This is a genomic window from Spirillospora sp. NPDC029432 (assembly GCF_040703975.1).
GTDB lineage: Bacteria > Actinomycetota > Actinomycetes > Streptosporangiales > Streptosporangiaceae > Spirillospora.
The window spans coordinates 1-46307 of record NZ_JBEZWH010000063.1; the positions used below are offsets into that span (position 1 = coordinate 1).

Sequence of the window (46307 nt, forward strand, 5' to 3'; positions counted from 1 at the left end):
GGTCTGCTGCGGCCTTAACGGGCCGTGCAGGGGGTGCCGCGCAGCAACGGTGCCGTGCCGGCGCTCTGCTTCGCGGTCCCCCCCCCGGCCGGGGTCGCCGGGCCGCTCACCGCCGCCGAGTCCCGCGCGCTGCGCCGCGCCCGCGCCGACCGGGACCGGCGGCCGTTCGAGGGCTCGCTGGTCGTGGTCACCGGCGCGGGCGGCGGCATCGGGCGGGCGACGTCGCTGGCGTTCGCCGAGCTCGGCGCGGAGGTCGTCGCCGCCGACATCGACCCGGCGGCCGCGCAGCGCACCGCCGACCTGGCCGGGCTCGTCGGCCCGCCCGGGCACGCGTTCCAGGTGGACGTCGCCGACGCGGAGGCGATGGAGGACTTCGCGAAGTCCGTCCTGCACGAGCACGGCGTCCCCGAGGTCGTCGTCAACAACGCCGGCATCGGCATGGCCGGACCGTTCCTGGAGCACTCGGCCGAGGACTGGAAGCGCGTCCTGGACGTCAACCTCTGGGGCGTCATCCACGGCTCCCGGCTGTTCGCGGCGCAGATGGCCGAGCACGGCCAGGGCGGCCACATCGTCAACACCGCCTCGGCCGCAGCGTTCACGCCCTCGCGCGCCCTGCCCGCGTACGCCACCAGCAAGGCGGCCGTGCTGATGCTCACCGAGTGCCTGCGCGCCGACCTGGCCGGCAAGGGCATCGGGGTCAGCGCGATCTGCCCGGGCGTGGTGGACACCGGCATCACGCGCGCGTCGACGTTCGTCGGGACGGGCGCGGAGGGGCAGGAGGAGAGCCGGCGGCGCGCGGCGCGGGCGTACGCGCTCCGCGGGTTCAAGCCCGAGGGCGTCGCCGAGCGGATCGTACAGGCCGTCCGCGAGGACCGCGCGCTCGTCCCCGTCACCCCCGAGGCCGTCCTCGGCTACGCGGGCTCGCGGCTGTCCCCGCGGCTGATGCGGCTGTTCGCACGCCTCGACATCGGCTGATCAGGGTGACGGTTCGGCACCCGGGGCTTCCCCCGCCCGCCGAACCGTGCGACCTTGGCAGCAAGAGCCCGGCGCACGGCCCACCGCGGCCCTTCCCGGGCGGCGTCCGAACCGGCACCGGGAGCGTGAGCACATGAGGATTCGCGACATCCTGCGTAGGAAAGGGACGGCGGTGGCCACCGTGCGTCCCGACTCGACCGTACGGGACCTGCTGGCCACCCTGTCCGAGCACAACGTCGGCGCCGTCGTCGTCTCCCCCGACGGCGCGGCCATCGCCGGGATCGCGTCCGAGCGCGACGTGGTCCGCAGGCTGCACGAGCACGGCGCCGGGCTCCTCGGCCGGCCCGTCTCGGAGATCATGACCGCCGAGGTCCGCACCTGCGAGCCGGGCGCCGACGTGGACGACCTGCGCCGCACGATGACCGAGCACCGCATCCGGCACCTGCCCGTCGTCGAGGCCGGCCGGCTCGCCGGGATCGTGAGCATCGGCGACGTCGTCAAGAGCACCATCGACGAGCTGGAGAGCGAGCGCGAGTACCTGGTGGACTACATCCAGCGCGCCCCTTGACCCTCCCCTACACGTACGCGGGCAGCGGCCGGGAGAGCGGGGCCGACTCCACCTCCCGGTAGGCCAGGGCCAGCCGGGCGACGGCGTCGCGCAGCGTCTCGGGCGGCAGCACGTACGGCAGCCGCACGTAGTCCTCCAGCACGCCGTCGGCGCCGAACACCGGCCCGGGCACCACGCGCACGCCGCGCCGCTCGGCCGCCTCGGTCAGCAGCGTCGCCACCGGGGCGCCCAGCCGCGCCCACAGGGACATGCCGCCCTCGGGCAGCGTGAAGTCCCAGCCGGGAAGCATCTCGCGCAGCGCCGCGGCGAGCGCGTCCCGGTTGCGCCGCAGGGCCGCGGCCCGTTCCGCGCGCACCTCCTCCACGCGCAGCAGCAGCTCCCGCACGATCAGCTGGTCCAGCACCGGGCTGGCCATGTCCAGCGGCTCGCGCGCCACGATCAGGCGGCGGGCCAGCGGCGCGGTGGTCCGGATCCAGCCGATCCGGAGGCCGCCCCACAGCAGCTTGGACGCCGAGCCGATGCTGATCACCCGGCCGCCGGTGTCGAACGCGGCCATCGGCGCGGGGGACGGCGCATCCGGATCGTGCGCCAGCTCGGCGAACGTCTCGTCGGCGACCACCAGCGCGTCGGCGCGGCGGGCGGCGTCCACCAGGGCCTCCCGGTCGGCCTCGCCCATCAGCGCGCCCGTCGGGTTGTGGAAGTCGGCGACGGTGTAGGCGAGCCGTACCGCGGCCTGCCGCATGCTCCCGGCGATCAGCTCGACGTCCCAGCCCTCGTTCACCCCGGCGGGGACGAGCCGCGCGCCGGCGCGGCGGAGCGCGCCGAGCGCGTGCGGGTAGGTGGGCCGCTCGACCAGCGCGGGCGCGCCCGGCTCCACCATGGTCTGGGTCAGCAGCGTGAACGCCTGCTGCGCGCCGGTGGTCACGACGATCTGGTCGGGCCGGGTCGGCACGCCGCGCTCGGCGTACCGGGCGGCGATCACCTCCCGCAGCTCGGCCAGGCCGGCGGGCTCGTACCCCGGCCCGGCGCTGTGCCGCGGCAGCTCGGCGACCGCCGCGGCCACCGCCCCCTCGAAGATCGAGGGGGCGCCCGGGGTCGCACAACCCAGGTCGATGAACCGGGCGTCGCCGGGCGCGTGCGCCATCCCGAAGCGGGCTCCGGACGCCCCGGCGCGGGGCCCGGACGGCGGGCGTGACATGCTGGTCCGCGGCAGCGCCGTCCAGCTCCCCGCCCCCCGCCGGCTGGCGATGTAGCCCTCGTCGCGGAGCCGGTCGTAGGCGGCCGTCACGGTCGTGCGGCTGACCCCGAGGGCCGCCGCCAGATCGCGTTCGGCGGGCAGCCGCGTGCGCACCGCCAGCCGGCCGTCCAGGACGAGCGAGCGCACCGCCCGGGCGAGGGCGGCGTTGTACGGGCGCTCCTGCGGGACGTCGCCGAGCAGCCGGGCCAGCTGCGCGCCGCTCACGTAACGCGTACTCATGCAGGCCACTTTCTCATAATTGGCCCTACAAGGAACAGGCCACTGCGAACCACACTGGTCGCGTACTGCACGAAGACGCTGAAGGAAGAACAGAAATGGCCCTGATGGCTCGCAGGCTTTTCCAGCTGTACGCGGGATTGGCCCTCTACGGGTTCGGCATCGCGCTTCAGGTTGCCTCCACCCTCGGCAACGACCCCTGGGACGTGTTCCACGAGGGCCTGGCGCGGCGCTTCGGCCTCTCCATCGGGCTGTGGATCATCATCGCCGGCGCCGTGGTCATGCTGGCGTGGATCCCGCTGCGGCAGCGTCCCGGCATCGGAACGATCAGCAACGTGCTGCTCGTCGGCGCGTTCGCCGACCTGTTCCTGTGGCTGCTGCCCGACCCCGGATCCACCGCCGCCCGCTGGGCCTACCTGGTGACGGCCGTCCTCGCGGGCGGCATCGCCACCGGCTCCTACATCGGCGCCGGGCTGGGCCCCGGCCCCCGCGACGGCCTGATGACCGGGCTGGCGGCGCGCGGCCACTCGATCCGCGTCGTGCGGACCGGGATCGAGCTGGCCGTCCTCGCGGTCGGCTGGCTGCTGGGCGGCACGGTCGGCGTCGGCACCGTGCTGTACGCCCTGGCGATCGGCCCGCTCGCCCACGTCTTCCTGCCGCTCCTGGAGATCAAGAAGCCGGAGCCGGACCCCGAGCAGGCCCCGGAGGACGCACCGCAGCCCGTGCCCGCCCTGGAGCCCGACCCCGAGCCCGCCGCCACCTGACGCCGGCCGAAGCGGAGGCGGACGGGCTACCTTGCCGGCATCGGCGCGACCGCGCCGATGCCGGCGGTCGCGCCCCCGGCCCCCGGTGCGCGCGCGAAGCGGTCAGGCGTCCCCTCGCCGTCAGGGCTCGGCGGTGAGCGTGGTCAGGACCGAGGCCAGCTCCTGCGGCAGGACGAGGGTGTCGCCCTCGTACCGCGTCTCCAGCAGGGACAGCTCGCCCGCGCGCCACCAGTACAGGTAGGGGCTCAGCGAGCCGGGCCCGTCCTCGTAGGCGTGGTGGGCCTGGCCCTGGAGCTCCCGCGCGGCGGCGGCCGCGGCGCGGTAGCGGGCCCGCGGGCCGCCCTCCACCGGCTGGATCGGGTGCGCCACGATCAGGCTGCGGTTGGGGGCGATCACCAGCGCGCCGTACGGCCCGATCGGCAGGTACTCGTCCAGCCAGGCCAGGTGGGTGACGGCGTAGAACGTCCAGCCGTGCAGCACGGCCATCCGCACGCCGCCGAGGTCCTGCTCGTCGAGCTGGAGCGGCCCGTCGGCGCGGACGTTGGCGCGGCCGAGCATGAACAGGGCGTCGCCGGAGACCGGCCAGCCCTCCATCTCGTCGGTGGTGACGGTCCGGACGGTGGTGGGCGTGTCGACCACCACGACCTCGATCAGGCCGGGCGCGAACGGGCGCGCGGCCAGGATGCCGTTGTCGGCCTCGGCCGGGTAGATGCGGGTGCGCAGCAGGTGCTGGGCGAGGTCGAAGTCGCTGAGGTCGAGGGGCTCCTCGATCGCGGTGACGATCGTGGTGACATGGTCGGAGACCAGCGCGGGCCAGTCGTCGCGCGGCACCAGCCGCGCCAGCTGGCGCAGGTTGCGCATGCTCACGTGCAGCCGGTTGGCGCCCTCCAGCAGCATGACGTCCCCGGGGACGCGCCGCGAGGCGTAGCCGAGGCTCTCGGCCACCAGCACCAGCAGGGAGTCCAGACTGCCGTCGTCGACGTCGTCCCGGCGCGCGTGCCGCCCGCTCATCGCAGACCTCCCCTGGGCCCGCCGGGCCCGTCGGGTCCGGGCGGTGGCGGCCCGGCCAGCGTCAGCGTCCCGGTGTCGAGCCGGTACGGGGCGCCCAGCTCCAGCGTGAGCTGGCGGGGCCCGTGCCCGGCCGGGACGCCGGCCAGGATCGGCACGCCGAGCGGCCCGAGGCGCCCGGCGACGACGGCGTCCAGCTCGGCCGGGTCGCCGCAGTCGTGCCACGGGCCGAGGACGATCCCGGCCGCCCCGTCGAACCAGCCCGCCCGCAGCAGCTGGGTGAGCATCCGGTCGATCCGGTACGGGGCCTCGGCGACGTCCTCCAGGAAGACGATCCGCCCGGCGGCGGGCGGTGGCGCGTCCGGAGTGCCGAGCAGCGCCGTCAGCAGGGCGAGCGTGCCGCCCGTCAGGAGGCCCTCGGCGCGCCCGGGGCGCAGGACGCAGGTCCCGACCAGGTCGGTGCCGCCGGTCCCCTCCCCCGCGTCCTCCGGGCCGAACAGCACCGCGCGGAGGTGGCGGAGCGCCCGCTCCCGCTCCCCCGCGCCCTCGGCGAGCAGCTCGCCGGCCGTCATCGGGCCGAACGAGGTGGTGATCCCCAGCCGCCTCGCGAAGGCCGCGTGCAGGGCCGTGACGTCGCTGGACCCGTGCAGGATCTTTGGAGCGGTCCCGCGCCCGGCTTCGATGATCTTGTCCCAGTCGATCAGTCCGAGCAGCCGGGTGGCGCCGTACCCGCCGCGGGCGCACAGCACCGCGCGGACCTCCGGGTCGCACCAGGCGGCCACCAGGTCGGCGGCGCGGTCGGCGTCCTGGCCCGCGAGCCGCTGCCAGCCCTCGCCGGCGCCGTCCGTGCCCTCACCAGCACCGTCTGTGCCCGCAGGCGGGCCGAGCGGGACGCGGTCGAGCGCGTGTTCCCCGACGGTCACCTCGAGGCCCAGGTCGCGCAGGACGTCGCAGCCGGCCCGGAGGCGGACCGGGTCCACCGGCCCGCTGGGCGCGATCACCGCCACCCGGTCCCCCGGGCGCAGCCGGGCGAATCGGCGCGGCGCCGGGGCCCGGTCCTCGGACAGGCTCCCGGGCGTACGGTCAAGCGGCCGGTCGGACACGCTCCGGCGGTCGTCCTCTGCCCCCGCGCGGGCGACCCCGCTCACCAACCCGATCCCTCCTCGCACCGCAACGGATAGAGCTTGTCAGGATTGCGGCCGCAACGGAAGGGGGCGCCGGTCACGACCCGTCGACCGACCGTGACCTCCGCCACTCCCGGGCAGCCCCCGCGCGCTCACCGCCGGGTGCCGAGCGCCAGCCCGACCAGCCTGGGCAGCGCCTCCCCGATCGGCGTGCGCAGCACCGCGTCGGCCAGCTCATCGTACGGGGTGGGCTGGGCGTTGATGATCACCAGCCGCGCGCCCGCCTCGACCGCCTCCAGGCAGAGCCCGGCGGCGGGCTGGACGGTCAGCGAGGTCCCCACGGCCAGGAACAGCTCGCAGGAGCGGGCGGCGCGCACCGCCGCGTCCAGCACGTCCTCCTTGAGCGCCTGCCCGAACGAGATCGTCGCCGACTTCTGCAGGCCGCCGCACTCGGCGCAGGGCGGGTCCTCCTCGCCGGCCGCCACCCGGGCCAGCACCTCGGGCATCGGGGTGATCAGACCGCAGGCCAGGCACTCGGCGTCGCGCATGGTGCCGTGGATCTCGATCACCAGCCCGGCGCCGGAACCGGCCTTCTGGTGCAGCCCGTCGATGTTCTGGGTGATCAGCCCGCGCAGCCGACCGGCCCGCTCCAGCTCCACCAGCGCGGCGTGCCCGGCGTTCGGCTCGGCGTCCCAGGCGGCGTGGTCCAGGCGGGACCGCCAGGCGCGCCGCCTGACCTCGGGATCGGCGAGATATGACCCGATCGTGGACATCGCCTCGGCGGCGGGGTCCTTCGTCCACACGCCCCGCGGCCCGCGGAAGTCGGGAATCCCGCTGTCGGTGCTGATCCCGGCCCCGGTCAGCACGGTGAACGTCCCCACTTCGGGCAGCAGCGCGGCCAGAGTCGTCGCGGTCATGGTCCCAGGCTAAGACCGGAACGCCCTAGTCTGCTCCGATTAACCTGGTGGGAGTGGGCAGTGACAGGAACGCTCACCGGCACTGAAGTGAGAGACTGGGCGCTGGTATGAAGGCAACGCCGCACATCCTGGTGATCAACGGGACGAAGGTCCGCAGGCCGGTGTTCGTTCTGGGCTCCCCGCACTCCGGCGCGGACCTCGTCGCCCGCGCCGTGAAGCGCTCCGCCGGGTTCCATCTGACGATCGGGCGGCCGGGCGTGCTCCAGATGGTCTACGCGTTCGCCCAGCGGCCCTCGATCGCCACCGAGCGCGGCCGGGGCGCCGCCCGGGTGCTCCGCGACGCCTACGCCGAGGCCTGGCAGATGTCCGGCGCCGGCTGCGCCGGGTGCCGTTCCGAATGCTGGGAGGCGGCCGGGCTCCGGCCGCCGGACGCGGGGGACGCGAGCTGCGTCGAGCCGCGCGGCGTCGACCGCTTCGGCGACGCCTCCCCCGATCTGATCTACAGCGCCGACGTGCTGCTGGACGCCTTCCCCGACGCCCAGCTGCTCCAGGTGATCAGGGACGGCCGGGACGTGGTCGCCGACATGCTGGACGACGAGCGCTGCCTGGCCTGGTTCAAGCCCGGCCTGACCAACCTGGACGAGGTGTTCCCCAACCCGTTCCTGGGCGTCGAGGAGGTCGTCGAGCGCGATCGCTGGCCGCGCGCCGCCGCCGCGGTCAAGTGCGCCCTGCGCTGGCGCGGATCGGTCCGGCTCAGCGCCCGGCTGCGCGCGCAGACTCCCGAGGAGCAGCTGATGACCGTCCGGTACGAGGACCTGGTCCGGCGGCCCGGCCCGGTCGCCGACGAGCTGTCGGACTACCTCGGCTCGCAGATCTCCAAGCTCGCCCTGACCAGCCTGGTCCGCGAGGCCGCCGGCGAGCCCCGCGAGGAGCCCCGCCGGCCGGAGCTGCGGCTCCCCGAGCGGCTGCTCCCCGAGCTGCGGCTGCCCGACCTGCGCAAGGGCGACTCCCGCCGCGGCGAGCGGGACGGCGACGCCCCGCGGCCCGGCGGGCGCCTCACGCCGCGCCAGCTGGAGCAGGTCGAGCGGATCGCCGGCACCGAGCTGGAGCGGCTCGGCTACCGGCTCAGCGGCGGCGGATGACCGCCGCCGACGACGCCGCGACCTGCGGCCCGAGCCACCCGATGGCCACCCCGGCGGCGCCCAGTCCCACCAGCAGCACCGTGTAGCGGGCCGGCCCGCCGCTCACGATCCCGCGCCGGACGATCCCGCCGCCTGCCGTTCCGGTCCTCGCCGTTCCGGTCCTCGCCGTTCCGGTCTTCGCCACTCCGGTCTTCGCCACGCCGTCCCCGGCGGCCCGTGCCGCCCGGGGCACGGGGGTGATCGTCGTACGCACCCTGGCTCCCTCTCCTCCGATGACGCCCTCCACTCACTGTGACGCGCGCGAGTGGCCGCCTGGTTGCCATCCCGGCGCGCGCGGAGAAAGGACAAGGAAACCGCATCCGGCGCCGGGGGGACGGCCGATTCGGGCGGAAACCGGCGATCAGTTCAGCTGGCGCTCGGCCACCGGGTCGCCGTCCTGCCGGGCGAACTGGGTCCGGTAGAGCTCGGCGTAGAGCCCGCCCTGCAGCAGCAGTTCCTCGTGGCGGCCGCGTTCGGCCACCCGGCCGTCCTCGATCACCAGGATCTGGTCGGCCTCCCGGATCGTCGACAGCCGGTGCGCGATCACCAGCGAGGTGCGGCCCGCCAGCGCCGTGCGCAGCGCCCGCTGGACGGCCGCCTCGGACTCGGAGTCCAGGTGCGCGGTCGCCTCGTCCAGGACCACCACCGAGGGGGCCTTCAGCAGCAGCCGGGCGATCGCCAGCCGCTGCTTCTCGCCGCCCGACAGCCGGTAGCCGCGGTCGCCCACGACGGTGTCCAGGCCCTCGGGCATGTCCTCGACCAGCCCGCCGATCTGCGCGGCCTCCAGCGCGGCCAGGATCTCCTCGTCGGTGGCGTCCGGGCGGGCGTAGCGCATGTTGACGCGGATCGTGTCGTGGAACAGGTGGGCGTCCTGGCTCACCACGCCCACCTGGTCGCGCAGCGACTCCAGCGTGACGTCGCGGACATCCTGCCCGCCGATGCGCACGGCGCCGCCGGACACGTCGTACAGCCGGGAGACCAGGTGGGTGATCGTGGATTTGCCCGCCCCGGACGGCCCCACCAGCGCGATCAGCGAGCCGGGCGCGGCGGTGAACGAGACGCCGTGCAGCACCTCGCGGCCGGGCGCGGTGTCGGTGCGGGCGATCGACTCCAGCGAGGCCAGCGAGACCTCCTCCGCCGACGGGTAGGCGAACTGGACGTCGTCGAACTCCACCGCCGGAGCCTGCCGCTTCTCCAGCGCGACGCCGCCGGCGCCCCCGGCCGCGGCCGCGCCGAGGCGCTCGGCGCCGTCCTTGTCGTCGATGAGGGGCTTGAGGTCCAGCACCTCGAAGACCCGGTCGAAGCTCACCAGCGCGGTCATGACGTCCACGTGGACGTTGGACAGCGCGGTCAGCGGGCCGTACATCCGGGTCAGCAGCGTCGCCAGCGCGACCAGCGTGCCGAGCTGGAAGTTGCCGTCCACGACCAGGAAGCCGCCCACGCCGTACACCATGGCCGTCGCCAGCGCCGCGACCAGGGTCAGCGCGGTGAAGAAGACGCGGCCGTACATCGCCGCGACGACGCCGATGTCGCGGACGCGGGCGGCGCGCTGGGAGAAGTTATCCTCCTCCTCGGCCGGCCGCCCGTACAGCTTGGCGAGCATCGCGCCGGCGACGTTGAACCGCTCGGTCATCAGCGAGCTCATCTCGGCGTCCAGCTCCATCTGCTCGCGGCTGATCCGCGACAGCCGCTTGCCGACCCACTTGGCCGGGAGGACGAACACCGGCAGGAGCAGCAGCGCGATCAGCGTGACCTGCCACGACAGGATCATCATCGTGACCAGCACCAGCAGCAGGCTGATCACGTTGGAGACCACCGAGGACAGCGTGGTGGTCAGCGCCCGCTGCGCGCCGATCACGTCGTTGTTGAGGCGGCTCACCAGCGAGCCCGTCTGCGCCCGCATGAAGAACGCGACGGGCTGGCGCTGCACGTGCCCGAACACCTGCGTCCGCAGGTCGTAGATCAGCCCCTCGCCGACGCGGGCCGAGTACCACCGCTGGGCCAGGCCGAGCACGGCCTCCACCAGCGCCAGCGCGGCCACCCCGACGGCCAGCCAGATCACCAGGTCGTGCCGCTCCGGCACGATGCCGCGGTCGATGATCGCCTTCAGCAGCAGCGGGTTCGCCACGACGATCACCGCGGCGAGCGAGTTCAGCGCCAGGAAGAGCACCAGCTCGCGCACGTAGGGGCGCGCGTAGCCCGCGATACGCCGCACCGTCCCCGGCTTGAGCTTCTGCTGGGTGACCGACCCGTCCCGGCGGAACGAGGCCATCACCTGCCAGCCGTTGCCCGGCGTTCCCGGCATCCCCACTGCGGCCTCCGTGTCGTCCAGTCGCACCCGTAATCAAGTAAGCATCTCAGGGTCCGCCCCGTGGAACGCTCCCGGCCGGCGCCCGCTTCCCGGGTCCGCTCACGGCGTAACCGCCCGTCCCGAGGCCGGTTCCGGGCGATCGCCTGGACGGCCCCGCGGTACGGGGGTACAAGTGATCAACATCGTCAGGCTCGTCATCATCGGGAGCCCCTCGTGATCCGAAGACTCACCCGAGGCGGCGCCGGCGCGATCACCCTCGCCGCCGCGCTGCTCGCCACCACCGCACTCCCGGCCGGCGCGGCGCCGCACGCCCCGCCCGCCGCCCCGTCCCCCGCCGGGATCAAGGTCGAGAACGGCGAGACCCAGCCGGTCTTCTCCCGCGCGGACGCCGTCACCCAGACCGTCATGATCGAGACGACCGCCGACAGCGACCGGGACGGCGTCCGCGACCGCGTCCAGATGCGGATCATGCGGCCCAAGGAGACCGACCAAGGCCTCAAGGTGCCCACCATCCTGGAGCCCAGCCCGTACTGGGCGGGAACGCACGACATCCCGCTGTACCCCGTCGACATCGACGGCGCGCAGACCCGCGGGCAGGGCGCCGTCAAGCGGAACCTGGCCGACATCTTCCCCGGCTACTACGACAACTACTTCCTGCCCCGCGGGTACGCGATCGCCAACCTCGACAGCATCGGCACCGGCGGCTCCACCGGCTGCCCGACCTCCGGCGACCGCGACGAGCAGGCCGGGACGAAGGCCGCCGTCGACTGGCTGAACGGCCGCGCCCGCGGCTGGACGCCCGACGGGGCGCCGATCAAGGCGGACTGGTCCACCGGGAACGTCGGCATGATCGGGCAGTCGTACAACGGCACGCTGCCCAACATGGCGGCCGCCAGCGGCGTCGAGGGCCTCAAGGCGATCGTGCCGGTCGCGGCGATCTCCAGCTGGTACGACTACTACCGCGCCAACGGCGGCGTCGTGGCGCCCGGCGGCTTCCAGGGCGAGGACCTCGACATCCTGGCCAAGGTCGTGCTGACCCGCCAGAACCCCGAGGTCTGCAAGCAGGTGATCGACGACATCACCGCGGTCCAGGACCGCGTCACGGGCGACTACAGCAAGATCTGGGCCGAGCGCGACTACGTCGGCGACGCCCGCAAGGTCAAGGCCGCGGTAATGGTCGTGCACGGCCTCAACGACTGGAACGTCAAGGTCAAGAACTCCGTCCAGTGGTGGAACGCGCTGAAGAAGGCGGGCGTGCCGCGCAAGCTCTGGCTGCACCAGGCGAACCACGCGACGCCGTTCCGGTGGCGGCTGGAGGAGTGGCTGCGGCAGACGCACCACTGGTTCGACCACTGGCTGTACGACATCGACAACGGCATCACCAAGGAGCCGCGGGTCGACGTCGAGCGCGCCCCCGGACAGTGGGAGACCGCGCGCGACTGGCCCGTCCCCGGCACGCGGCACGTGCCGCTGAGCCTGAACGCCGGACCGGGCGGCCAGCCCGGCTCGCTGTCGCGCCTCCCGCGCCGCGGCCCCGTCCAGTCGCTGACCGACGCCGGGCGGACCCGCACCGCCGAGCAGCTGCTGGTGAACGAGGACCAGGCCGACCCGGGCCGGCTCGCCTACCTGACGCCGGCGCTGAAGAAGGCCGTCCGGGTGAACGGGATCCCGAAGGCCGCGTTCCGCGCGTCCCTGGACGGGCGCTCGCCGTACCTGACCGCGCTGCTGGTCGACTACGGCACCGACACCCGGCCCACCGGCGCCCGCTACGACACCGGTGAGCGGGTCTGCTACGGCCAGGGCGTGCCGGGCGACGACGGGTGCACGACCCGGCAGGCGCACCGGACCGAGACCGCCCCGTACAAGATCATCACGCGCGGCTGGCTGGACGCGCGCAACCGGCACAGCCCGAGCCGGACCGAGCCGATCAGGGCCGGCAAGATGTACGACTTCCGGTGGGACTTCGAGCCCACTGACTACGTCGTCAAGCCCGGCCACCGGCTCGGCGTGATCGTCCTGTCCACCGACTACGACTACACGCTGCGCTACCCGGCCGGGACGAAGCTGTCCCTCCAGCCGGGCACCAGCAAGGTGTGGCTGCCGCTGGCGGGCGGGAACGGCCGCGAGGCCCTCGGCTGATCCCGTACGGACGCGCAGGCGCCCGCTGCCCCGTTCAGGGGCGGCGGGCGCCTCTGTGTCACACTCGGCTCTCTCAGGGTCCTCTCAGGGCCTCTCAGGCCTTCCCGGGAGCTCTCTGGACCTCGCGGCCCGTCTCAGGAGCGTGCGGAGAACATCTCGCGAAGCCGGCCGATCTGCTCCTGGCGCTCGGCCGCGCACTGCTCCTCGAGGGTGTTGACGGGGGCCTGCGTCAGCAGCCGCTTGGTCGCCGCGGCCGCGCCCGGGTTGACCGCCAGCAGGGCGTCGACCAGCGCGCGGACGGCCTCGTCCAGGCCCTCCCGCGGCACCACGAGCTCCGCCAGGCCCAGCCGGGCGGCCTCCTCCGCCTCGACCGTGCGGGCCGTCAGGCACAGCTCCAGGGCCCGCGGGAGGCCGACGGCCTCGACCAGTGGCTTCGTTCCGGTCAGGTCGGGGACCAGGCCCAGCGCCGGCTCCTTCATGCAGAACTTCGTGTCGTCGGCGATGATCCGCAGGTCGCAGGCCAGCGCCAGCTGGAAACCGCCGCCGATGGCGTGCCCGTGCACCGCCGCGACCGTCACGAGGTCGGGCCGGCGCAGCCAGGTGTAGCCCTCCTGCAGCTCGGCGATGAAGCGGTCGGTCTCGGCGGCGTCGGAACCGTCGCCGAAGGACTCGGCACCGCCGGAGAACATGCTCAGATCGATCCCGGCGGAGAACGACGGCCCCGCCCCGCGCAGCACGACCACGCGCACGTCCGCGGGCAGGCTCCGGCCGATGGCCGCCAGCCCGCGCCAGGTCGCGAAGGTCATGGCGTTGCGGCGCTCCGGCCGGTCCAGCGTGACGATCGCGACCGCGCCGTCGAGGTCCAGCCGCAGCCCCGCCTCCGCCAGGCCGGGCACGGCCGGGTCGAGGGCCGGCCCCTCCCCGGCCGGCCCCGAGCCCGGCGCCGTGACCGGTTCCGGCCGCGGCTCCTCGGCCCTCACGTCCGCCATTCGTGTTCCCCTTCCGCGCGTTCCATGCCGGTGCGGCTCCCGCACCGGCCGCGCGGCGGAGCGGACGGGGTCCTCCCCGCGGCCCGCCCGCCGCCGCGACCGAACCCTACTCGGCCGGCCGGGCGGCGGGTCAGGCGGTGCGCTCTACCGGGGGTCGACGTCCGTTCAGGACTTCTTGCCGCGGGTCGCGCCGCCGCGACCGCGCAGGTTGACGCCGGATTCGGTGAGAATCCGGTGGATGAAACCGTACGAGCGGCCGGTGGCGGCTGCCAGGGCGCGGATGCTCTCGCCGGAGTCGTACCTCTTCTTGAGTTCCGTCGCCAGCTTGTCGCGCTCGGCACCGGTCACGCGGGTGCCCTTCTTGAGGGTCTCGGCCACGAGTACCTCCCGTAGTGATGTGGTGACCGCTGCGTTATCCCCCGCCATGATCAGTCATTCCCGCTCGTTCGGCTACCCACTCCGCCAGAAAAGATCTGTCTGAGTCATGGTGCAGGTCACGCAAGTGCCACCAGATCGGCAAACTCATCACTCCAGATGTCTTCCACACCATCCGGCAGCAAAATCACTCTTTCTGGGCTGAGCGCGTCCACCGCGCCCTCATCGTGGGTCACCATCACGATGGCGCCGGCGAACGTCCGGAGCGCGGCCAGGATCTCGGCCCGGCTGGCCGGGTCGAGGTTGTTGGTGGGCTCGTCGAGGAGGAGCACGTTGGCGCTGGAGACGACCAGCATCGCCAGGGCGAGCCGGGTCTTCTCGCCGCCCGACAGCACGCCGGCCGGCTTGTCGACGTCGTCGCCGGAGAACAGGAACGAGCCGAGGATCTTGCGGACCTCGACCGGCGCCATGCCGGGCGCCGCCGACTGCATGTTCTCCAGCACCGAGCGCTCCACCTCGAGCTGCTCGTGCTCCTGCGCGTAGTAGCCGAGCCGGAGGCCGTGGCCGGCCACCACCCGGCCGGTGTCGGGCTTGTCGACCCCGGCCAGCATCCGCAGCAGCGTCGTCTTGCCGGCGCCGTTCAGGCCCAGCACCACGACCCGGCTGCCGCGGTCGATCGCCAGGTCGACATCGGTGAAGATCTCCAGCGAGCCGTACGACTTGGACAGCGCCTCGGCGGTCAGCGGGGTCTTGCCGCACGGCGCCGGGTCCGGGAACCGGATCTTGGCGACCTTGTCGGCCTTCCGCTCGCCCTCGACCCCGGCCAGCAGCTGCCGGGCCCGCCGGTCCATCTGCTGGGCGGCCTTGGCCTTGGTGGCCTTGGCCCGCATCTTGTCGGCCTGCGACAGCAGCGTGGCGGCCTGCCGGTGGGCGTTGGCCGACTCGCGCTTGCGCCGCCGCTCGTCGGTCTCCCGCTGGTCCAGGTACTTCTTCCAGCCGACGTTGTAGATGTCGATCACGCTGCGGTTGGCGTCCAGGTGGAACACCCGGTTGACCACCGCGCCCAGCAGCTCCACATCGTGGCTGATCACCACCAGGCCGCCCTGGTGGCCCTTGAGGAAGTCGCGAAGCCAGACGATCGAGTCGGCGTCCAGGTGGTTGGTGGGCTCGTCCAGCAGCAGCGTGTCGGCGCCGGAGAACAGGATCCTGGCCAGCTCCACCCGGCGCCGCTGGCCGCCGGACAGCGTGCCGAGGGGCTGGGTCATGATCCGGTCGGGCAGGCCCAGGCTGGAGGCGATGGAGGCGGCCTCGGCCTCGGCGGAGTAGCCGCCGAGCACGTGCAGCCGCTCCTCCAGCCGGCCGTACCGGCGGACGGCCTTGTCACGCTCGGTGCCCGTCGTGGTGGCCATCGCGTCCTCGGCGGCGCGCAGCTTGCGGATCACCTCGTCCAGCCCGCGGGCCGACAGGATGCGGTCGCGGGCCAGCTCCTCCAGGTCGACCCCGCGCGGGTCCTGCGGCAGGTAGCCGACCGTGCCGGAGCGGGTGACGCCGCCCTGCGCGGGCTGCGCCTCACCGGCCAGGACCTTGGTGAGGGTGGTCTTGCCGGCGCCGTTGCGCCCGACGAAGCCCACCCGGTCGCCGGGGTTGACCCGGAAGGTGGCGCCTTCGATGAGCAGCCGGGATCCGGCGCGCAGCTCGATGTCATTGGCAATGATCACGGTGACGGGCTTCCCTGACGGAGACTCGGACGGGCAGGCGGCGCCCTCGCACGGGTGGGGGGCGGAACCGAGCGGACACGAAACAGCGCGTCACGGTCCGTGACCGCAACGCGCTTGAAGGCCTGTCAGCTCGGGAACGAAACCATCCGATCAGTGTACGTGACGCGGGCGGCCGGTCCCGGCCATGCCCGTCCCGCTCGAACGGATGCGCGAGCGGGGCCGCCGGGCGGAGGATCCGGTACGCCCGCGTACGCGCGAAATCGGCGAGCACGAAGGAGTGCGTCCCATGACCCGACTCACGAGCAACGCCCCGGCCGGCACCCCCAATTGGCTGGATCTGGGAATCCCCGATATGGAACGGGCCAAAGAGTTCTACCGAAACCTATTCGGTTGGGAATTCGTGGACTACGGCCCGGAGGCCGGCCATTACCACGGGTGCCTGTTGCGGGGCGAGTCGGTCGCCGGAATGATGCAGAATCCGGAGCCGGGCGCCGATTATTGGTGGAGCCTCTATTTCTCCACCGACGACCTCGACGGCACCGTCAAACGCGTGACCGACGCGGGCGGGAGCGTGGTCGAACCGCCCATGGACGTGATGGACCAGGGCCGCATGGCGATCGTCACCGACGCGATGGGCGCCCAGTTCGGCCTGTGGCAGGGGCAGGAGCACATCGGCTCGGCGATCGTGAACGAGCCGGGCTCGTTCGTCTGGAACGAGCTGACCACCACCGACCGGCGGCGCGCGTCCGAGTTCTACGCGGCGGTGTTCGGCCACACGCCCGAGGACATGCCCGGTGACATGGGCTACACGGTGCTCAACCGGGCGGACGGCCAGGGCATCGCCGGGATCATGGACGGCCCGGCGGGCTCGCCCTCCGCCTGGTCGACCTACTTCCAGGTCGAGGACCCCGACGCGGCGGTCCGGACCGTTCGCGAGAACGGCGGCGAGGTCGTCGCCGAGCCCGAGGACACCCCGTACGGCCGCATCGCGTTCGTCCGGGACCCGTTCGGCGTCGAGTTCCGCCTGATGCGCCCGACCCCGGCGTAGCCTTCGCCGGCGCCGTCCCGGCCCCGGCCCGCGCGGCCGGGGCCCGGGAACGGGTCAGTGGTCGCGCTCGGCGGCCAGCCGCTGGCCGATGGTGTGGTGCAGCCGCTGCAGCCCGCCGGTGCCGAGCATGCCGACCTGGCCCTCCAGGTCGCGCAGCAGCGTGTCCTCGTTCGCGACGGCCTCCGAGGACTGCATGAGCACCGTGCCCTGTCCGGTGAAGTCGAACTGGTGCTCCTCGCCGGACGTGCCGCCGATCCCGAACACGCTCCTGGCGGCACCGAGCACGCCGCGCACGTACGAGTGGTCGTAGTGGTGGCAGGGCGAGGGGCAGTCGGCCCAGCCGAGCAGCGCCTGCGGGTCCACCCGGATCGGCGGCTCGACGAAGTGGACGGGCCCGTTGGAGGCGGCCACGAACCGGCCGGTGCCGATCAGCGTCAGGAACCCCGGGATGATCGACTGCTTGAGCTCCAGGCCGGGCTCGAACGCCAGCAGGTTGCCGGCCCGGATCGTCAGGTTGCCCTGGTCCAGGTCGAAGGAGTTGACGTCGAAGCCGCGGTCGGCGAGCACGAGCTTGCCCTGGCCCTGCGCGACGATCCAGTCGTGGGCGTACAGCGGCGAGTGGAACGAGGCCGCCACCAGCGCGTCCAGCGGGCCCGCCGACAGCGCCTCGAACCTGACCTGCCCGTAGTAGGCGATCATCTTGCCCTTCTGCGCGAACCACTGGCCGTTGAGGTCCACGCTGAAGGCGTAGGGGTTGACGTTGTCGTTGGACGGCAGCGTCATCGCGTTGAACGTCGGGACTGCCACGGTCAGATCTTCCTCTCGCTGGCCTGGACGTAGACGACGCCGGATCCGCTCAGCTCCAGCTGGAAGCCCTCGCCCGAGCCGCGGCCGATCAGGTCGCGCAGCCCGACCGCGGTGGTGAGCTTGTTCTGCACCTGGCCGCGGTGCGCGACGTACGCCTGCGGGTCCACGTGCACCGGCCGCTGCGGCGTGATCGGCATCTCCATGACGCCGCCGTGCGACAGCAGCGCGCACGACCCCTGGCCGGAGAGCGTGGTGGTGAAGAGGCCCTGGCCGCTGACCGCGCCCCGCACGACGCCGCCGATGCCACCCTGCTCGCCCATGAACATCGTCCCGACCTGGAGGGACGCGTCGTGCACCAGCAGCCGGTCGGCCTCCACCACCAGAGTGTCGCCGCCGGTCAGCTCCACGACGTTGACGTGCAGCCCGGCGTGGCCGAACATCGCGGTGCCCTGGCCCGTCACGTGCATCATCACGGTCCGCTCGCCGGCGACCGCGCGGCCGAGGGCGCCGCCGATGCCCTGCCCGGCGGTGGCGCTGGGCGCGAAGTTCACCGCGCCCGTGTACGCCAGCATCGCGCCGCGCCGGCTGTAGACCTCCCGGCCGGGCGCGATCGCGACCTGGAGCATCTTGGAGTTGATCGACTCGTATCCCGGCATCAGATCTCCAGAATCCCGCCGCGTTCGGCCGGCTGGACGTACACCAGCCCATGCCCCTGGTACCGGAACTGCACGCTCTCCCCCGAGCCCTGGCCGAGGACGGTGCGCCAGTTGACGTCGGTGACGACGTCCTGCTGGAGCTGCCCGTGGTGGGCGACGTAGGCGTGCGGGTCCACGCACAGCGGCATCTGGGGCGTCACCTCCAGCGCGATCGCGGGCCCGTCGGACAGGATCGCGACCGTGCCGTGCCCGTCCACCTTGGTGGTCGCCAGGCCCTGGCCGGTGCCCATCCCGCGCAGCCCGACGAAGTGCACGCCGGTCTGCAGGCCGCCCTCCAGCGCCAGCAGGCTCTCCGACTCCACGTACAGCGTGTCCCCGGCGAGCGGCACCAGCGTCACCTCGGTGGCCTCGCTGGCCAGGTAGACGGTGCCCTGCCCGCTGATCTCCATGAGCGTCATGCCCTCGCCGGCGATGCGGCGCTTGAGCGCGCCGCGCAGCCCCTCGCCGCCGGACATGCCCTGCCGCTTGAACGCCATCTGGCCCTCGTAGGCGACCATGGACCCGTTCAGGGCCCGGATCGACTCCCCGGCCAGATCGACGGCCAGCATCCTCGAGCCGTTCAATCGAAATTGCGCCACGCCGCCACAACATACCGGCACGGGCATCGCCGCGGAGATCACCGGCGGAGATCGGCGCGGGCGGCGCCCGGCGCGTTGCCGGGTCTGGCCGCCCCGGATCGGGGAAGATGGCAGGCATGTGGATCGCCCCCGAGAACCGCGGCGCAGGCCGCTGGGTCGTGCCCGCGATCGTGCTCTGCGCCGGCGCGGTGGTCGCCGGCGTGCTGGCCGCCGACGGCCGGGGCGGCACGGGGCTCGTCGCGCTGGCGGTGCTGGCCGGCTACGCGGCGGCCCTGGCCTACCGGCGCAACGAGCCTGCCCTGACGATCAGCGAGGGGTTCGGCACCGGGCACCGCGCCCGCGCCCACCTGCGGGCCGCCGCCATGACGGGCGACGTGGTCACCGGCGCGCTGGTGGCGGCGGTGGTGGTGCAGGGGCTGCGCGGCGCCGACATCATGCCGTACGCGTGGCTGGCGGCGCTGGCGGGCGGCACGTACGTCCTGTCGGCGCTGGCCGCCGCCCGCGCGCTCTGAGGCGTCCCCGGAACGCCCTCGGGGAGGGCTCGCCCGCCCGCGCGCGAGCGTCAAGATCATCGCACCGGGAGGCGTGTGACCTGGGACGTCTCCGGAGAATAGTGCGTTAACTCTTTCTAACAAGTCCGATTTCTACCGATTTCAAGCGGCATGATGCGGCTGTGCCAGCCGTTGATGTCCTGCTTCCCGCCCGGGCGGTGTTCCAGCCGGTGATCGATCTCGACACCGGCCATGTCGTCGCCGTCGAGACGCACGCGGGGCCGCCGGCGTCCAGCACGGTGACCCGCGCCGACGCCCCCGCCGGGGCCCTGCCCGCTGTCCACGCGCCGGAGACCGGCCACTTCGCGAGGCGGGCCGATCCCGCCGCCGAGGACGTGCGCCGCGCCGTCGCCGCCGCCCGCGCCACCGCCGACCTCGGCACCCAGCTGCCGCTGCAGATCGGGCTGCGCGCCGAGACGCTGGCCGCCCAGGGCGAGGAGTTCCTCGCCGAGCTGCACCGCGGCCTGGGCGAGGCCGGGCGCCGCCCGCACGAGGTCATCCTGTGCGTCGGCGGCGGCTTCCCGCCGGCCCAGCGGCCCGCCGTGCAGGCCGCGCTCGCCCGGCTGCGCCGCACCGGCTACCTGATCGGCCTGGCCGGGGTCGGCGCAGCGCACGTCCCGCTGGACCTGCTGGTGGACGCGTCCCCGTACCTGGTCAAGATCGACCCGGAGCTGGCCCGCCGGACCGGGGCCGATCCGCGCCGGGCCGCGCTGGTCACCGCGCTGGTCGAGCTGGCGCACCGGCTGGGCACCCACGTGCTGGCGCCCGGCCTGGCCACCGAGGAGCACGTCCTGCACCAGCGGGAGCTGGGCGTGCGGCTCGTCCAGGGGCCCGCGCTGGCGCCGCCCGAATGGCGCCCCGGCATGCGCGTCACCGTGCCGGTCGCCGCCCGCGACGAGCCGCGCCGGGAACGGCCCGAGACCTCGCTGGGACCGCGCGTCGCCGAGTTCACGCTGCCCGCCCTCACCATGCCGCACACCGCGACCGCCGACGAGGTCCTCGACGTCCTCAACGCCGAGACCGGCACCACCAGCGTGGTGCTCACCGACGACCGGCAGCGGCCCTGGGCGACCGTCGACCGCACCCGCTTCCTGCTGCGGCTGTCGGGCGCGTACGGGCACGCCCTGTACGCGCACAAGCCCGCCGCCAACCTCGCCGACGCGCCCCGCCTGGTACCGCACACCGTCCCGGCCGTGGCCGCGCTCCGCGCCGCGGGCCGCGAGGACGACCGGGTGTACGACGACCTGGTCGTCACCGACGAGGTCGGGCGCTGCCTGGGCATCGTGCGGGTCGCCGACCTGATCCGGGGGCTGTCACCCTGACCCGAGCGTCTCCTGCGCCAGGATCGCGGCCTGCACCCGGCTGCGCAGCTCCAGCTTCGCCAGGATCCGGCTGACATGGGTCTTGGTGGTGGTCTCGGCCATGTCCAGCCGCGCGGCGATCTGCCCGTTCGTCAGCCCCTCCCCCAGGCAGGCGAACACCTCCCGCTCGCGCGGCGTCAGCTCGTCCAGCCGGGGCGCCGCCGCGGCCGGCGCGGGCCGGGACGCGAACGCGCCGATCAGCCGGCGGGTCACCCGCGGCGCGATGACCCCCTCCCCCGCCGCCACCGTGCGGACCGCGTCCACCAGCCGGTCGGCGTCAACGTCCTTCAGCAGGAACCCGGCCGCGCCCGCCCGCAGCGCGCCGAACACGTACTCGTCCACGTCGAACGTCGTCAGCACCAGCACGTCGGCGATCCCGGCGATCTCCCGGGTGGCCGACACGCCGTCCAGCCGCGGCATCCGGATGTCCATCAGGACCACGTCGGGACGCAGCTCGCGGGCCAGCTCCACCGCCCGCTCGCCGTCGGCGGCCTCGCCGGCGACCTCGATGCCGGGCGCGGCGCCCAGGATCAGCACCAGCCCCGCCCGCACCGCCGCCTGGTCGTCGGCCACCAGCACCCGGATCACGCGCTCTCCCTGTCCATGCCGTCCCTGTGAATGTCGTCCCTGTCCACGGCGACGGGCAGCTCGGCGCGGACCCGCCAGCTCCCGTCCTCGGGCCCGGCGTCGAACGAGCCGTCCAGCATCGCGGCGCGCTCGCGCATCCCGATCAGCCCGGCGCCCGCCCCCGGCAGCCGCGGGGCGTCGTCCCCGAGCGGGCTGCGCACGTCGATCAGGACCCGCTGCCGGGTGTAGCGCAGCCGTACCCGGGCCCGGCCCGGCCCGCCGTGCTTGAGGGCGTTGGTGAGCGACTCCTGCACGATCCGGTACGCGGCCAGCTCGACCGCCGCGGGCAGCTCCGGCCGCTCGCCCTCCACCTCCAGCGCGGCGGTCAGGTCCGAGCGCGCCGACCGGCCGACCAGCCGTTCCAGCTCGTCCAGCCGGGGCGCGCCGGGCGGGTCGGCGGCCTCCTCCGAGCGCAGCAGGCCGATCATCCGGCGCATCTCCGCGAGCCCCTGCACGCTGTTCTCGCGGATGACCTCCATCGCCCGCTCGACGCCCGCCCGGTCCAGGTCGGGCACCTTCAGGATCGCCGAGGAGTGCAGCGCCACCGCGCTCAGGTGGTTGGCGACCACGTCGTGCAGCTCGCGCGCCATCCGGGCCCGCTCGGCGTCGACCGCGCTGCGCCGGTCCAGCTCGGCGAGGCGCGCCATCTGCTCGGCCCGCTGCCGCTCGGCCTGCGCGGTGAACCGGTGCTCCCGCACGGCCATCGCCGTCATCACCGGGAACGCCCATGTCACCGCCGCCACCGCCGCGGCGATCACGGCCGCGCTGAAGGAGTGCAGCCAGAGCGCGACGCTCCCGAGCACCAGCGCCGTGGCCGCGGACGTCACGGCCAGCAGCCGCTCGGCGGTCCGGCGCCGCCCGTAGAGCGCCGCCGCGTACAGCAGGTCCCCGTAGATCATCATGGACGCGAAGTTGGGCCCGATGATCACGTCCGCGGCGTTGAACGGCGTGGCCGCCAGCAGCGCCGTCCGCGGCGCCGTCCGCCGGAACGGGATCGCCGCGCACTGCCCCACCAGCGGCACCATCCGCCACCAGGCGCCCGGATCCCACTGCTTCGACCACGTCGCGAACCCGCCGACCGCGATCATCAGGGTCCCGCCGGCCAGCGCGGCCACGGCGATCAGCAGGTCGGTCCGCGTGACGAGGCGGCGCGGGTCGGGCAGCTTGGACGACACGCCCCTATTCCAGCACCTCCGGCACGCTCCCCGTCTCCCCCTCGCGACGGCCCGCCGTACATCCTTCGGACGACCCGGCTTTCCCCACGCGCGACGACGCGCCCGGCCACCCGCCTCCGCGACCATTGGAGGGACGGCGAAGACGAAGGGACACCGATGCTGCTCGCGCTGATCGCGGCCTGCGAGATCGGCTTCTGGCTGGTGCTGGGCGCCGGGCTCTCGGCCCGCTACCTGCTGCGCCGCCCGCGCCTGGGGGCCGCGCTGCTGGTCTGCGTACCGCTCCTGGACGTGGTGCTGCTGACCGCGACGGTGATCGACCTGCGCGGCGGCGCGACCGCGAACTTCACCCACGGGCTGTCGGCGGCCTACCTGGGCTACTCGGTGGCGTTCGGCCGCAGCATGGTCCGCTGGGCCGACGAGCGCTTCGCCCACCGCTTCGCGGGCGGCCCGCCGCCGAAGGGCAAGCCGGAGCACGGCCGCGCCCGTACCCGCTACGAGTGGCGCGAGTTCGGGAAGGCAGCCCTCGCCACCGCCATCGGCTGCGGCGTCCTGCTGGCGATGATCGTCGTGGTGGACGATCCGGACCGCACGCAGGCCCTGCTGGGCTGGACGGCCCGCCTGGGCATGGTGCTGGCGATCTGGTCCATCTGGCCCATCAGCCACACGCTGTGGCCCGCCAAGCCCAAGGCCGGCCAAGCCACCGCCGAGCCCGACCCAGAGGCCGCCGCCCGCCGTTGAGAACGCGGAAGGGGCCGTGCCGGAGATCCGGCACGGCCCCTTCCACCGCGTACGGGTCAGACGTTGAAGCCGAGGGCGCGGAGCTGCTCGCGGCCGTCCTCGGTGATCTTGTCGGGGCCCCACGGGGGGAGCCAGACCCAGTTGATCTTGACTTCCTTGGCCAGGCCCTCCAGCGCGCTGTTGGCCTGGTCCTCGATCACGTCGGTGAGCGGGCAGGCGGCGCTGGTCAGCGTCATGTCCAGGGTCGCGACCTCGTCGGCCAGGTTGACGCCGTAGACCAGGCCCAGGTCGACGACGTTGATCCCCAGCTCGGGGTCGACGACGTCGCGGAGCGCCTCGAGGATCTCCTCCTCGGCCTCGCCGCCGGCGACCGCGGCCGCCGTCTCTTCGGTGGTGTCGCTCATGATGCCTCTCCGAGTGCTCGGGCGGTCGCGTCCTTCCACGCCATCCAGGCGAGCAGGGCGCACTTGATCCTGGCGGGGTACTGGGAGACCCCGGCGAAGGCGATGGCGTCCTCCAGGACGTCCTCGTCCGGCTCGCCCTGGCCGCGCGACTGCATCAGCGCCAGGAACTCGTCGCCGACCGCCATCGCCTCCTTGACGGACTTGCCGATGATCAGGTCGCTCATCACCGACGCGCTCGCCTGGCTGATCGAGCAGCCCATGGCGTCGTACGAGACGTCGGCCACCGTCGCGTTCTCCCCGTCGCCGTCGAGGTGGACGCGCAGCGTCACCTCGTCACCGCAGGTGGGGTTGACGTGGTGCGCCTCGCCCTCGTACGGCTCCCGCAGCCCCTTGTGGTGGGGGTTGCGGTAATGATCCAGGATGACCTCCTGGTACATCGCCTCAAGCTGCATGTCGTCCTTTTCCCTGAGGGCCTTTCTCACTCACTACGGCTCTCCGGCTACAACCCGCGCGCGCCGCGGGCTGTTCCGAGCCGCTCAGTGCGTGCCGAAGAACTTCTGGGCGTGCCGCACCCCTTCGGCCAGCGCGTCCACGTCGGCCAGGGTGTTGTACAGGTAGAACGTCGCCCGGGTGGTGGCGGGGATGCCGAACCGGCGGCAGATCGGCCACGCGCAGTGGTGCCCGACCCGGATCGCCACGCCCAGCTCGTCCAGGACCTGCCCGACGTCGTGCGGGTGGATGTCGTCCACGGTGAACGACACCGCGCCGCCGCGCGCGTCGGTGCTCAGCGGGCCGATCACCCGCACGCCGGCGATCTCGCCCAGCCGCTCCAGCGAGTAGGCGATCAGCGCCTCCTCGTGCGCGTGCACACGGTCCATGCCCAGCTCGGACAGGTAGTCGCAGGCCGCGCCGAGCCCGATCGCCTGCGCGGTCATCGGCACCCCGGCCTCGAACCGCTGCGGCGGCGGCATGAAGGTGGACTCCTCCATCCGCACCACCTCAATCATCGACCCGCCGGTGATGAACGGGGGCATCGCCTCCAGCAGCTCGCGGCGGCCCCACAGCACGCCGATCCCAGTCGGGCCGAGCATCTTGTGCCCGGAGAAGACCAGGAAGTCGGCGCCCAGCGCGGACACGTCCACCGGCTGGTGCGGGACCGACTGCGCCGCGTCCAGCAGGACGAGCGCGCCGACCTCGCGGGCGCGGGCCGTGATCAGGTCGATCGGCGGAACGGTCCCGAGCACGTTCGACTGGTGGGTGAGCGCCACCAGCTTCGTGCGCTCGTTCACGATCGAGCCCAGGTGCTCCAGGTCGAGCCGGCCCTCGTCGGTCAGCCCGAACCAGCGCAGCGTCGCCCCGGTCCGCCGGCAGAGCTGCTGCCACGGGACGAGGTTGGCGTGGTGCTCCATCTCCGAGACCACGATCTCGTCGCCGGGGCCCACCCGGAACCGCTCGGCCTCGTCGCCGGCGGTCGCGGCGTTGCTCATCGCGTACGCGACCAGGTTGATGCCCTCGGTCGCGTTCTTGGTGAACACGATCTCGCCGGGGACCCCGCCGATGAACGAGGCGATCTTGGCGCGGGCGTCCTCGTACTCGGCGGTGGCCTCCTCGGCCAGCAGGTGCGCCCCCCGGTGCGGCGCGGCGTTGTGGCGCTCGTAGAACTCCCGCTCGGCGTCCAGCACGCGCACCGGCTTCTGCGAGGTCGCCCCCGAGTCGAGGTAGACCAGCTCGCGGCCGCCCCGCACCGTCCGCGACAGCAGCGGGAAGTCCTTCTTGAGCTCCTCGGGCAGCAGAGTCACGCCGACGCGCCCGCCTTCACGTACTTCTCGTAGCCCTCGTTCTCCAGCTCGTCGGCCAGCTCGGGGCCGCCCTCGGCGACGACGCGGCCGCCGGCGAACACGTGCACGAAGTCGGGCTTCACGTACCGCAGGATGCGGGTGTAGTGGGTGATCAGCAGCACGCCGGTGTCGCCGGCGGCGCCGAACCGGTTGACGCCCTCGGAGACGACCTTGAGGGCGTCCACGTCGAGGCCGGAGTCGGTCTCGTCGAGCACGGCGACCTTCGGCTTGAGCAGCTCCAGCTGGAGGATCTCGTGCCGCTTCTTCTCACCGCCGGAGAAGCCCTCGTTCAGCGAGCGCTGGGCGAAGGACGGGTCGATGGACAGCGCGTCCATCGCCTTCTTGGTCTCCTTGGTGAACTCGCGCAGCTTCGGCGCCTCGCCGCGGACGGCGGTGACCGCCGAGCGCAGGAAGTTCGACACCGACACGCCCGGCACCTCGACCGGGTACTGCATCGCCAGGAACAGCCCGGCGCGGGCGCGCTCGTCGACGCTCATCGCCAGGACGTCCTCGCCGTCCAGGGTGACGGTGCCCGCGGTGACCTCGTACTTGGGGTGGCCCGCGATGGCGTACGCCAGCGTCGACTTGCCGGAGCCGTTGGGGCCCATGATGGCGTGGGTCTCGCCGGCCTTCACGGCCAGGTCGACCCCGCGCAGGATCTCCTTCGTCCCGTCCGCGCCGTCGGCGACGGAGACGTGGAGGTCGCGGATCTCTAGGGTGGCCATAGTCCTTAGTTCTCTCAGTCTTGGGAGCCGAGCGAGACGTACACGTCGCCGTCCTCGACCTTCACCTTGTACGTGGCGACCGGCTGGGTCGCCGGAGGGTTGGTGGGCTTGCCGCTGCGCAGGTCGAAGCAGGACCCGTGCAGCCAGCACTCGATCGTGCCGTCGTAGACCTCGCCCTCGGACAGCGACACCTCGGCGTGCGAGCAGATGTCGTTGACCGCGAACACGCCGTCGCCGCTGCGCACCAGCGCCACGGGCGTGTCCTCGACCTCGACGCCCAGGGCGCCGTCGGCCGGGATCTCCTGGAGCGAGCAGACCTTCACGAACGTCATCGCGCGCGGGCCCCCCGGTCCAGTTCCGCCTCGATCGCCTCCGACACCTTCTCGCGCACCTCGTCCACCTCGATGCGCTCGATCAGCTGCCCGAGGAAGCCCCGCACCACCATGCGCCGGGCGTCGTCGAACGGGATGCCGCGGGCCTGCAGGTAGAACAGGTGCTCGTCGTCCAGCCGGCCGGACGCCGAGGCGTGCCCCGCGCCGGCCACCTCGCCGGTGAGGATCTCCAGGTTGGGCACCGAGTCGACCCGGGTGCCGTCGGTCAGCACCAGGTTGCGGTTGAGCTCGTAGGTGTCGGTGCCCTCGGCCTCGGCCCGGATGATCACGTCGCCGATCCAGACGGCGTGCGCGTCCCGGTCCTGCAGCGCGCCCCGGTAGTCGACCCGGCTGCGGCAGTTCGGGACGCTGTGGTCGACCAGGAGCCGGTGCTCCAGGTGCTGGCCGCCGTCCACGAAGTACACGCCGTACAGCTCGGCGTCGCCGCCGGGCTGGGCGTACGCGACCGACGGGGACACCCGCACCAGGTCGCCGCCGAGCGTCACGTTGTGCGACACGAAGCGGGCGTCGCGGCCCAGCCGGGCGTGCTGGTGCGACACGTGCACGCTGTCGTCGGCCCAGTCCTGGAGGCTGATCACCGACAGCCGGGCGCCGTCGCCGACGACGAACTCGACGTTGTCGGCGTACGTGGCCGAGCCGCGGTGCGAGAGCACCACGGTGGCCTCGGCGAACGGCTCCAGGATCACGGTGGTGTGCCCGAAGGCCGCCGCCCCGGCGTCCTCGCCGCGCCGCCGCAGGATCGTCGGCCGCGAGGCGACGGTCTCCTTCGGCACGGTGACGACCGTGGCCTCGGTGAACGAGGTCCACGCCTGGGCGCCGACCCGGTCGGCCGGGACGTACGCCCGGCCGAGCCTGGCGTCGTCGCGGCCGACGGTCTCGACCGTCACCTCGGGGGCGGCCTCGACCTCCAGCAGGACCTTGCCGTCCGCCTCGGCGGTGCCGTTGTGCAGGCCACGCAGCCGGCGCAGCGGGGTGAACCGCCACTCCTCCTCGCGGCCCGTGGGGACCTCGAAGTCACCGACCTCGTAGGAGGCCTTCTCGTGCAAGGTCGAGAGAGGCTTCTGCTCCAGCCCCATCAGCCGACCGCTCCTTCCATCTGCAGCTCGATGAGCCGGTTGAGCTCCAGCGCGTACTCCATGGGGAGCTCGCGGGCGATCGGCTCGACGAAGCCGCGCACGATCATCGCCATCGCCTCGTCCTCGTTGAGGCCGCGGCTCATCAGGTAGAACAGCTGGTCCTCCGACACCTTGGAGACGGTGGCCTCGTGGCCCATCTCCACGTCGTCCTCGCGGACGTCGACGTACGGGTAGGTGTCGGACCGGCTGATCTGGTCGACCAGCAGCGCGTCGCACTTGACCGTGGACTTGCTGTGGTGGGCGCCCTCCTGGATCTGGACCAGGCCCCGGTAGGACGTGCGCCCGCCGCCGCGCGCCACCGACTTGGAGACGATGGTGCTGGAGGTGTTGGGCGCCGCGTGCACCATCTTGGCGCCCGCGTCCTGGTGCTGGCCCTCGCCGGAGAACGCGATCGACAGCGTCTCGCCCTTGGCGTGCTCGCCGAGCAGGTAGACCGCCGGGTACTTCATGGTGACCTTGGAGCCGATGTTGCCGTCGACCCACTCCATGGTCGCGCCCTCGTAGGCGACGGCGCGCTTGGTCACCAGGTTGTAGACGTTGTTGGACCAGTTCTGGATCGTGGTGTAGCGGACGCGGGCGTCCTTCTTCACCACGATCTCCACGACCGCCGAGTGCAGCGAGTCCGACTTGTAGATCGGAGCGGTACAGCCCTCGACATAGTGGACGTACGAGCCCTCGTCGGCGATGATCAGCGTCCGCTCGAACTGGCCCATGTTCTCGGTGTTGATCCGGAAGTAGGCCTGGAGCGGGATCTCCACGTGCACGCCCGGCGGGACGTAGATGAACGAGCCGCCCGACCACACCGCGGTGTTCAGCGCGGCGAACTTGTTGTCGCCGACCGGGATCACCGAGCCGAAGTACTCCTGGAAGATCTCCGGGTGCTCGCGCAGCCCGGTGTCGGTGTCCAGGAACAGGACGCCCTTCTCCTCCAGGTCCTCACGGATCTTGTGGTAGACGACCTCGGACTCGTACTGGGCGGCGACGCCGGCGATCAGGCGCTGCTTCTCCGCCTCGGGGATGCCGAGCTTGTCATAGGTGTTCTTGATGTCCTCGGGCAGGTCCTCCCAGGAGGCGGCCTGCTGCTCGGTGGACCGGACGAAGTACTTGATGTTGTCGAAGTCGATCTCGGACAGGTCCGAGCCCCAGCCGGGCATCGGCTTCTTGTCGAACAGCCGCAGCCCCTTGAGCCGGAGGTCGAGCATCCATTCGGGCTCGTCCTTCTTGGCGGAGATGTCGCGCACGACCTCTTCGTTCAGGCCGCGGCGGGCCGAGGCTCCGGCCGTGTCTGGGTCCGACCAGCCGAACTTGTACCTGTCGAGCCCTTCCAGCTCCGGGTGGGCTGCCGTAGTCATAGGGAGGTCCTCCCGGACTCCTCGTCGCTGATGTCGTCGTCGATCGATACCGGGCCGTCCGTGCCCGGGGCGGGACCGTCCGCCGCCTCCGCGTCCTCTCCGCGGAGGGAGCGGGGGCTGACGTGGGTGGTGCAGATCCCGTCGCCGTGGGCGATGGTCGCCAGCCGCTGGACGGGGGTGCCCAGGAGCCGGCTGAACGCCTCGGTCTCGGCCTCGCACAGCTGCGGGAACTCCGCGGCGACGTGCGAGACCGGGCAGTGGTGCTGGCACAGCTGCTCGCCGCCGCCGGGCCGGGGGCCCTTGGCGGCCGCGGCCGCGTAGCCGTCCCCCGACAGCGCCTCGGCCAGCTTGCGGACCCGCTGGTGGGGCGGGGCCGTCTTGACGACGGGCAGGTAGCGGCGTTCGAGGTCGGCTATCTGCCGCCGCGCGAACTCCGTCACCGCCCGCTCACCGGCCGTCTCGGCGAGGAAGCGCAGGGCGCTGCCCGCCAGGTCGTCGTAGGCGTGCACGAAGGCGCTGCGCCCCGCGTCGGTGATGGCGAAGAACTTGGCCGGCCGCCCCCGCCCGCGCCGCGGCTGCGGCCGGGCCCGCCGGATCTCGATCATGCCCTCGGCGAGGAGGGCGTCCAGGTGGCGCCGGATGGCGGCCGGCGTGAGGCCGACCCGGTCACCCAGCGCGGAGGCGGTGATGGGACCGTGCTCGAGGACGAGCCGGGCCACCCGGGCACGGGTGTCGCGCTCGGTCACCCCGATCCTCGTCTGCTCGCTCACGTTTTTCACAACATCAGTGTGCCGTAATTCCTTCCCGGTAACCAACGGGTTCCGGAATGTCGTGGCTCACGCAGGTAAGCCTTACCTAAGCTGCGAAGACGTGTTTTCGATCTTTGGTGCGGTCCGTCCGGATTCCGGGCGTTCAGGGCTGCAGGCGGGCGTCCGGGCCGTCGGGCCGGACGTGCGCGACGTCGCCGCTGTTCATGGCGATGATGGACGCCCCCACGACGCCGCCGGCCAGGACCGCGCCCACGAGCAGGAGCGGCAGCAGCACACGCCGCGCCGAGCGGAGGCCGCGCAGCACGTCGCGGAAGGTGGGGACGCGGAAGGACGCCCGGGGTGCGCGCCGGCGGGCGCCGCGCACGGGCGCGCCGTGCGTCATGAGGCGCCGGACGTAGTCGGGATCCTCCTCGGCGGTCAGCCGGGCGAGTTCGTTCAGCGTCCGGATCTCGTTCGCCGACAGCGGCATGTGTCCCCCAGAGCGTGTCCGTTCGAAGCAGAAGCGGGAAGAAACCAGAAGAAGCCGTACGCGCAGGCGGCGGCCGGGCGCGCTACGACCCCGTTTCAAACATTGGTTTATGCGCTTTTGTGCCAGCTGTCCAAATTCTTGACCACTTCCTTACCGTGACCTGGATCACCGCAGGTCACCGGGCACTTCCCCGCAACGGCCCCGCCGGGGCCGGAGCCGCCGCCGGGCGGACCTAAACTCGGATCCATGGCAGTGGCACCCCCGGGGGAAGACAGCGCGGTCGAGCTCGCGGATCTGGTCAAGCGGTACGGCGCGAAGACCGCCGTGGACGGGCTCACCTTCACCGCCGCCCGGGGCGCGGTCACCGCGCTGCTCGGGCCCAACGGCGCGGGCAAGACGACCGCCATCGAGATCTGCGAGGGCTTCCGCCGCGCCGACTCGGGGACGGTGCGCGTCCTGGGCCTCGACCCGGTCGCCGACGCCCGGGCCCTCAAGCCGCGCGTCGGGGTGATGCCCCAGTCCGGCGGCGTCCCCGGCACGGCGCGGGCCGGCGAGTTCCTGCGCCTGGTCGCCTCGTTCCACACCGCCCCCCTGGACTGCGCCGCGCTCCTGGACCGGCTCGGCCTCACCGAGCACGCGCGCACCCCGTACCGCCGCCTGTCGGGCGGGCAGCAGCAGCGGCTCTCGCTCGCGGTCGCCCTGGTGGGGCGGCCCGAACTGGTCTTCCTGGACGAGCCCACCACCGGCCTGGACCCGCAGGCCCGCCACTCCACCTGGGAGCTGATCGAGGAGCTGCGCGCCGCCGGGGCGGCCGTCGTGCTCACCACCCACTACATGGAGGAGGCCGAGCGGTTGGCCGACCATGTCGTCATCGTCGACCACGGCGCCGTCGTGGCCCAGGGCAGCCCGGCCGAGCTGACCGGCGCCGAGCGCCAGCTGCGCTTCCGCGCCCGGCCCGGCCTCGGGCTGGACGAGCTGCTGTCGGCCCTCCCGGTCGGCAGCGCCGCCAAGGAGTCCCCGGCGGGGCACTACCTCGTGGAGGGCGACGTGCGGCCCGAGCTGCTGGCCACCGTCACCGCCTGGTGCGCCTCGCACGGCGTCATGGCCGAGGAGCTGCGGATCGAGCGCCGCACGCTGGAGGACGTCTTCCTGGAGCTGACCGGACGGGAGCTGCGCGCATGACCGAGCGAAGCGAAGGAATACGCACGGTACTTGCCGGGGGGTGTGGGGGGTCGTCCCCCCACAAGGAGGAAGCATGACGACGCTCGATCTCAGTCCGGCGCCGGGCGCCGTGTCGCCGGCCCGGATGATCCTGTCCCAGGCCGGGTACGAGCTGCGCGCCGTCCTGCGCAACGGCGAGCAGCTGCTGCTGACGCTGATCATCCCGGTGGTGCTGCTGGCCCTGTTCGGCGGCACGTCCCTGCTCGACCTCGGCCCCGGGCCGCGGGTGGACTTCCTGGCGCCCGGCGTCCTGGCGCTGGCCGTGATGTCCACCGCGTTCACCGGCCAGGCCATCGGCACCGGCTTCGAGCGCCGGTACGGCGTCCTCAAGCGGCTGGGCGCCACGCCGCTGTCGCGGTCCGGGCTGATCGTCGCCAAGACGCTCGCCGTGCTGGCGGTCGAGGCGCTGCAGGCGGCCGTCATCTGCGCGGTCGCCCTGGCCATGGGCTGGAGCCCGCACGGCGACCCGCTGTCGGCGCTGGCGCTGGTCCTGCTGGGCACCGCCGCGTTCAGCGGGTTCGGCCTGCTCATGGCCGGGACGCTGCGCGCGGAGGCCACCCTGGCCGCCGCCAACCTGGTGTACGTGGTGCTCCTCGCCGTCGGCGGCGTGGTGTTCCCGCTGGACCGGTTCCCGTCCGGGGTCGCCGCGGCGCTGGAGCTGCTGCCCATCGCGGCCCTCTCCGACGGCCTGCGCCAGGTCCTGCAGGACGGCGCCGCCTTCCCCGGCGGGCCGCTGCTGGTCCTGGCCGTCTGGGCCGCCGCCGGGCTGGCCCTGGCCGCGCGCTTCTTCCGGTGGGAGTGATCGATGGCGCTCGCTGAGGCCCCCGGCTCGTACGGCCGGCCGGGCGGATTCGCCGCGCGGGTGCGGCCGCTGTCGTTCGGGATGGTGCCGCCGCCCGCCCTGGTCCTGCTGGGCATCCTGTCGCTGCAGGTCGGCGCCGGGGTGGCCAAGCACCTGTTCGAGCAGATGCCGCCCAGCGCGATGGTGCTCATGCGGCTGCTCACCTCGGCGGTCGTGCTGGGGTTCCTGGCCCGCAAGGCGCTGCGGAGCGTGCTGCGCGACCACTCCCGCAAGAGCCTGGCCATCGCCGCCGGGTTCGGGCTGTCGCTGGCGCTGATGAACTTCTCGATCTACCAGTCGTTCTCCCGCATCCCGCTGGGCATGGCGGTCACGATCGAGTTCCTCGGCCCGCTGCTGATCTCCATCGTGGCCTCCCGGCGCGCCCGCGACCTGCTGTGGGCCGTGCTGGCGGGGGCGGGCGTGGTGATGCTGGCGCGCGGCGGCGGCGAGGTGGACCCGGTCGGCATCGCGTTCGCGCTGCTGGCGGGCGCCTGCTGGGCCGCGTACATCCTGTTCAGCGCCTCCACCGGGCAGCGCTTCGCCGGCTCCACCGGGCTGGCGGTGGCCAGCATCGTCGGCACCGCCGCGATCCTGCCGATGGGCGTGCACGCGGGCGGCTCGGCGCTGCTCGATCCGCGGCTGCTGCTCCTGGGCGTCGCCGTGGGCGTGCTGTCCTCGGTGATCCCGTACTCGCTGGAGCTGGAGGCGCTGCGGCGGATGCCCCCGCGCGTCTTCGGCATCCTGATGAGCCTGGAGCCCGCCGTGGCCGCCCTCGTCGGCGTGGTCCTGCTGAACGAGGTCCTCAGCGGCCGCCAGTGGGTCGCGATCGTCTGCGTCGTCGTCGCCTGCGCGGGCGCCGCGCTCGGCCCGCAGAAACAGGCGCCCGCCCCCGACTGACCCGGGCCGGCCGCGTTGTGCGAAGCGCGGCCGGGCGTGGAAGGATCGGAAGGGACGGAGTCCGCGGACGCGTGAGAGGGGTCGCCGTGACCGGCTGGGGAGATGACCAGGGCCTGCCGCCCGAGTACTTCGAGGCGGGCACGGCGTCGTTCGTGGACTTCCTGCGGGTCCACGCGCCCGAGTCGCTGCCGGTCAACCGCGTCCCCCGCGAGGACTCCGCCGCGCTGGACCTGCCGCACGGGACGACCGTGCTGGCGCTGACCTTCCCCGGCGGCGTCATGATGGCCGGCGACCGCCGCGCCACGCGCGGCCACCAGATCGCCTACCGCGAGCTGGAGAAGGTGCAGCGCGCCGACGACCACTCGGTGGTGGCGTTCGCCGGGACGGTCGGGCTGGCGCTGGAGATGGTCCGGCTGTTCCAGGTCGAGCTGGAGCACTACGAGAAGATGGAGACCGTGCCGCTGTCGCTGCCGGGCAAGGCCCGCCGGCTCGGCGCCGTCGTCCAGGCCAACCTCGCCCAGGCCATGCAGGGGCTGGCGGTCGTCCCGCTGTTCGCCGGGTACGACCCCGACGCCGGTGAGGGCAAGATCTACACCTACGACATCACCGGGTCGCCGCAGGAGGCCCGCGACTTCCATGCCGAGGGCTCGGGCTCCCCGTACGCGACCGGCGCCCTCAAGAAGCTCTACCGGCGCGACCTGTCCCTGGAGGACGCCGCGACCGTCTGCGTCCATGCGCTGTACGACGCGGCCGACGACGACTCGGCCACCGGCGGCCCGGACCGCGCCCGCGGGCTCTACCCGGTGGTGTCGGTCGTCACCGGCGACGGCTACCGCCGGCTGCCCGAGGCGCAGGTCGCGGGCATCGCCGAGGCCGTCGTGGAGGGCCGGCACACCCGCCCCGGCGGGCCGCTCGCGCCGCTCCGATGATCTTCGCGTGACTGTCGTACCCGCGTCCTAGACTCGCCGTATGGCACGGGCGAACGACGAGGCCGCGGCACTCGTACAGGAACTGGCGGACCTGCTCTCGATCACGGGCGGCGACGCGTTCAAGATCAGGGCGTACGAGAAGGCGGCCCGCGCGGTCGCGGGGCACCCCGACGACATCGCCGGGATGGACCTGGCCGGGCTGCGCGCGATCCCGACGGTCGGCGAGGCGATCGCCAAGAAGCTCCTCGACTACAACACCACCGGCACGATCCGGCAGGTCGAGGAGCTGCGCGCGCAGATCCCCGCGGGCGTCCGCGCCCTGACCACGATCCCGACGCTCGGCCCGAAGAAGGCGCTGGCGCTGTACGAGGAGCTGGGCGTCGCCTCGGTCGCCGAGCTGGCCGAGGCGATCGGCGCGGGCCGGCTGAAGGGGCTCAAGGGCTTCGGTCCCAAGACCGAGCAGAACATCCTGCACGGCATCGAGCTGATGCAGCAGTCCGGCGAGCGGGTGCTGATCGACGTGGCGTCCGACCTGGCCGAGGAGATCGTCGCCGCCCTGTCCGCCGTCGCCGGCTGCGAGCGCTGCACGTACGCCGGGTCCCTGCGCCGCATGCGCGAGACGATCGGCGACGTCGACATCCTCGCCGCCTCCCCCGAGCCCCGCCCGATCATGGAGGCGTTCACCGCGCTGCCGTTCGTCGCGGAGGTGATCGCGAGCGGTGACAAGAAGACCTCGGTCCGTACGACCAAGGGCCTCCAGGTGGACCTGCGGGTGATCCCGCCCGAGTCCTGGGGCGCGGCCCTGCAGTACTTCACCGGCTCGCAGGCCCACAACGTCCGCACCCGCGAGATCGCCGTCCGCGCGGGCCTCAAGCTGTCGGAGTACGGCCTGTTCGACGCCCGGTCCGGCGAGCTGATCGTCTCCGCGACCGAGGAGGAGGTCTACGCCCGGCTGGGCCTGCCGTGGATCCCGCCGGTGCTGCGCGAGGACCAGGGCGAGATCGAGGCCGCCCTCAAGGACGAGCTGCCCCGCCTGGTCACCGTCGAGGACCTGCGCGGCGACCTGCACTCCCACACCGACCTCACCGACGGCATCGCCACCCTGGAGGAGATGGTCGCCGCCGCCGAGGCGCGCGGCCTGGAGTACTACGCGATCACCGACCACGCGCCCAACCTGTTCATGCAGCGCATGACCGACGAGAAGATGCTCGCCCAGCGCGAGCGGGTCCGCGCCCTCCAGGAGAAGCACCCCGGCCTCACGCTGCTGCACGGCACCGAGCTCAACATCGACCCGGACGGGAACGTCGACTGGGACGCCGATTTCCTGTCCGGCTTCGACGTCTGCGTGGCGTCGATCCACTCGCACTTCACCCAGGACCAGGCCGAGATGACCCGCCGCCTCGTCCGCGCCTGCGAGAACCCGCACGTCCACGTGATCGGCCACCCGACCGCCCGCTCCCTGGGCCGGCGCCGGCCGGTCGACGCCGACTGGGACGAGGTCTTCAGGGCCGCGGCCCGCACCGGCACCGCGATGGAGATCGACTCGTTCCCCGACCGCCTGGACCTGCCCGCCGACCTGGTCCGGCGGGCCCTGCACCACGGCGTCAAGTTCTCCATCGACACCGACGCGCACTCGCTGGCCCACCACCGCAACATCCGCTACGGGGTCGGCACCGCCCAGCGCGGCTGGCTGACCCCCGACGACGTCATCAACACCTGGCCCCTCCCCCGCCTCCGGACGTTCCTCGAAAAGACCCTCTGACCGGCCTCCACGGCACCGGCGGCCCCGTTCAGGGGGCGGGCTTCAGGGTCTCGGCCCAGCGGAGGAGCTCGGCCTGGACGGGCGCGTCGACCTCGGTGATGGTGACCAGCGCCGCCGTGATGCCCCAGGGGGCGATGGCCGCGTTCACGCGGTGGAGCAGCTCGGGGTCGCCGTCGGACCTCATCCGCGGGAGGTCGGCCAGGTCGCGCTCGGCGATGACCGAGCGGAGCGCGGTCTCGGCCACCGCGCGGGCCGCCGAGGTGGGCTCGTCGGCGGTCAGGGCATAGCGGACCGGGTCGTCGGCGCCCAGCATCGCCAGGGCCTTGACCCGTACGGGCACGCCGTCGTGCGTGGTGCCCCGGAACCAGATGTCGAGGGGCGCCTTGCGCATCGAGACGCGCAGACCCCGGTCGGCGAAGGGCAGCAGGTAGCGCAGGCCCGGGCCGCGGGCCTCCAGCAGCCGGCCGAAGCGCAGGACGACGAGGCGCTCGCTCGCGGGGACGCGGCGGAACCCGGCGAGGGCGGCCAGCACCCCCAGGAACGCCGCCAGGGCGAGGAGGGCCGCGGCCCGGGCCCCCGCCGAGTCGGGCAGCTGCAGTTGCGTTCCCACGACCTCGCTCACACCTCCAGACTCCCCGTCCGGGCGGCCGACCGCCATCAGGGCGAACGCCCATTCCCACCGGAGTCCACCATGCACCAGGCGCAAGGGCCGTCGCCCGCCCCGCCCCGACCGGTTCCAACGCCAACACCGCAGCCCCTCCAAACGCGCCCCAGGCGCCAGCAGCAAGCAGCCAATGCGAGCGGCCCGTGCGGGCGGCCCCGTACGAGCCGCACCCTGCGGACCGTGCCATGCGGGCAGCCCATGCGCGGCCCCGTGCCAGCGGCCCCATGCGGGCCGCGCCATGTGAGCGGCTCCATGTGAGTGACCCCGTGCGGGCCGCGCCGTGCGCGCGGCTCCGTCTACGGGGCGCCGTGCGGGTGGCTGTTGACCTGTGGCTGCATGGTGGGCGTGGGTGGATATGGGTGCCGTGCCCAATGGTGACGCATGCCTTCCGGATCGAAGACTTGACGGAAAGGAAGATCGAGAAGGAGACGCAATGTCACAGGCGATACCGCTCATTAGCATCGGCACGGAACCCGGCGGGCCGCCCGGCCTCGATCGCCATGGGCCGTGATGCGCGTTCTCCACAGTGGATCAGGGTCCCCGTACACCACCAGCGAGGCGGGCCGCGCGACCGGCGGCCGCCGGAACGGACGGAGCGGACATGCCATCCCATGCGGTGAGGGCCCGAAAGGACGTCATGCAAGCACGCGACATCGCGGTACAGGTGCCCACCGTGCGGATGGGCGACCCGGTCGCCCACGCGGTACGGGTGATGGCGCTGGGCCGCCTGCCGGGGCTGATCGTCGTCGACGACGGCGGCCGGCCCCGGGTGGTGCTGCCGGGCACGCAGGTACTGCGGCTGGCCGTACCGGGCGCCTACCAGCAGGATCCGGCGCTGACCCGGATCGTGGACGAGGCGCACGCCGACCTCTTCTGGCAGGAGCTGGGCGACATGACCGTCGGCGAATGCCTGGGCCGCCCGGCCGGGCGGCCGGTGACGGTGCGGGGGGACGCCACGCTGCTGGAGGTGGCGTCCCTGATGGCGCGCCAGCGCAGCCCGCTGGTGGCGGTGATCGACGAGGCGGGCGTGCTCTCCGGGGCCGTCCTGCTGGACCGGCTGCTGGCCGGGCTGACGCTGGCCGGCCCCGGGGCCTAGCGGGACGCGGCCGGGCGGGACGGGCGGCCGCGCCGGTCCCCGCTCAGGGCGGGGGGCGAGGCCGGTGACCCCCGTCGTCGCGCTCGCCGTCTTCGTGGTGGCGTTCTTCTTCATCGCCACCGAGAAGGCCGACAAGGTCAAGGTCGTCCTCATCGCCGCCGGGGTGATGACGGTGCTCGGGCTCACCCCGGGCGCCGAGGTGTTCTTCTCCGAGCACGAGGGCATCGACTGGAACGTCATCTTCCTGCTGCTCGGGATGATGATCATCGTCGGCATCATCAAGCAGACCGGGATCTTCGACTTCCTGGCGATCTGGGCGGCCAAGAAGTCGAAGGGGCGGCCGTACCGGCTGATGGTGATGCTGATGGTCATCACCGCGGTGGCCTCGCCGTTCCTGGACAACGTCACCACGATCATGCTGGTGGCGCCGGTGACGGTGGTGGTCTGCAACCGGCTGCGGTTCCCGGCCCAGCCTTACCTGATCGCCGAGGTGCTGGCCTCCAACATCGGCGGGGCCGCCACGCTGATCGGGGACCCGCCGAACATCATCATCGGCAGCCGGGCGGGACTGTCGTTCAACGACTTCCTGATCCACATGGCGCCGATCGTGGTCATCACGTTCATCGCGTTCGTGCTGCTGACGCGGGTGCTGTTCCGCAAGGCGCTGCGGAACGAGTCCGAGCACATCGACGAGGTGATGGCGCTCCAGGAACGGCGCGCGATCACCGATCCGGGGCTGCTGGCGCGCTGCCTGGCGGTCCTCGCCCTGGTGGTGGCCGGGTTCGCGCTGCACTCGGTGCTGCACGTGGATCCGTCGATCGTGGCGCTGGTCGGCGCCGGCGTGATGATCCTGGTCACCCGGGCCGACGTCGACGACGTCATGGGCGAGGTCGAGTGGCCGACGCTGGTGTTCTTCGGCGGCCTGTTCGTGATGGTCTCGGGGCTGGTGCACACCGGCGTGATCGAGAACATCGGCGAGTGGGCGGTCGAGACGGTCGGGAACGACTACGTCACCGCGGCGACGGGCCTGCTCTTCGGGTCGGCGGTGCTGGGGGCGTTCTTCGACAACATCCCCTACACCGCGACCATGGCGCCGATCGTCGAGGGCCTGGTCGAGGGGGCGCCCGATCCGGGCACCGGCCAGGCGCTGTGGTGGGCGTTCGCGCTGGGCGCCGACTTCAGCGGCAACGGCACGGCCGTGGCCGCCAGCGCCAACGTGGTGGCGCTCGGCATCGCCGCCCGGACGGGGCATCCGATCTCGTTCTGGCAGTTCACCCGGTACGGGATCGTCGTCACGGTGCTGAGCACCCTGATGGCGTGGGCGTACGTGATGTTGCGCTACTTCGGCTAGCGCCGCGCCGGAGGGATCCGGCGGGGACCGCCCCGGCCCGCCGTCAGGCGGGCTGGGGCTCCCGCACCGCCCCGGCGGGGGCCGCCGCGGGGACCGGGCCGCGCTCGCGGGTCGCGAAGACCAGCCGGAGGGCGGCGATCCACATGACCGCGGCGCCGAGCATGTGCAGGACGACCAGCGGCGCGGGGACGCCGTTGAGGTACTGGACGTACCCGATCAGGCCCTGGGCCAGCTCGACGCCGAACAGCACCAGCACGCGGCGGCGGAACACGGCCGGGGCCTTGGCCTTGAAGGCGGCGGCCAGCGTGACGACCGTCAGGGCGACCGCGGCCCAGGCGAGCAGGCTGTGGACGCGGGTGACGTCCTCGATGTTGAACCCGAACCGGCGGGACGAGGCGTCGCCGGCGTGCGGCCCGGTGCCGGTGACGACGGTGCCCGCGACCAGCACGACGGCGGTGGCGGCGCACAGGGCGACGCTCAGGCCGCGCAGCACCGGTCCGGTCAGGCGGCGCGGCGGTTCGTCGCCCTCGCCGGCCCGCATCCACAGCGCCACGCAGAAGATCAGCAGCGCGGGCGAGACCAGGAAGTGCAGCGAAACCGAGGCCGGGTGCAGCTCGGTCAGCACGACGATGCCGCCGATGATCGCCTGCGCGAACACGCTGGCCGGCTGGGCGGCGGCCAGCAGCACCAGGTCGCGGCGGCGCGGGCGCAGCCGCAGCGCGGCGACGAACACCAGCACGCCCACGGCCAGCACCAGGAACGTCAGCATCCGGTTCCCGAACTCGATCGCCATGTTGATCGCGGGGTGCTCGGGATGCGCGGTCGGGACGAGGCTGTCCCCGGTGCACTTGGGCCACTCGGGGCAGCCCAGGCCGGACTCGGTGACGCGGACCGCGCCGCCGGTGCCGATGATGCCCGCGTTGCCGAGCACGCCCAGCAGGGCGAGCAGGCGCAGCGAGGCGGGCGTGGGGCGCCAGACGGCGTCGCGCACGCGGGTCAGGGGATTTCCGTCAGCCACGGCATCAATCGTATGGGCGGATCCCGGTACCCCGGATCCGACCCCCGGTCAGTGGTGCGGCGGCGGCATGAACCCGGACGGGCCGCGCGGCGCCCAGGGCGGCGGGGCCTGGGGCGGGGTGCGCAGGAACGCCTGCCGGGCGATGCTCATCAGCCCCAGCAGCGCGTCCCGGCGCGTCTCGAACCACCAGGGGTCGGCGAGGCCGCGTTCGGCGCGCTTGTGCAGCAGGGCGAGCTCGGTGGCGGCGAGCTGGTAGTCGGTCATGGCGCGGGCCGCGCCGGGACCGCCCGACAGCCGGGCCCAGCGGCGGGCGGCGCGGCGGCCGTGCATGCCGCGCAGCATCTGGACGTCCGCGGCGGTGACGAGGCCGGTGGCGGCGTACATCGGCAGGTACGTCTCGATCCGGCGGACAGTGGCGCGCCGCTCCACGAACACCAGGACGACCAGCACGAGCAGGATGCCGAAGTCCAGCACGTACACGACCGCGAGCCCGCCCAGCCCGAACGAGGTGGCGCCGTTCCAGAGCCCGTGCAGGACCATCGCGGCCAGCAGCCCCAGGACGGGCATGACAAACCGCAGGTGCCGCCGGGTGGCGGCCCAGGCGACGCCGAGGCCGGTCATGGAGGTGAAGAGGGGGTGGCTCAGCGGGGCGACGACGCCGCGCAGGACGAACACCGCCTGGAGGCCCTGCGCGCCGCCCTCCTCGTAGGCGCGCATGTAGTACGTGATGTTCTCCATCATGGCGAAGCCGAAGCCCACCATGGCGGCGTAGATCAGCCCGTCGACGAACCCGTCGATCTCGTTGCGGCGGAACCACAGGACGCCGAACAGGAACAGGCCCTTGAGGGTCTCCTCGACCAGCGGGGCGCCGAACGTCGCGCTGACGAAGTGGGCCTTGTTCTCGTCCTCGAACGCCGGGACGGTAACGTACAGCATCCCGAGCGTGTTGAAGACCAGCGCGCCCAGGATCGCCACGCCCGCGCCCCACATGAACGCGAACACCAGCAGCCGCGGCGGCTCGGGCTCCATCCGGTCCAGCGCCAGCACCAGCGAGATCAGCAGCGGGATCGGCACGATCGCCAGCGCCAGCCCGGGCCAGAACCCGGCACCGCCGCCGAACACCAGGTCCACGCCCAGCGCGAGCAGGGCGCACACCGAGGTGACCACCAGCCCGATGATCAGAGCGATCGGGGGCCGGCCCGGGACCCGCCCCTCGAGCACCGCCTTCGGATCCACACGCGCCATTTCGCGAGCGTAACCGGCGCGGCCGCCGTTCGCTAAGGTCCGCGCCGGGGCGTCAGGTGAAGAACGGATCGACCGCGACCGCGGTGAACAGCAGCGCCAGGTAGACGTTCGACAGGTGGAAGAACCGCATCGGGCGCAGGTGCACGCCGGTCAGCCCCGCCATGGAGGCGCGCAGCAGGCGGTGCCCCTCCAGCAGGAAGACCGCGCCGAGCACGATCGCGAGCGCGCCGTACACCAGGCTCATCCCCGCGACCGGCCACAGGACCAGCGAGCAGATGACGGTGGCCCAGGTGTAGATCAGGCTCTCCACGATCACCCGGCGCTCGGTGGCCACCACCGGGAGCATCGGCACGTTGGCCACCGCGTAGTCCTCGCGGTAGCGCATCGCCAGCGTCCAGGTGTGCGGCGGCGTCCACAGGAACACCACGCCGAACAGGACGAACGGCGTCCAGGCCAGGCTCCCGGTGATCGCCGACCAGCCGATCAGCACGGGCATGCAGCCGGCGATGCCGCCCCACACGACGTTCTGCGAGGTCCGCCGCTTGAGCAGCAGGGAGTAGACGAAGATGTAGAAGAGGATCGCGAACAGCGACATGGCCGCGGCGACGACGTTGACCGCCAGCGCGAACCCGGCGGTGGACGCGGCGGCCAGCACCACCCCGAAGACCAGCGCCTCGGTCGGGCTGACCTGGGCCCGGGCCAGCGGGCGGCGGCGGGTCCGGCGCATCTTGGCGTCGATGTCGCGGTCGATGTAGCAGTTGATCGCGTTCGCGGCGCCGGCCGACAGCGTGCCGAAGGCCAGCGTGGCCAGCGCGGTCCCGAGCGGCGGCACTCCCCCGGCCGCCAGGAACATCACCGGCAGCGTCGTGATCAGCAGCAGCTCGATCACGCGCGGCTTGGTCAGCGCCACGTAGGCGCGGACGAGCGCGCCGAACGGGCGCCGCCCGGCCGGCCGCTCCGGGCCCGCGGGGGGCGGCGGCGGTGCCGCCGGCACCTCGTCGTCGAGCTCGATGGCGAGCTTGTTACTGAGCACCGTCACAATCGGGTCCACGTCCAACTAGGCAAGAGAAATCGCGTCCACCTCGGCGGTGCCCCCGCGCGATTTGGCCGCACCTCGGATCGGCGTATCTGCTGCGGCCATGTGCTTTCGAACCGCGGGTTCACTGTAGTCCGCCCCCTCCCGAGGTCACGCACCGGGGCCGCCCGGGCGCGCTGGAGCCGTGGCGGGCGGGTGGCCGGCGGTTCCCCCGGGGGTTCACCCGGGCGGGGGGTTAGCGGGGAAAACGTTCGGGCAAGGGTCGTCCAGGGGTCGGTGAAGGCCCGGGGGCGCGCGCCCGCCGGGCGGCTCGCCGAGGACCGTCCGAGGGTCACCGGCGGCGGGCGCCCCGTTCGATAGGCTCGGGAAGGGCAGGTCATGATCTTCACCGGGCCGCGCAGGGCGGCCGGGCACGGGGCGATCGGGGTTCACGGGCTGAACTGGGACCTGCCCCGGGCACGTAGCCGCACATATAACGAGATTTCGGTTCGAGAGGAGCCTGGCGTTCCGTGACTGGGGACATCAGCACGTTTGAATGGTCCGACCTGGACCGGCGGGCGGTGGACGTTGTCCGCGCCCTCGCCATGGACGCGGTCGAGGAGGCCGGCTCGGGCCACCCCGGGACGGCGATGAGCCTGGCGCCCGCCGCCTACCTGCTCTTCCAGCGGTTCCTTCGGCACGACCCGACGGACCCGTCCTGGGCGGGCCGCGACCGGTTCGTCCTGTCCTGCGGGCACTCGAGCCTGACGCTCTACATCCAGCTGTACCTGTCGGGCTACCCCCTGACGCTGGACGACCTCAAGGCGCTGCGCAAGTGGGGCAGCCTGACGCCGGGCCACCCCGAGCACGGGCACACCGCGGGCGTGGAGACCACCACCGGCCCGCTGGGGCAGGGCATCGCCAACGCCGTGGGCATGGCGATGGCGGCCCGCCGCGAGCGCGGCCTGTTCGACCCCGACGCCGCCCCCGGCGAGTCCCCCTTCGACCACACCATCTGGGCGTTCTGCTCCGACGGCGACATCGAGGAGGGCATCAGCCACGAGGCGTCGGCGCTGGCCGGGCACCAGAAGCTGGGCAACCTGGTGCTGCTGTACGACGACAACCACATCTCGATCGAGGACGACACCGCGATCGCGCTGTCGGAGGACGTCCGCGCCCGCTACGCCGCGTACGGCTGGGACGTCCACGAGGTCGACTGGACGGTGAACGGCGACTACGAGGAGAACGCCGCCGCGCTGGCCGCCGCGTTCGAGGCCGCGAAGGCCGAGACCGAGCGGCCCTCGTTCATCGCGCTCCGCACGATCATCGGCTGGCCCGCGCCGAACAAGAAGAACACCGGCAAGATCCACGGCTCCGCGCTGGGCGCCGACGAGGTCGCCGCCACCAAGAAGGTGCTGGGCCTGGACCCGGCCAAGTCGTTCGACGTGGCCGACGACGTGCTGGCCCACGCCCGCGAGGTCGCCGACCGCGGCCGCGCGCTGCACGCCGAGTGGGACAAGTCGTACCGGGCGTGGCGCGAGGCGAACGCCGAGCGCGCCGCCGAGTTCGACCGGATCTCCGCGCGCCGGCTGCCCGACGGCTGGGCCGGCGCCGTGCCGGACTTCGAGGCCGGCAAGGACATCGCCACCCGTGCCGCGTCCGGGCAGGTCCTGGGCGCCCTGGCGGGCGTGCTGCCGGAGCTGTGGGGCGGCTCGGCCGACCTGGCCGAGAGCAACAACACCACGATGAAGGGCGAGCCGTCGTTCATCCCCGAGGAGTTCCAGACCAAGGAGTTCCCCGGGCACCGGTACGGCCGCACCCTGCACTTCGGGGTGCGCGAGCACGCCATGGGCGCGATCTGCAACGGCATCGCGCTGCACGGCGGCACCCGCCCGTACGGCGGCACGTTCCTGGTCTTCAGCGACTACATGCGGCCGGCGGTGCGGCTGGCGGCGCTGATGAAGCTGCCGGTGACGTTCGTCTGGACGCACGACTCGATCGGCCTGGGCGAGGACGGCCCGACGCACCAGCCGGTCGAGCACCTGTGGGCGCTGCGCGCGATCCCGGGCCTGGACGTGGTGCGCCCCGCCGACGCCAACGAGACGGCGTGGGCGTGGCGGACCATCCTGGAGCACGGCGACCGCCCGGCGGGCCTGGCCCTGACCCGGCAGAAGCTGCCCACGCTGGACCGCTCCTCGCTAGGCCCGGCCGAGTGCACGCCGCGCGGCGGGTACGTGCTCGCGGACGCCGGCAACGGCCGTCCCGAGCTGATCCTGATCGCGACCGGCAGCGAGGTGGCGCTGGCCCTGGAGGCCCGCGAGACGCTGGAGGCCGAGGGCACCCCCACGCGGGTGGTGTCGATGCCGTGCGTGGAGTGGTTCGAGCAGCAGGACGACGCGTACCGGCAGCAGGTCCTGCCGCCGTCGGTGCGCGCCCGCGTGTCGGTCGAGGCCGGGATCGCGCTGGGCTGGCGCGGCTACGTCGGCGACGCCGGCGAGTCGGTGAGCCTGGAGCACTTCGGCGCCTCGGCCGACTACAAGACCCTGTACCAGCAGTTCGGCCTCACCGCCGAACGGGTGGTGGCCGCCGCCCACGCCAGCCTCATCAAGGCCGGGGTGCGCGGTGCCGGGCGGGGCGAGACCACCGGCAACTGACACGGCCGCCGGGCGGCGGTCTCCCGCCGCCCGGCGGTCTCCGGCCCGTAGCCGTCCCCCCGCGAACTCGACGAGGAGAAATGCGATGACCGAGAACCTGAACAAGCTCTCCGGCGAAGGCGTGTCGATCTGGCTCGACGACATCAGCCGGGAGCGGCTGCGGACGGGCAACCTGGAGCAGCTGGTCAAGGAGCGGAACGTGGTGGGGGTCACCTCCAACCCCACCATCTTCGCCAAGGCGCTGAGCAAGGGCACAGCCTACGACGCCCAGGTCCGCGACCTGGCGGTGCGCGAGGTGGACGTCGAGGAGGCGTCCCGCGCGATCACCACCTACGACATCCGCTGGGGCTGCGACGTGCTGCGCCCGGTCTACGAGCGCACCGACCGGCTCGACGGCCGGGTGTCGATCGAGGTGGACCCGCGGCTGGCCCGCGACTCCGAGCGCACCGCCGCCGAGGCGCGGGCGCTGTGGTGGCTGGTGGACCGGCCCAACCTGTTCATCAAGATCCCGGCGACCGAGGAGGGGCTGCCGGCGATCAGCCAGGCGCTGTCGGAGGGGATCAGCGTGAACGTGACGCTGATCTTCTCGCTGGAGCGGTACGGGCAGGTCATCGACGCGTTCTTCGAGGGCCTGGAGCGGGCCCGCGACAACGGCGTCGACCTGACCACGATCGCCTCGGTGGCCTCGTTCTTCGTCAGCCGGGTCGACACCGAGATCGACAAGCGGCTCGACAAGATCGGGTCGGAGTCGGCGAAGGGGCTGCGGTCCAAGGCCGGCGTCGCCAACGCGCGGCTCGCGTACGCGCTGTACGAGGAGAAGTTCGGCACCGACCGCTGGACGTCCCTCAAGAACGCCGGCGCCCGCCCGCAGCGCCCGCTGTGGGCGTCCACCGGCGTCAAGGACCCGAACCTGCCCGACACGCTGTACGTCGACCAGCTCGTCGCGCCCGGCACCGTCAACACGATGCCGGAGGCGACGCTGGACGCCGCCGCCGACCACGCGGAGGTGACCGGCGACACCGTGCGCGCGTTCTACGACGAGGCACGCGCCCACATGGCCGCCCTCAAGGACGCCGGCGTCGACTACGACGACGTGGTCCGGGTCCTGGAGGACGAGGGCGTCGAGAAGTTCGAGGCGTCCTGGAACGAGCTGCTCGGCACCATCGCCGACGAGCTGCGCGACAAGGGCGGGGCGAAGGGCGGCCCCAAGGAGGGCGCCGCATGACGTCCGTGGTGACCGCCGGCGGGGCGTCGGTCACCCTCCGCGGCGGCGCCGTCCACGAGAGCGAGAGCGTGCTGGAGCGGCTCGTCTCCGACGGCGTCCCCGGCCGGCTCGCCTCGGCGGCGCCGGGCCTGTGGGGGCCGGACGCCGCCGCGACCGCCG

The 46307-nt window shown here is 73.0% G+C and carries 45 protein-coding genes; 18 read left to right on the top strand and 27 right to left on the bottom strand.

Features of this window, described 5'->3' with window-relative positions:
* Positions 1-33 precede the first annotated feature (33 nt).
* Positions 34-975 carry an SDR family NAD(P)-dependent oxidoreductase gene (locus tag AB0881_RS33225; protein WP_366623414.1) on the top strand — a complete coding sequence of 314 codons (942 nt, stop codon included), beginning with the start codon at positions 34-36 and terminating at the stop codon, positions 973-975.
* Between the two features lie 133 nt (positions 976-1108).
* Complete coding sequence (locus AB0881_RS33230; protein WP_366623416.1) at positions 1109-1543, top strand: CBS domain-containing protein; 435 nt, start codon at positions 1109-1111, stop codon at positions 1541-1543.
* A 7-nt stretch (positions 1544-1550) separates the two neighbouring features.
* Here the strand turns inward: AB0881_RS33230 and AB0881_RS33235 are convergent, their stop codons facing one another.
* Positions 1551-3020, bottom strand: a complete 1470-nt coding sequence (locus tag AB0881_RS33235) for a PLP-dependent aminotransferase family protein (RefSeq protein ID WP_366623418.1) — start codon at positions 3018-3020, stop codon at positions 1551-1553.
* A gap of 95 nt (positions 3021-3115) precedes the next feature.
* Here AB0881_RS33235 and AB0881_RS33240 point away from each other — a divergent pair, with 95 nt between their 5' ends.
* Positions 3116-3781, top strand: coding sequence for a hypothetical protein (locus AB0881_RS33240; RefSeq protein ID WP_366623420.1), 666 nt, complete (start codon positions 3116-3118; stop codon positions 3779-3781).
* Positions 3782-3901: 120 nt separating this feature from the next.
* Here AB0881_RS33240 and AB0881_RS33245 read toward each other — a convergent pair whose 3' ends face one another.
* From AB0881_RS33245 to AB0881_RS33255, 3 genes are all read right to left on the bottom strand, one after another.
* Positions 3902-4792 (bottom strand): hypothetical protein, encoded by an 891-nt coding sequence (locus AB0881_RS33245; protein ID WP_366623421.1) that lies wholly within the window; start codon positions 4790-4792, stop codon positions 3902-3904.
* Positions 4789-5937, bottom strand: coding sequence for an LD-carboxypeptidase (locus AB0881_RS33250; protein ID WP_366623423.1), 1149 nt, complete (start codon positions 5935-5937; stop codon positions 4789-4791). The genes AB0881_RS33245 and AB0881_RS33250 overlap by 4 nt, the downstream gene beginning before the upstream one ends.
* A 128-nt stretch (positions 5938-6065) precedes the next feature.
* Positions 6066-6830, bottom strand: coding sequence for a Sir2 family NAD-dependent protein deacetylase (locus AB0881_RS33255; RefSeq protein ID WP_366623425.1), 765 nt, complete (start codon positions 6828-6830; stop codon positions 6066-6068).
* A 107-nt stretch (positions 6831-6937) separates the two neighbouring features.
* On the opposite strand from AB0881_RS33255, the gene AB0881_RS33260 reads away from it, so the two are divergent.
* Complete coding sequence (locus AB0881_RS33260; protein WP_366623427.1) at positions 6938-7972, top strand: sulfotransferase; 1035 nt, start codon at positions 6938-6940, stop codon at positions 7970-7972.
* Here the strand turns inward: AB0881_RS33260 and AB0881_RS33265 are convergent.
* Positions 7956-8225 (bottom strand): hypothetical protein, encoded by a 270-nt coding sequence (locus tag AB0881_RS33265; RefSeq protein WP_366623429.1) that lies wholly within the window; start codon positions 8223-8225, stop codon positions 7956-7958. The genes AB0881_RS33260 and AB0881_RS33265 overlap by 17 nt on opposite strands.
* Before the next feature lie 147 nt (positions 8226-8372).
* Positions 8373-10316: an ABC transporter ATP-binding protein gene (locus AB0881_RS33270; protein ID WP_366623496.1), complete on the bottom strand. Its 1944-nt coding sequence runs from the start codon at positions 10314-10316 to the stop codon at positions 8373-8375.
* A 219-nt stretch (positions 10317-10535) separates the two neighbouring features.
* Here AB0881_RS33270 and AB0881_RS33275 point away from each other — a divergent pair, with 219 nt between their 5' ends.
* The gene (locus AB0881_RS33275; RefSeq protein ID WP_366623430.1) at positions 10536-12461 is read left to right on the top strand and encodes a Xaa-Pro dipeptidyl-peptidase; all 1926 of its coding nucleotides are present in this window, start codon (positions 10536-10538) and stop codon (positions 12459-12461) included.
* Positions 12462-12595: 134 nt separating this feature from the next.
* Here AB0881_RS33275 and AB0881_RS33280 read toward each other — a convergent pair whose 3' ends face one another.
* The 3 genes from AB0881_RS33280 to abc-f form a co-directional block, all read right to left on the bottom strand.
* Positions 12596-13450 carry an enoyl-CoA hydratase/isomerase family protein gene (locus AB0881_RS33280; RefSeq protein ID WP_366623432.1) on the bottom strand — a complete coding sequence of 285 codons (855 nt, stop codon included), beginning with the start codon at positions 13448-13450 and terminating at the stop codon, positions 12596-12598.
* 165 nt (positions 13451-13615) lie between these two features.
* On the bottom strand, positions 13616-13828 hold the full coding sequence (locus AB0881_RS33285; protein WP_018656527.1) for a helix-turn-helix domain-containing protein: 213 nt from the start codon (positions 13826-13828) through the stop codon (positions 13616-13618).
* 116 nt (positions 13829-13944) lie between these two features.
* A complete protein-coding gene (gene abc-f / locus AB0881_RS33290; RefSeq protein WP_366623434.1) occupies positions 13945-15543 on the bottom strand; it encodes a ribosomal protection-like ABC-F family protein in 1599 nt (532 codons plus the stop codon).
* A 286-nt stretch (positions 15544-15829) separates the two neighbouring features.
* Here abc-f and AB0881_RS33295 point away from each other — a divergent pair, with 286 nt between their 5' ends.
* Positions 15830-16591: a VOC family protein gene (locus AB0881_RS33295; RefSeq protein WP_366623436.1), complete on the top strand. Its 762-nt coding sequence runs from the start codon at positions 15830-15832 to the stop codon at positions 16589-16591.
* Positions 16592-16645: 54 nt separating this feature from the next.
* On the opposite strand, the gene AB0881_RS33300 is transcribed toward AB0881_RS33295, so the two are convergent.
* From AB0881_RS33300 to AB0881_RS33310, 3 genes are read right to left on the bottom strand one after another with little or no spacing between them, the layout of a single operon-like run.
* On the bottom strand, positions 16646-17398 hold the full coding sequence (locus AB0881_RS33300; protein ID WP_366623438.1) for an AIM24 family protein: 753 nt from the start codon (positions 17396-17398) through the stop codon (positions 16646-16648).
* Between the two features lie 2 nt (positions 17399-17400).
* Positions 17401-18054: an AIM24 family protein gene (locus AB0881_RS33305; protein WP_366623440.1), complete on the bottom strand. Its 654-nt coding sequence runs from the start codon at positions 18052-18054 to the stop codon at positions 17401-17403.
* The gene (locus tag AB0881_RS33310) at positions 18054-18719 is read right to left on the bottom strand and encodes an AIM24 family protein (RefSeq protein WP_366623442.1); all 666 of its coding nucleotides are present in this window, start codon (positions 18717-18719) and stop codon (positions 18054-18056) included. Before AB0881_RS33310 ends, AB0881_RS33305 begins: the two co-directional genes overlap by 1 nt.
* Positions 18720-18808: 89 nt before the next feature.
* On the opposite strand from AB0881_RS33310, the gene AB0881_RS33315 reads away from it, so the two are divergent.
* Together AB0881_RS33315 and AB0881_RS33320 are read left to right on the top strand one after the other, a co-directional pair.
* Complete coding sequence (locus AB0881_RS33315; RefSeq protein WP_366623444.1) at positions 18809-19204, top strand: ABC transporter permease; 396 nt, start codon at positions 18809-18811, stop codon at positions 19202-19204.
* Between the two features lie 161 nt (positions 19205-19365).
* Positions 19366-20565, top strand: coding sequence for an EAL domain-containing protein (locus AB0881_RS33320; protein WP_366623446.1), 1200 nt, complete (start codon positions 19366-19368; stop codon positions 20563-20565).
* Here the strand turns inward: AB0881_RS33320 and AB0881_RS33325 are convergent.
* Positions 20557-21192 (bottom strand): response regulator transcription factor, encoded by a 636-nt coding sequence (locus AB0881_RS33325; protein ID WP_366623448.1) that lies wholly within the window; start codon positions 21190-21192, stop codon positions 20557-20559. The two genes, AB0881_RS33320 and AB0881_RS33325, sit on opposite strands and share 9 nt — an antisense overlap.
* On the bottom strand, positions 21189-22406 hold the full coding sequence (locus tag AB0881_RS33330; RefSeq protein ID WP_366623450.1) for a sensor histidine kinase: 1218 nt from the start codon (positions 22404-22406) through the stop codon (positions 21189-21191). Before AB0881_RS33330 ends, AB0881_RS33325 begins: the two co-directional genes overlap by 4 nt.
* Positions 22407-22562: 156 nt before the next feature.
* Between AB0881_RS33330 and AB0881_RS33335 the strand changes: the two genes are divergently transcribed.
* Positions 22563-23144 (top strand): hypothetical protein, encoded by a 582-nt coding sequence (locus AB0881_RS33335; protein ID WP_366623452.1) that lies wholly within the window; start codon positions 22563-22565, stop codon positions 23142-23144.
* Between the two features lie 56 nt (positions 23145-23200).
* On the opposite strand, the gene AB0881_RS33340 is transcribed toward AB0881_RS33335, so the two are convergent.
* The 9 genes from AB0881_RS33340 to AB0881_RS33380 form a co-directional block, all read right to left on the bottom strand.
* Positions 23201-23548, bottom strand: a complete 348-nt coding sequence (locus AB0881_RS33340) for a metal-sulfur cluster assembly factor (RefSeq protein ID WP_366623454.1) — start codon at positions 23546-23548, stop codon at positions 23201-23203.
* Positions 23545-24000 carry a Fe-S cluster assembly sulfur transfer protein SufU gene (gene sufU / locus AB0881_RS33345; protein WP_366623456.1) on the bottom strand — a complete coding sequence of 152 codons (456 nt, stop codon included), beginning with the start codon at positions 23998-24000 and terminating at the stop codon, positions 23545-23547. The genes AB0881_RS33340 and sufU overlap by 4 nt, the downstream gene beginning before the upstream one ends.
* An 84-nt stretch (positions 24001-24084) precedes the next feature.
* Positions 24085-25347 (bottom strand): cysteine desulfurase, encoded by a 1263-nt coding sequence (locus AB0881_RS33350; RefSeq protein WP_366623458.1) that lies wholly within the window; start codon positions 25345-25347, stop codon positions 24085-24087.
* Positions 25344-26111 carry a Fe-S cluster assembly ATPase SufC gene (gene sufC, locus AB0881_RS33355; RefSeq protein ID WP_366623460.1) on the bottom strand — a complete coding sequence of 256 codons (768 nt, stop codon included), beginning with the start codon at positions 26109-26111 and terminating at the stop codon, positions 25344-25346. Before sufC ends, AB0881_RS33350 begins: the two co-directional genes overlap by 4 nt.
* Before the next feature lie 14 nt (positions 26112-26125).
* Positions 26126-26443, bottom strand: coding sequence for a non-heme iron oxygenase ferredoxin subunit (locus tag AB0881_RS33360; RefSeq protein WP_366623462.1), 318 nt, complete (start codon positions 26441-26443; stop codon positions 26126-26128).
* Complete coding sequence (gene sufD, locus AB0881_RS33365; RefSeq protein ID WP_366623464.1) at positions 26440-27579, bottom strand: Fe-S cluster assembly protein SufD; 1140 nt, start codon at positions 27577-27579, stop codon at positions 26440-26442. Before sufD ends, AB0881_RS33360 begins: the two co-directional genes overlap by 4 nt.
* Positions 27579-28991, bottom strand: coding sequence for a Fe-S cluster assembly protein SufB (sufB, locus tag AB0881_RS33370; RefSeq protein WP_366623466.1), 1413 nt, complete (start codon positions 28989-28991; stop codon positions 27579-27581). The genes sufD and sufB overlap by 1 nt, the downstream gene beginning before the upstream one ends.
* On the bottom strand, positions 28988-29770 hold the full coding sequence (locus tag AB0881_RS33375; RefSeq protein WP_366623468.1) for a metalloregulator ArsR/SmtB family transcription factor: 783 nt from the start codon (positions 29768-29770) through the stop codon (positions 28988-28990). The genes sufB and AB0881_RS33375 overlap by 4 nt, the downstream gene beginning before the upstream one ends.
* Before the next feature lie 133 nt (positions 29771-29903).
* Positions 29904-30230, bottom strand: coding sequence for a hypothetical protein (locus AB0881_RS33380; RefSeq protein WP_366623470.1), 327 nt, complete (start codon positions 30228-30230; stop codon positions 29904-29906).
* 246 nt (positions 30231-30476) lie between these two features.
* Between AB0881_RS33380 and AB0881_RS33385 the strand changes: the two genes are divergently transcribed.
* The 5 genes from AB0881_RS33385 to polX all read left to right on the top strand — a co-directional run bounded on the left by AB0881_RS33385 (position 30477) and on the right by polX (position 35880).
* Positions 30477-31412, top strand: coding sequence for an ABC transporter ATP-binding protein (locus tag AB0881_RS33385; protein WP_366623472.1), 936 nt, complete (start codon positions 30477-30479; stop codon positions 31410-31412).
* Positions 31413-31485: 73 nt separating this feature from the next.
* The gene (locus AB0881_RS33390) at positions 31486-32253 is read left to right on the top strand and encodes an ABC transporter permease (RefSeq protein WP_366623474.1); all 768 of its coding nucleotides are present in this window, start codon (positions 31486-31488) and stop codon (positions 32251-32253) included.
* 3 nt (positions 32254-32256) lie between these two features.
* Complete coding sequence (locus tag AB0881_RS33395; protein WP_366623476.1) at positions 32257-33189, top strand: EamA family transporter; 933 nt, start codon at positions 32257-32259, stop codon at positions 33187-33189.
* A gap of 86 nt (positions 33190-33275) precedes the next feature.
* Entirely contained in the window at positions 33276-34118 is an 843-nt protein-coding gene (gene prcB, locus AB0881_RS33400) for a proteasome subunit beta (RefSeq protein ID WP_366623498.1), read from the top strand.
* A gap of 40 nt (positions 34119-34158) precedes the next feature.
* Positions 34159-35880: a DNA polymerase/3'-5' exonuclease PolX gene (polX, locus tag AB0881_RS33405; protein WP_366623478.1), complete on the top strand. Its 1722-nt coding sequence runs from the start codon at positions 34159-34161 to the stop codon at positions 35878-35880.
* 28 nt (positions 35881-35908) lie between these two features.
* Here polX and AB0881_RS33410 read toward each other — a convergent pair whose 3' ends face one another.
* Positions 35909-36502: an SPFH domain-containing protein gene (locus tag AB0881_RS33410; protein WP_366623480.1), complete on the bottom strand. Its 594-nt coding sequence runs from the start codon at positions 36500-36502 to the stop codon at positions 35909-35911.
* Positions 36503-37181: 679 nt separating this feature from the next.
* Between AB0881_RS33410 and AB0881_RS33415 the strand changes: the two genes are divergently transcribed.
* Together AB0881_RS33415 and AB0881_RS33420 are read left to right on the top strand one after the other, a co-directional pair.
* The gene (locus AB0881_RS33415; protein ID WP_366623482.1) at positions 37182-37640 is read left to right on the top strand and encodes a CBS domain-containing protein; all 459 of its coding nucleotides are present in this window, start codon (positions 37182-37184) and stop codon (positions 37638-37640) included.
* Between the two features lie 64 nt (positions 37641-37704).
* A complete protein-coding gene (locus AB0881_RS33420) occupies positions 37705-38991 on the top strand; it encodes an ArsB/NhaD family transporter (protein ID WP_366623484.1) in 1287 nt (428 codons plus the stop codon).
* Between the two features lie 43 nt (positions 38992-39034).
* On the opposite strand, the gene AB0881_RS33425 is transcribed toward AB0881_RS33420, so the two are convergent.
* From AB0881_RS33425 to AB0881_RS33435, 3 genes are read right to left on the bottom strand one after another with little or no spacing between them, the layout of a single operon-like run.
* Positions 39035-40009, bottom strand: coding sequence for a COX15/CtaA family protein (locus tag AB0881_RS33425; RefSeq protein WP_366623486.1), 975 nt, complete (start codon positions 40007-40009; stop codon positions 39035-39037).
* Positions 40010-40057: 48 nt separating this feature from the next.
* Positions 40058-41254, bottom strand: a complete 1197-nt coding sequence (locus tag AB0881_RS33430) for a PrsW family intramembrane metalloprotease (protein ID WP_366623488.1) — start codon at positions 41252-41254, stop codon at positions 40058-40060.
* Between the two features lie 52 nt (positions 41255-41306).
* Positions 41307-42293, bottom strand: coding sequence for a heme o synthase (locus tag AB0881_RS33435; RefSeq protein WP_366623490.1), 987 nt, complete (start codon positions 42291-42293; stop codon positions 41307-41309).
* A gap of 506 nt (positions 42294-42799) precedes the next feature.
* On the opposite strand from AB0881_RS33435, the gene tkt reads away from it, so the two are divergent.
* Positions 42800-44923, top strand: a complete 2124-nt coding sequence (gene tkt, locus AB0881_RS33440) for a transketolase (protein WP_366623492.1) — start codon at positions 42800-42802, stop codon at positions 44921-44923.
* Positions 44924-45008: 85 nt separating this feature from the next.
* On the top strand, positions 45009-46148 hold the full coding sequence (gene tal / locus AB0881_RS33445; RefSeq protein ID WP_366623494.1) for a transaldolase: 1140 nt from the start codon (positions 45009-45011) through the stop codon (positions 46146-46148).
* The last annotated feature ends 159 nt before the right edge of the window (positions 46149-46307 follow it).

Excerpts from the sequence above, each read along its gene's own strand:
- AB0881_RS33230 (WP_366623416.1), top strand. The coding sequence starts at position 1,109 with ATGAGGATTCGCGACATCCTGCGTAGGAAAGGGACGGCGGTGGCCACC.
- AB0881_RS33235 (WP_366623418.1), bottom strand. The coding sequence starts at position 3,020 with ATGAGTACGCGTTACGTGAGCGGCGCGCAGCTGGCCCGGCTGCTCGGC.
- AB0881_RS33240 (WP_366623420.1), top strand. The coding sequence starts at position 3,116 with ATGGCCCTGATGGCTCGCAGGCTTTTCCAGCTGTACGCGGGATTGGCC.
- AB0881_RS33245 (WP_366623421.1), bottom strand. The coding sequence starts at position 4,792 with ATGAGCGGGCGGCACGCGCGCCGGGACGACGTCGACGACGGCAGTCTG.
- AB0881_RS33255 (WP_366623425.1), bottom strand. The coding sequence starts at position 6,830 with ATGACCGCGACGACTCTGGCCGCGCTGCTGCCCGAAGTGGGGACGTTC.
- AB0881_RS33260 (WP_366623427.1), top strand. The coding sequence starts at position 6,938 with ATGAAGGCAACGCCGCACATCCTGGTGATCAACGGGACGAAGGTCCGC.
- AB0881_RS33270 (WP_366623496.1), bottom strand. The coding sequence starts at position 10,316 with ATGCCGGGAACGCCGGGCAACGGCTGGCAGGTGATGGCCTCGTTCCGC.
- AB0881_RS33280 (WP_366623432.1), bottom strand. The coding sequence starts at position 13,450 with ATGGCGGACGTGAGGGCCGAGGAGCCGCGGCCGGAACCGGTCACGGCG.
- AB0881_RS33295 (WP_366623436.1), top strand. The coding sequence starts at position 15,830 with ATGACCCGACTCACGAGCAACGCCCCGGCCGGCACCCCCAATTGGCTG.
- AB0881_RS33305 (WP_366623440.1), bottom strand. The coding sequence starts at position 18,054 with ATGCCGGGATACGAGTCGATCAACTCCAAGATGCTCCAGGTCGCGATC.
- AB0881_RS33310 (WP_366623442.1), bottom strand. The coding sequence starts at position 18,719 with ATGCCCGTGCCGGTATGTTGTGGCGGCGTGGCGCAATTTCGATTGAAC.
- AB0881_RS33315 (WP_366623444.1), top strand. The coding sequence starts at position 18,809 with ATGTGGATCGCCCCCGAGAACCGCGGCGCAGGCCGCTGGGTCGTGCCC.
- AB0881_RS33335 (WP_366623452.1), top strand. The coding sequence starts at position 22,563 with ATGCTGCTCGCGCTGATCGCGGCCTGCGAGATCGGCTTCTGGCTGGTG.
- AB0881_RS33340 (WP_366623454.1), bottom strand. The coding sequence starts at position 23,548 with ATGAGCGACACCACCGAAGAGACGGCGGCCGCGGTCGCCGGCGGCGAG.
- sufU (WP_366623456.1), bottom strand. The coding sequence starts at position 24,000 with ATGCAGCTTGAGGCGATGTACCAGGAGGTCATCCTGGATCATTACCGC.
- sufC (WP_366623460.1), bottom strand. The coding sequence starts at position 26,111 with ATGGCCACCCTAGAGATCCGCGACCTCCACGTCTCCGTCGCCGACGGC.
- AB0881_RS33360 (WP_366623462.1), bottom strand. The coding sequence starts at position 26,443 with ATGACGTTCGTGAAGGTCTGCTCGCTCCAGGAGATCCCGGCCGACGGC.
- sufD (WP_366623464.1), bottom strand. The coding sequence starts at position 27,579 with ATGGGGCTGGAGCAGAAGCCTCTCTCGACCTTGCACGAGAAGGCCTCC.
- sufB (WP_366623466.1), bottom strand. The coding sequence starts at position 28,991 with ATGACTACGGCAGCCCACCCGGAGCTGGAAGGGCTCGACAGGTACAAG.
- AB0881_RS33380 (WP_366623470.1), bottom strand. The coding sequence starts at position 30,230 with ATGCCGCTGTCGGCGAACGAGATCCGGACGCTGAACGAACTCGCCCGG.
- AB0881_RS33385 (WP_366623472.1), top strand. The coding sequence starts at position 30,477 with ATGGCAGTGGCACCCCCGGGGGAAGACAGCGCGGTCGAGCTCGCGGAT.
- AB0881_RS33390 (WP_366623474.1), top strand. The coding sequence starts at position 31,486 with ATGACGACGCTCGATCTCAGTCCGGCGCCGGGCGCCGTGTCGCCGGCC.
- AB0881_RS33395 (WP_366623476.1), top strand. The coding sequence starts at position 32,257 with ATGGCGCTCGCTGAGGCCCCCGGCTCGTACGGCCGGCCGGGCGGATTC.
- polX (WP_366623478.1), top strand. The coding sequence starts at position 34,159 with ATGGCACGGGCGAACGACGAGGCCGCGGCACTCGTACAGGAACTGGCG.
- AB0881_RS33415 (WP_366623482.1), top strand. The coding sequence starts at position 37,182 with ATGCAAGCACGCGACATCGCGGTACAGGTGCCCACCGTGCGGATGGGC.
- AB0881_RS33430 (WP_366623488.1), bottom strand. The coding sequence starts at position 41,254 with ATGGCGCGTGTGGATCCGAAGGCGGTGCTCGAGGGGCGGGTCCCGGGC.
- tal (WP_366623494.1), top strand. The coding sequence starts at position 45,009 with ATGACCGAGAACCTGAACAAGCTCTCCGGCGAAGGCGTGTCGATCTGG.